This window comes from Vulcanococcus limneticus LL (assembly GCF_002252705.1).
GTDB classification, from domain to species: Bacteria; Cyanobacteriota; Cyanobacteriia; order PCC-6307; family Cyanobiaceae; genus Vulcanococcus; species Vulcanococcus limneticus.
Map to the genome: position 1 here is coordinate 1 of NZ_NQLA01000023.1, position 48,441 is coordinate 48,441.

The following is a 48,441-nucleotide window of genomic DNA, read 5'->3' on the forward strand; positions in this document are numbered from 1 at the left end:
TCCGAGAAACCGAGCTGCTTGCCGCCCATCAACCCAGTCCTTGCCTGTGATCACTGAGCCATTGTCGCGCGGATGGCCTGGGTTTTCCAGGGTCTCCTTAGTTAGATCAGCCCTGAAGTTGCCCTTTCCCTGGGTTTCGCCTCCACCACCTTCGCTGGATTCTCCATGCTGCAGCTGCGCGCGATCACCAAGTCCCACCAGCTCGGCGAGGTGGCCGTGCCGATCCTGCACGGCATCGAGCTCACGATCCTGCGCGGTGAGTTCACCGCCATCGTGGGCAGTTCCGGTTCAGGCAAGTCCACCCTGATGACGATCCTGGGCTGCCTGGAGCAGCCCACCAGCGGCCGCTACTACTACGACGCCTGTGATGTGACCGCCCTCGACGATGACGCCCGCACACGGCTGCGCAATCGCCAGATCGGCTTTGTGTTCCAGCAGTTCAATCTGCTGTCGCGGCTAACGGCCCTGGAGAACGTGATGCTGCCGATGGTCTATGCGGGCATCCCGCGGCCGCAGCGGCGCGAGCGGGCCGAGGCGCTGCTGCTGCGGGTGGGCCTGGCCGATCGGATGGCCAACCGCCCCAGCCAGCTCTCGGGCGGCCAGCAGCAGCGGGTCGCCATCGCCCGGGCCCTGGTGAACGGGCCGGAGCTGCTGCTGGCCGATGAGCCCACCGGCGCCCTCGACACCCACACCGGCCAGGAGGTGCTGGAGCTGCTCGCGGCCCTGCACGACCAGGGGCTCACGGTGGTGCTGGTCACCCACGACCTGTCGGTGGCGCGGGCCAGCCACCGGCTGGTGCGTATCCAGGATGGGCGGATCACGGAGGATCGCCGGCCCCAGCCCTGAGTGGCGGGCCTCAGATGGCGCCGCTGAGCAGCATCGGCCCCCGGGGCGCGCTGCCGTCCGGCACGGTTTCGAGGCTGACGCTGACGCTGCTGGCCTGGCTGGTGGGGGAGGCGGGGATGGGCATCGCCACGTGGCCGTTGCGGTCTGGCGCGAAGGGCACGCAGCCCACCGCCCGGCCGTTCACCTGGGCCCAGAGCCGGTAGGTCTGGCCAGGGGGCAGGGGTGGCAGACCATCGAGCACCAGCAGGTTGTGGCTGGGGTTGCCGGTGACGAGCACCTCGCCGCTGGCCCGGCCGCTGGACTCCAGGGCCCGCAGCGGCAGCCTCCGGTTCAGCACCGGCAGGCCGCCGGCGCTCGGCCCCGGCGGCAGCTGCTGCTGCAGCTGGGCCACCTGCTGGCGGGTCTGCTGCAGCTGCACCCCCAGCACCAGCAGGGCGGCCCCCATCAGGCCCGGCACCAGCCAGCCGGCGGCCGCCGCCCTCCGCGCCTCCCGCGGCCGGGGCCCAGCCGCATCGGAGCGGCTCAGGAGGCGCTGCCTCAGCCGCGGCGGTGGCTTCACCGTGGCCGGCAGGGCCAGGGGCAGCAGCTCCAGGGTGGTGCGGAACTCCTCCAGCCGCTGGCGCAGGGCCGGGTCCTGCCGCAGCAGGGCCGCCAGCTGTTCACGCTCCGCCGAGTCCAGATCGCCGAGGGCGTGGCCGGCGAGCAGGGCGTCGATCTGGTCCTGGGGGAGGGGGGCGTCGGCGGTCATGGCTCGCTCCGGAAGTCGATCAGCAGCGCCCGCAGGCGAATCAGGCCCTGGCGGGAGCGGGTCTTCACCGTGCCGAGCGGCAGTTGCAGCCGCGCCCCGATCGCCGACTGGCTCAGGCCCTCGTAGTAGGCCAGCTCCAGCACCTGGCGCTGGTTGGCGGGGATGGCGACGAGGGCGGAGCGCACCCGGGTGGCCAGGTCGTCCTGTTCGGCGCTGGTGTGGGGACTGGCCACGGCCGTCGGAAACAGCTGCGCCGACCAGCGTTGCAGCAGCTGCCAGCGGTTGCGGCGCTGGTTGATCCGGTTGATCGCCATCGAGCGGGTCAGCAGCAGCAGGTAGGCCAGCACCGGCCCCCGCGAGGGCTCATAGCGGCCCTGCTGCCAGTAGCGCAAGAACACGTCGTGGCAGAGGTCCTCGGCTTCCTGGCGGTCGCGGCACAGCCGCAGGGCCAGGCGGTACACCGGGCCGCCGCAGGCGTCGTAGAGGGCGCCCAGGTCGTCGAAGGGCTGCTGGGCAGTGGCCGGGTCCCGCTCTGCGGGATCAGGCTCGGCCGGGCTCCAGGGCGGGGCATCGGGGTCGGAGGGGGTCAGGCCCACGGAGTGCTGCGGCGTGGCGCGGTCATGGGAGGTACAGGTGAGGGCCCGGATCGGATTCGCCCCGCTGCTGGCGGGCGGCTTGGTCTGGCCGCCTGGACGGCCCCTGCGGACGGGGTGGCAATCCGATCGCTTGGTCCGTGGGTACAGGAACCACGCGCCGCCCGATCCGCAGCGGTTCCCAGCTGGTGCGCGCTACCCCCCCACACGATCCTTCCCCATGACCGTTGTTTCGAAATCCCTGATTTCCGGCCTCACCCTGGCGATCCTCGCGGCCTCTGCCGTTGGCGTTCATGCCCAGGACAAGATGGCGCCCGGCGGCGCGATGAAGCCCCCTGGCGGCGCAATGATGGCTCCGGCAGCTGTTAGCTCTCAAGGCACCTTCCGGAAGGCGGAAGCGCCTGTTCGCGGTGGGTTTGTGATCAAGAACGAGGGCGGCAAGCAGGTGCTTGTGCTGAGCAGTGATTTCAAAACCAAGGCAGAAGCTCCCGACCTGAAGGTGGCGTTCAGCACCTCAAGCACCCCCCTGGCGGCCAGCAAGCCTCCTGCCTATCCCCTCAAGCCCGGCAGCACCACGGTGCTGGCTCCCCTGAAGTCGCCATCGGGTTCCCAGAGCTACGTGATCCCCGCTTCCTTGAATCTGGCCAAGCAGGGATCGCTGCTGATCTGGTGTCAGCAGTTCAACGCCACCATGGCCTGGGCACCGCTCAAGGGCTGACGCGGTCCGGCGCGGGCCCCCGTCCCGGGCCCGCGTCGCGGCCGCCGCCGCATCGGGGCTTCAGAGCCCGGCGAACCACTCGTAGCCCTGGTCTTCCCAGGTGCCGCGGCGCTCGCCCAGGCTGGCCACCACCTGGAGGCCCGTCACCCATTTGCTGAGCTTGTAGCCGAGCTTGATGGGCGAGGCGAGCCGCACGGGGGCCCCGTGCGCCGCCGGCAGTGGGGCACCGTTCAGGTGGGTTGCCAGCAGGGTCTGGGGGTGCAGGGCGGAGGCCCGATCCCAGCTCTCGAGATAGCCGTCGGCCGAGCGGATGTACACATAGCTGCCCAGGGGGGAGGGGCCCGCCAGGGTCAGCACGTCCGCCAGGCGCACCCCCGACCAGGCCACGATCGCCGACCAGCCCTCCACGCACACGTGGCGGATCACGATCTCGTGCTGGGGCAGGGCGGCCAGGGCCGCCAGCTCGAGCTGGAGGGGCCGGCGCACCAGGCCCTCCACCGCCAGCCGGTAGCGGCCGGGATCGATCTCGGGGGTGCCGTTGATGCTGTTGACCAGCAGTGCAGCGGGATCCACCTGGTCGCGGCGGAATTCGGGCACCGGCCCCCGGCCCTGCAGCAGGGCCTCGACCCTCTCGTTGAGGGGTTCGCTGGCCTGCCCCACGGCGGTGCTGAAGCCGTTGAGGGCACAGCCGCCCAGCACCAGCGAAGAGCCGCCACCCAGGCCGAGCCCCAGCAGCCGGCGGCGGGTCAGGCGGGAGGAGCACGTCATGGGCGGGTGGATGGGATGGGGAGGGGAATGGGCGGCACGGTTCAGGCGACCATCGCCCGCAGCAGCCGCAGACCGCCGATCCGCCAGGCCAGCAGCACGTGGCCCACCAGCAGCAGGGCGATGGCGGGGATCGTGGCCAGATGGCAGATCCGCAGCGTCTGCCAACTGGTGCTGCCGAAGGTCTCCCCCACGGAGAACAGGGCGACCAACCACCAGAACTGGGCGGGCTTGTATAGCGCCAGGCCGCTGATCAGGCTGAAGCCCAGCAGCACCAGCATCAGGCTGTAGATCAGACGATGGGCCGAGAGGCGTCGCTTGGCGGGGTTCAAGCTGGCGCGCAGGGTGGTGAGGTCGCCGCCAACGGCCAGGCGCCGGCGCCGCTGCAGAAACAGCAGGGCAATCCACACGCCCAGATTCAGCGCATAGGGGCCCATGAAACCGAAGTGCCAGTCGCGCCCGCCAGCCAGCCAGCCGCCCAGGGTGAAGAGCTGCGGCACGGTGGCGCCGCCCCGACCGCCGAAGACGGGATTGGCGTTGTAGATCTGCAGCCCGCTGGCGGCCATCACCAGCAGCACCAGCAGGTTGAAGCCGTGGAAGGCCCGCGTCCAGAGCGGTCCGAAACGGATCGGGGTCACGCTGGCCGTGGTGGCGGGGCTGGCCGTGGCGTCAGGGGCAGCTCGCATGCGGCCGGCAGGGGACGACGATTCAGGTACCGCTGGGTGGCCGAAATGGATTGGGCCACCGCCCTAGCCACCTGCGTGGGCCAGGATGGCGAAGCGCCCCTTGTCGCGGCCCGTGGTGGGCTGGTTGAGGAACGCGGCCCGCACGATCCGGAAGCCGGCGGCCGTCAGCAGGGCCTGGGCGGTGTCAGGCGGATGGGAGTCGTAGAAGAAGGTGGCGCCGAACATGGTGTCGGTGAAGGCCGGGTTCTCCGAGCCGCCCACGGTGAGCAGCAGGGCGCCGCCCGGGGCCAGGGCCTGATGGAGGCGGGCCGCGATCGGGGCGAAGCTCTGCCGGGGCAGGTGGAACAGCACGTCCCAGGCGATGGCCGCTCCGTGGCCGGGACCAGGCTCATAGTGCTCCAGCGGGGCTTCGATCCAGGTCGCCTGGGGGAAGCGGGCCCGCGCCAACTCCAGCATCGCCGCCGACTGGTCGATGCCGGTGACGGCGTGGCCCGCCGCCAGCACGGCTTCCGCCATGGGACGGCCGGTGCCGCAGCCCAGGTCCAGCACCCGCGAGCCGGGGGCCAGGCCCGCGAGGAGGGCGTCCAGGAAGGGGCGCTCGCAGGGGCTGGCGCTGTGGCGCACCTGATCCCACTGGCCGGCGATGGCGTCGTAGCTGCGGCGGTTGAGGCTGGGGTCTGGAGCAACGGCCCACGGGGTGGTCATGGCATCCCGTCACTCCTTGCCCATCCGTGCCTTGAGCTGCTCCAGCTCCCGCCGCAGCTCCTGCATGCCCTGGCGCGAATCCTCCGCATCCCGCTCGCGCAGCGCCCGCTCCTCGCGCTGATAGCCGCCCAGGGCCTTGAACATCAGGCCGCCGCCACCCGCCACCATCGCCACCATGGCCAGGAGGCTCCAGAGGCTGGTGGGCCGGAAGCTGAACAGCAGGCTCTGCAGAACCGCCACTCCCAGCGCCGCCGCCGACGCCCACAGCAGAAACCAGCCCAGCCTCCGGTAGACGTCCGCCAGCAGCAGGGCCACGCCGATGCCGAAGGGCAGCATCAGCAGCCCGAAGCCCGGGCCGGCGCCACCGGAGAAGACACCCCCGAACCAGCCACCCAGCCCCCGACCGAAGCCGCCGCCATAGCCGCCCGCCAGGCCGAAGGCGCCGAGCCCCGTGCCCACCATCACCTGGTTGGTGAACAGGAAGATGCCGGCGGCGAACAGGGCCCCGCCGATCAGAAACAGCAGGAAATCCTGGGCCGGTTGGCGGGCCATCGGCGCTCCACTCCTGGGCGGATGCTGGGCAGGGCCGCCGCCCCTGTCAATCGCGCCCCCGCCACTCCCGCACCAGCACCCGGGCGGTGGCGAACAGCAGCAGCCCCAGGGCCACCGGCAGCACCCGCAGGCCCAGGTAGGCCTCGGGCCGGATCCGGCAGGGCACCGTCACGCCCAGCAGTGTCACCACCCGCACCACGGTCTGCACCGTGAGGCAGAGGCCGTCCGTGGCGATCTCGGCCAGGTGCAGGCCCGTGGCCACCAGCGCGGCGATCACGCCCAGGGAACCGACGATCCACAGCCCTGCCAGCAGCCACCGGGCCTGGCGGGGTGACACCAGGTCCGTGGGCAGCAGCAACGCCAGGCCCACCAGGATCAGGCCCCCCAGCAGCAGTGTCTCCAGCGTCGACCCACGGCTGCGTCGATTCTGGGCGGCCCGGCATCCTGGCGCCGGCCTGGCGCCGCCGCTCCCGGCCCGTAGCCTCGCCGCATCCCCACCGCCCCGGCGCCGCCCATGCCCGCCCTCAACCGCTGGTCGGATGCCGATGCCGCCGCCGCCATCGCCCACTACGGCGCCCAGGGCATCAGCGACGACCTGGCCCTGCGCACCTACTCGGCCCGCCTGCTGGGCGCCGACCCGGAGCTGGTGCTGCACGGCGGCGGCAACACCTCGGTGAAGACCACCGCGGTGGGCCTGCTGGGCGAGACGATCCCGGTGCTGTGCGTGAAGGGCTCCGGCTGGGACCTGGCCACGATCGAGCCGCCGGGCCACCCGGCCGTGCGGCTCGAACCGCTGCAGGCCCTGAGGGCCCTGCCGGCCCTGAGCGATGAGGCGATGGTGGCGGCCCAGCGCCAGAACCTGATCGATCCGGCGGCCCCCAACCCCTCGGTGGAGGCGCTGCTGCACGCCTTCCTGCCCCACAAGTTCGTCGACCACACCCACTCGATCGCCCTGCTGGCCCTGGCGGACCAGCCCGATGCCGAGGCCATCTGCCGCGCGGTGTATGGCGATCGGGTGGCGCTGGTGCCCTATGTGATGCCCGGTTTTGACCTGGCCCTGGCCGCCGCCCGCGCCTACGAGGAGGCCGAGGTCCGCGCCCGCGCCGCCGGTGTGGAGCTGGAGGGCATGGTGCTGCTGCAGCACGGCCTGTTCTCCTTCGGCGCCACGGCCAAGCAGAGCTACGGGCGGATGATCGCCCTGGTGCGGCAGGCCGAGGAGCGCATTGCCCGGGCGCGCAGCGCCCAGCCCCTGAGCCAGCCAGTGGCGGTGCCGGAGCCCAGCGCTGGGGCGGCGGCGGCTGTGCTCCCGATCCTGCGGGGGGCCCTGGCCCGGGCCGCCGATGCCGAGGGAGCCAAGGCCCGCTGGCTGCTGGCGCTGCGCGGCACCCCCCTGGCGCTCTCGGTCGTGAACGATCCGCGCTTGAGCGACTGGGCCCGCCGCGGCGTCGCCACCCCCGACCACGTGATCCGCACCAAGGCCTTCCCGCTGGTGCTGCCGCCGCCGCCGGCCGCCGCTGCCGTTGCTGCCGCCGGGCCGCAGGCTGCCGCTGATCCCAAGGCCGCCGCCGATCCCCAGGCCCTGGCCGGCTGGGCCGCCGCCGTGGAGCAGGCCCTGGCCGCCTACATCGGCGACTACAAGGCCTATTTCGCCCGCCAGAATGCCCGGGTGGACGGCATCAAGAAGCCCCTCGATCCGCTGCCGCGGCTGGTGGCGATCCCGGGGCTGGGCCTGGTGGGCCTCGGCAAGTCGGCCGCCGAGGCGGCGGTGGTGGCGGATGTGGCCGAGGCCTGGGCCCAGACCCTGCTGGCCGCCGAGGCCGTGGGCCGCTTCGCGCCGGTGAACGAGGCCGACACCTTTGCCATGGAGTACTGGAGCCTGGAGCAGGCCAAGCTCGGCAAGGCCGCCGAAAAGCCCCTGGCCCGCCAGGTGGTGCTGGTGACGGGCGGCGCCGGCGCCATCGGCGCCGCCACGGCCCGGGCCTTCGCCGCCCGGGGGGGCGAGGTGGCCGTGCTCGATCGCGATGCTGAAGCGGCCGCGACGGTGGCCGCCGGCTGCGGTCGGCATGCCCTGGGGCTGGCCTGCGATCTCACCGATCCGGCCGCCGTGCGGGCCGCCGTCGCCGCCGTCGCCGCCCACTTCGGCGGCCTCGACATCGTGGTGAGCAACGCCGGTGCCGCCTGGACCGGGGCCATCGCCGAGCTGCCCGATGCTGATCTGCGCGCCAGCTTCGAGCTCAACCTGTTCGCCCACCAGGCGGTGGCCCAGGCGGCCGTGGCCGTGTTCCGCGCCCAGGATTCCGGCAACCCCGCCGCAGCCGCTGCCCGGCCGCTGCTGGGCGGTCAGCTGCTGTTCAACGTGAGCAAGCAGGCCCTCAACCCCGGCCCCAACTTCGGCGCCTACGGCATCGCCAAGGCGGCCCTGCTGGCCCTGATGCGCCAGTACGCCCTGGAGGGGGGCGGCGAGGCCATCCGCGCCAACGGGATCAACGCCGATCGCATCCGCTCCGGCCTGCTCGACGACACCATGATCCGCGAGCGCTCCGCGGCCCGCGGCGTCAGCGAGGCGGTGTACATGGCCGGCAATCTGCTGGGCCAGGAGGTGCGCGCCAGCGATGTGGCCGAGGCGTTCGTGGCCCTGGCGCTGCTGGAGCGCAGCACCGGTGCCCTGCTCACCGTCGATGGCGGCAACGTGGCCGGAATGGTGCGCTGAGTTCCGCGTTCGGGCCGCCGCCCCCCTGGCTCAGCGGCGGCCCAGCCACAGCCCCAGGCCGATCCACAGCAGCACCAGCGCCAGGCAGAGGCCCGTCCAGGCCGGCAGGCCCCAGCCGTCCACCACCAGCGGCGCCACCACGGTGATCACCCCGCCGGCCAGCAGGGGCTGGAGCAGCAGCTGCTTGATCGAGAAGGCGGTGGTCGCCTCGCTCCGGTCGTCGGGGTCGGCCATGCGCAGCAGCAGCAGGCCGCTGGCCGCCACCCCCGTGGCCTGGCCGAATTCGAGGATCGCCCGCTCGAACCAGTCCGGCGGCAGGATCCGCGGCCCCAGCAGCAGCACCACCGCCAGGTTCCACAGCAGTCCGGCCACGGCCAGCACCGTCAGGGGCAGCCAGTCGGCGGCCAGCAGCCCCAGGTCCAGGCAGGCCGTGGCCGCCGTGATCAGCAGGTCGGCCGAGATCGTGCCGACCTGGCCCTGGATCGGGGTGGACACCCAGCGCGCCTGGCCGCTCTTCTCCAGCGCCAGCCGCACCAGCAGCGACCCCACCAGCGCCAGCGGGAACACGGGCAGGGTGTCGATCACGAGGGCGAAGCCACCGCCGCTGCGGTCGGCGACCCACCGCAGCGCCTCCAGCAGGCCGCAGCCGATCAGCACCGCCACCCCGGCCAGGGCCAGGTTCACGGCCCAATCGGCCGCCTGCCGCCACCGGGTCGGGATCTCCAGCGTGCCCTCCTCCAAGGGCGGGTCGGAGGGGATCGCCTCCAGGGGAGGGGTGGCCGCCACCACGGTCTCCATGGCCTCCTGCAGCGGGATCGCCCCGCCGTAGCTGAGCCAGCCCCGCCCGCGGGCAAGCACCACCACCAGGCCCCCCACCACGGTGGAGGCCAGGAGCCCCACGGTGGCCATCGCCAGCCCGAGCGCCTGGCCGCCCTCCAGGCCCAGGCGCTCATAGGTGGGGCCCATCGCCGCCGCCGAGCCGTGGCCGCCCTCGTAGGCCACCTCGATCAACACCGCCAGCACCGGACTCATCCCCATCAACGGCTGCAGCACCAGCAGCACCACCAGGCCGCCCACCAGGAACTGGCCGAAGGCGAGGGTGAGGGCCAGCAGCACCTGGGCCGAGAGGGGCCGCCATAGCCCCCCGAGCTTCGGCAGCGGCTTGCTCAGCAGCAGCGAGGCGAACACCAGGGTCAGCAGCGGCAAGGGCAGCTGGTCCCAGATGGCCATCACCGGCTCACCCAACAGCGGCAGCAGGCCCGCCGGAGCCAGCAGCAGCCCCAGGGAGCCGGCGAGCAGGGCCTCTGGAATCCCCCACTGCTTCAACCCCAGGATGCCGCCGAGCACGCGGCCCACCAGCACCAGCAGGGTGAGGGCCGTCAGGGCCAGCAGCAGGGTGGCGGCGGGTGCGGCCCAGGCTGGGATCGAGGCGAAGGGGGTGATCACAGCTGGAAATGCCTGCGGAAGAAGGCCTCGGTGGCCTCGAGCACCTGGATCTGGGTCGTGCTGCTGCGGAAGCCGTGGCCCTCCTCTGGAAACAGGTGCACCTCCACCGGCACCCCGTTGCGGCGCAGGGCCTCCGCCATGCGCTCGGTCTGCTCCGGCGGGACCACCGTGTCGTCAAGGCCCTGGAAGAAGATCACCGGCGCCTGAATACGCTCCGCATGCTGCAGGGGGGAACGCTCGGCATAGGTTGCCGCCGCCATGGGCCAGGGGCCCACCAGGCCGTCAAGGTAGCGGGCCTCGAAGCGGTGGTCGCCGTGCTGGGCCAGGGCCGCCAGGTCGGTGACGGCATAGCGGCAGCCCCCCGCCCGGAACACGTCGGTGAAGCAGAGCGCCGCCAACACAGTGAAGCCGGCGGCGCTGCCCCCCTCGATCGCGATCCGCTCCGCCGCGGCACGGCCGCTGGCCACCAGGGCCCTGGCCGCGGCGGCGCAGTCGGCCACATCCACCACGCCCCACTGGCCGTCGAGCCGCTCGCGATAGGCGCGGCCGAAGCCGGTGGAGCCGCCGTAGTTCACATCCACCACGCCCCAGCCCCGGCTGGTCCAGAACTGGATCGCCGGGCTCAGGCCCGTGCGGGCCATGGCGGTGGGGCCGCTGTGGCCCTTCACCAGCAGCGGCGCCTGGGGGTGGGCGCCGCCGGCCGGCGGGTAAAACCAGGCGTGGGTGGGCCGGCCGCCGTGGCCCGCGAACCAGAGCGGCTGCGGCTGGCTGATGGCCTCTGGGGGCAACGGGGCGGCGGCGGCGGGGGTGTGGGTCCAGGCGCCCGTGGCCAGGTCCAGCTCCAGCAGGCCCGGGGGGCTGGTGGGGCCGCTGGCCACGCAGGCCAGCCGGCCGTTTTCCGCCGTCAGGTAGGCCAGATCGTCGAAGGGGATCGGGATCGGCTGCCAGCGGGTCGGAAGCCTGTTCGGCTCTTCCAGGGCGACCCGGCCCAGCTGCCAGCGGCCCTCCTGGCAGGCGATGGCGAGCAGCTGCTGGCCGTCCCAGGCGTGGGTGGCCATGCCGAACACCCACTGGGGCATGGCGAATTCCGCCGGCATCGGCTGCAGCTGCCGCCAGTGGGGCTCCTGGAGGGCCCCGCCGGCTCCTGGGGCCTCGCTGGATGACCTGCCTGAGGAGTCCCAGGCCTCGGCTCCTGCCAGGCACTCCAGATTCCACCAGCCGCTGCGGTCATTGGCCACGACCAGCGCGGCGTTGCCGTTCGCGTCGATCCAGAGGGGCTGAAACACCGAGAGTGCCTCGCCCTGGGCGCTGCCGGCGCCGGCCACCAGTTGGGGGCGCGCCAGGGCGCCGCTGGCCGTGAGCCGCGCCAGCCAGAGCTGGCTGCGCTGCCAGGGCATCCAGGGCTGCTGCCACTCCAGCCAGGTCAGCTGGGTGCCGCAGGGGCTCAGTGCTGGGTAGCCGCAGAAGTCGGCCGCGGCGTGCAGCGGCTCGGGTGGGCCCCCGGCCAGGGGCACCGCCACCAGCTGGTCGCGTCCCTCCTGTTCCAGCACGCCGATCCAGCGCCGGCGCGGTCCATCGATCAGGCCGCCGCCGAAGGCGCCAGCGTCCGTGCGGGGTTCGGTGAGGCGTCGGGGTTCGCGCGCCCCCCCATCCGGCGGCAGATCCAGGGCCCAGAGGCAGCGGTCGCCGTCGTGGACGAACACGGCGATCGCAGCTTCCGCCCCGCCCGCTCCTGCTTCGGGCCCCGCCGCCAGCCGGCCCAGGGCGCAGGCCCCGCCGCCGTAGCCGTGCACCCGGCTGCGCAGGTTCCAGTCGCCGGGGGTGAGTTCCTCGGCCGCGGCTGCCTGGGTGCCGGCCCGGCGCCGCAGCAGGGTGGTGCGGCCCTTCTCCTGGGGCCGTTGCTCCTGCCAGTAGAGGAAGCCTCCCAGCAGTCGGGGTTCCTTCAGGCTCGGGGTGCGGCCCACCACCGCGGCGGCCGGCAGCGGCGTGACCGTCCGGGGAGCCGCTGGTGGGGGCATGGCATCCGGCGTGGCATCTGGTATTGCATCCGGTGTGGCGGTGGGCGGAATCCCGTGGGCTTGGCTCACCGACTCTCCTGGGGGGTGACTTCTAGAATCGCTTCACGCCTTAACGAGGAAGGTCCGTGGCCAGCAGCTTCGCCAAGTTGGCGCGTTCCGCCGAGCTCTCGGGGCGCCTGCAGGTGTCGAAGGACCCGGTCGACAACCCTCCCTACGACATCCACAAGCTGGGTGATGCGGTTCTGCGCACCCCTGCCAGGCGCATCGGCAAGGTGGATGAGGCCGTGCGCAGCCTCGCCCGCGACATGCTGGTGAGCATGTACGCCGCCCGTGGCATCGGCCTGGCCGCCCCCCAGATCGGCGTGCACCAGCAGCTGCTGGTGATCGACCTGGAGCTGGAGGACCCCGCCAGCCCGCCGCTGGTGCTGATCAACCCCGAGATCACCGGCGTGGGCGGCACGATCTGCACCTACGAGGAGGGCTGCCTCAGCATTCCTGGCGTCTACCTCGACGTGGTGCGCCCGAGCGTGGTGGAGGTGTCGTACCGCGATGAGATGGGGCGGCCCAAGCGCCTCAAGGCCGATGCCCTGCTGGCCCGCTGCATCCAGCACGAGATGGATCACCTCAACGGCGTGCTGTTCGTCGATCGCGTCACCGATGAGGAGAAGCTGCGCGAGGGTCTGAGCGACAAGGGCTTCGACCGCGCCGACGTCCGCCCCATCGCCTGAGCCGGAGACCTCCATGCCGATGAAACCCCTGGCGGGGCTGTTCCTCGCCCTGGCCTGCGTTCTGGGAATTGCCGCCACCGGTTCGGTGTTCGAGCTGGCCTACGGCAACCCCGAGCTGGGCCTCACCACCACCCGGCTGATCCTGGCGGCGGCCCTGCCCGGCACCGTGGTGAGCCTGCTGGTGGCGATCCGGATCAACAAGCCGGCCTGAGGTGCTGGCGTTCGCCAATCGCCCTGCATACGATCGCCCCACTCCCGCCGACCCCTGCTCCCATGCTCCCGATTCCCCCCTTGGCTTCAGCCCGCGTCCTGGCGGGCTCAGCCCTGGCCGCCGCCTCCCTGTTGGTCGTGGCCCAGCCCGTGGGTGCCGCTGCCCTGTTCAACGCCGTGGACGTGGACCAGAGCAAGTTCGTGCTGGTGGCGGCACCGATCGGCGATGGCAGCCGCGCCCAGCTCAACATCTACGAGCAGCGCCGCGCCACCCGCCCCTGCTACGCCGTGCAGCCGGGCTCCCCCGCCGTGGTGAATCCGCTGCTCGCCACCTTCGACTTCACGGGCATCTGCAACCGCTTCATCGACACCAACGGCTATTCGCTGCGGGTGGGGGGCACCGATCTGGCCACCGTGTATCGCCTGTCGGTGCTGCGCAGTGGCAATGACACGATCCTGCTGGCCACCCCTGGCAAGGCCGGTGCTGGCCCCGAGATGGTGGTGGCCCGCACGGGCGGCACCACGGCCGGCTTCCTGCAGCTGGTGCCGGAGCCCGGCTGGCGGCTGATGCGCCGCCACTTCGGCAACCGGGCCCTGGGCCACGTGTATCTCTACCGCGAGGCCTGGCCCGCCAGCACCCCGACCGCCACTGCCGCGCCAGCACCCACTGCTGCGCCCGCAACCACAGCTGCGCCCGCTCCCACCGCCGCGCCCGCAACCACTGCTGCGCCCGCAACCACTGCCGCGCCCGCTCGCGCACCCTCCTCCGCTCCAGTGCCCGCACGCGCACCCTCGTCGGCTCCAGTGCCAGCGCGCGCTTCAAGCCCGGCGCCAACGGCCGCCCCAGCTGCGGTCCTGCCGCCGCCGCCGGTGGGCAACCCGGGGCCGGCCAGCCCCGCCAAGCCCGGTAAGGCGACGGCGCTGTAGGGGCGAGGAGGCCGGATCGGGCCCTTGCTACCATCAGCCATCTGCGAAACCCATCAGCGGTCCATGACCCAGGTCACCGTCGGCGAGAACGAAGGAATCGAATCGGCCCTGCGCCGCTTCAAGCGTCAAGTGTCCAAGGCAGGGATCTTCGCCGACCTCAAGCGCCTGCGTCACCACGAGACCCCCACCGAGAAGTACAAGCGCAAGGCCCAGCAGCGCCGCCGTCGCCGCTGATCCCAGCGCGGCTGCCCAGATCTCGGGTCTCCTTCACGAGGGAATCGGTGTTTTCACCGGTTCCCTTTGTTGTGTCTGCTGCCAAGGATGGAAGCGTCCCCCTGTGGCAGGTTTCCATGGCTTCGATGATGGCGTCCTTCGGCCGCTGGCTCGCGATCGGTGTGGGCCATGCCTTCGGCAATCCCCGCGAGGAGAAGCAGCTGCAGCCCCCCTGCGTCGGGGTGCAGCCGTACCGGGGTCAGCCCTACCGGGGCTGAGGGCCGGCGGCGGGGGGCTCGCGCCGGGGCCCGCCGCTTCACGTTCGCTCCGCCTCACGTTCGTTCCGCCTCGCTGTCGAAGCTGCGGTAGCTCAGGGCTTCGGCCACGGCGCCCCCATCCACCTGCTCCTGGCCGGCTAGGTCGGCGATGGTGCGGGCTACCCGCAGCACCCGCTCCGCGGCCCGGGCGCTGAGGCCGCGCCGGTCCATCGCCAGCCGCCACAGCTCCAGCGCCTGGGGGGCCGCCCGCAGGTGCTGGCGGAGGGTCCGGCCAGAGAGCTGGCCGTTGCCGCAGCCCGCGGGATTGCGGGCTGCCATGCGCCGGCGGGCCGCCGCCACCCGTTCGGCCACCACCGCGCTCGATTCCGGCGCGGCCGCACTGGCCCCGCTGTCGCCATGGCCATCCAGCTCGCCCGCCTCCAGCCGCCGAACCACCACCTGCAGGTCGAGGCGATCCAGAAGGGGACCCGCCAGGCGCCCCCAGTACTGGCCCCGCAGCCGCTCGCCGCAGCGGCAGGCCCGCACGGGATCGCCGAACCAGCCGCATGGGCAGGGGTTGGTGGCGGCCACGAGGGAGACCGTGCAGGGAAAGCGGACCCGCTGGCGGGCGCGGCTGATCCACACCTCCCCCTCCTCCAGGGGCTGGCGCAGCTGGTTGAGCACGTCGCGGCGGTACTCGGCGAGTTCATCGAGGAAGAGCACGCCCCGGTGGGCCAGGGCCAGTTCCCCGGGCCGCGGGATGCTGCCGCCCCCCACCAGGGCCGCGCTGGAACAGCTGTGGTGAGGCGCGCGGAAGGGGCGGCGTCGCAGCGGTTCCCCGCCGGGTCCCAGCAGGCCCGCCACCGAGTAGAGGCAGCTGAGCTCGAGAATCTCATCGTCCTCCAGGGGCGGCAGCAGGGCCGGCAGGCGCCGGGCCAGCATCGTCTTGCCGCTGCCAGGGGGACCCACCAGCAGCAGGTGATGGCCGCCGGCCGCCGCGATCTCCAGGGCGCGGCGGCCGTGCAGCTGGCCCTGCACGTCCGCCAGGTCCAGGTCGTTGGGTGCGGGGCCGGGGGGCGTGGCTGTAGCCGAGGGGGAGAGAGACGCCCGATGGGCCTGGGCGGCTGCCTCTGACCTGGGGCCCCGCTGGCCTGGATCCTGCCCCGGTTGCCGCCGGCCAGCCTGCCGCTCCTGTCCCTGCCCTGGATCCGGCTCCGCCAGGCGGTTCAGCACCTCCAGCAGGGTGCCGGCCGGCACCAGGGGCAGGCCGGCCACCAGGGAGGCCTCAGCCCGATTGGCCGCCGGCAGTACCAGGGCCCGGGCGCCGGCCTGGCGGGCCGCCATCGCCACGGCCATCGCCCCCCGCACAGGCCGCAGGCTGCCGTCCAGGCCCAGTTCGCCGGCGCACCAGATGCCAGTCAGCTGCTGCGGTTCCAGCTGGCCGCTGGCCACCAGTACCGCCAGGGCGATCGGCAGATCAAAGGCAGGTCCCTCCTTGCGCAGGTCCGCCGGTGCCAGGTTCACGATCACCCGCGTGAGCGGCATGCGCAGGCCGCTGTTGCGCAGCGCCGCCCTCACCCGCTCCCGCGACTCCTGCACCGCCGCATCGGCCAGGCCCACCATCAACAGCCCCGGCAGGCCCGGGGCGATGTCGACCTCGACGGCTACCTCCACCGCCTCCAGGCCCACGAGAGCCGCACCGCTGCAGCGTGCCAACATCGGCCCATCCAGGGGGAACGGCTCACCAGTGCCACCCCCGTTCCAGATCCAGTCCCTCCGCCTCCTTGCCCGGCGACCATGGCCGATTCCGCCGCACCCGCCCCCGCTCCAGACCCCGCGGAGGCGAACCCCACGATCTTCGGGCGCATCCTGCGGGGTGAGATCCCCTGCGATCAGGTCTATGCCGACGAGCGCTGCCTCGCCTTCCGCGACGTGCATCCCCAGGCGCCGGTACACATCCTGGTGATCCCCCGCGAGCACCTGGTGAGCCTGGCCGAAGCCAGCCCCGAGCACGCCGCGTTGCTGGGGCATCTGCTGCTGGTGGCGGCCCAGGTGGCGCGCCAGGAAGGCCTGGAGGGGTTCCGCACCGTGATCAACAGCGGCGCCGAGGCCGGCCAGACCGTGTTCCACCTGCACGTGCACGTGCTCGGCGGTCGCCCCCTGGCCTGGCCGCCGGGCTGAGCCCAGGGCGCCAGGGGGCCAGGGATCGCCGGCCGATACCCGCAGGAACTGCCCCGGCCGGTGAGAATGGCGCGATTCGCCTGCTCCCATGAGCCCCCTTTCGGCCTTCCGCAGTCAGCTCGGCAAGCTGCAGCGCCTGGCCCAGCCCTACTTCCTGCCGATCGAGGAGACCAGCGCCTGGCAGTTCCTGCTGCTGATCGTTGCCCTGCTCGCCGTGGTGGTGGGCTTCACGCTGCTGCTGCTCACCGGCACTGTGGCGCTGACCGGCGCCCTGATCCCCGAGCTGCAGGGCCGCTTCCTGCCCGGGGTGCCCCAGCAGGTGTCCGCCATCTGGAACAGCCCGATCGGGGCCGTCGTGATGGTGCTGTTTGTGGCGGGGGTGGCCGGTTTTGTGGCCCTGCGCAGCAAGTTGCGCCAAGGGCGCTGGCTGCCCTGGCTGCTGATGGGGGTGATCACGCTGCTGATCCTGGTGATCAACGGCATCAACGTGGGCATCAGCTACATCGCCCGCAACGTCGATAACACGTTGGTGGCCTACAAGGCCGACGAGTTCTGGCAGGTGGTGGCGATCTATGCCTTCTGCCTGGTGCTGGCCTTGCCGATCCGGGCCCTGCAGGGCTATCTGATCCCCAAGCTGGGCCTGCTCTGGCGGAAGTGGCTGAGCAGCAGGTTGCTGGGGCGCTACCTCACCAATCGGGCCTACTACGTTCTCAACCCCAACGACGAATCTGCCGAGGAGATCGACAACCCCGACCAGCGGATCTCCCAGGACACGGCCAGCTTCACCAGCACCAGCCTGAGCGTCACGGTGGAGATCGTGGCGGCCCTGCTCACTTTTGTGAGCTTCATCGTGGTGCTGTGGACAATCAGCTCCAAGCTGGCTCTGTGGCTCCTGGCCTATGCGGTGTTCGGCACCGCTCTGATCGTGTTTGCCAGCCGCAAGCTGGTGCAGCTGAACTACCTGCAGCTCAAGCTCGAGGCGGACTTCCGCTACGGCCTGGTGCACATCCGCGACAACGCAGAATCGATTGCCTTCTACGGGGGTGAACAGCAGGAATCGCGCGAGGCCGAACGGCGGCTGGGCGGGGCGATCCGCAACTACGACCGCCTGATCGTGTGGCAGGCGCTGATCAGCGTGATCCAGCGCTCCTACGACTACTTCTCCCGCTTCCTGCCCTGGCTGGTGATCGCACCGATCTACTTCGCCAAGGAGGTGGATTTCGGGGTGTTCGGCCAGGCCAGCATCGCCTTCAGCCAGGTGTTGTTCTCAGTGAGCTACATCGTCAACAACATCGACCAGCTCGCCGCCTTCTCCGCCTCGATCAGCCGTCTGGAGGGCTTCCAGGGCAAGGTGGACACCATCAGCCAGCAGGTGGAGGGCCGTGAGCTCACCGCCGCTGCCCTCGCCCCCGCCGCCGACCGGGTTCTGGAGCGCAGTGGCGGCGCCATCCTGGTGCGCCACGTGGATCTGGTGCCCCCAGGCAGCGATCGCCGCCTGATCCACGACCTCAGCCTGGAGGTGGGCCCGAGCCAGCGGGTGCTGGTGGTCGGTCCGAGTGGCTGCGGCAAGACCTCCTTCCTGCGGCTGGTGAGCGGCCTGTGGGCGCCGGCCGCCGGCTTGGTGGAGCGCCCGCCGATCTCCGAGCTGCTGTTCATCCCCCAGAAGCCCTACATGATTCTGGGCAGCCTCAGGGAGCAGCTCTGCTATCCCCTCGATCCGGCTCGCTTCAGCGACGATCACCTGCGCAACGTGCTCGAGGCGGTGAAGCTGCCCGAGCTGGTGCACCGCTACCCCGATCTGGACATCAAGCAGGACTGGCCTCGGCTGCTCTCGCTGGGGGAGCAGCAGCGCCTGGCCTTCGCGCGGCTGCTGCTCAACTCGCCCCGCTTCGTGGTGCTCGACGAGGCCACCAGCGCCCTGGACGTGGCCACCGAGCGGGACCTCTACGAGCTGCTGACCCAGCGGGAGATGGCCTTTGTGAGCGTCGGCCACCGACCCACGCTCAAGGCCTTCCACGACACCGTGCTCCAGCTCGATGGCCTGGGCGGCTGGAAGCTGATCCCCTCCGCCAGCTATGACTTCAACTCCGGAGCCTGACCTGCCGATGTCTACCAGTCCGAATCAGCCCCCGGCCAGCAGCGCCACCGGCGCCACCCCTACGCCCACCACGAGTGCCACCACCCGCGACGTGCCCGACTTCGGCTGGAGTGCCTACGCCGAACGGGTCAACGGCCGCTTCGCCATGCTGGGCTTCGCCGCCGTGCTGGTGATCGAGGCCCTCAGCGGCGACAGCTTCCTGCACTGGGCGGGTCTGGTGCCCTGAGCCCTTCAGGGCAGCTCCATCAGGTCCACCTGCCAGCGGCCGTCGCGGCTCAGCTCCACCGCCAGTACGCGGCCATCGGCGCTGATCTGCACCTGGCGCGGCACCCCGGCCGGCTGCATCGCAATCGGCTGCAGCGCCTGTAGGGAGCGCCGGTAGAGCACCAGCTCGGTGCGCCCCTCCAGCTGGCGCACCACGGCCAGGTGCTCGCCGCGCTGATCCACGCTCACGCTGAGCGGCTGGGCGTCCGGGCGATTCAGGCCGGGCAGCGGCACAGGCGCGTTGCGCTCCAGGGCGATCAGCTCCACCCGGCCCCGCCCCTCGCCGCTGCGGATCAGTGCCAGCCAGGGGCCGGCCAGGGAGGGCGCACGCACCTCCCCGCGCTGCGCCAGCTGCAGGTTCAGCCCGATCAGGGGGCGCAGCCCGCCGCCGCAGCCGGCCAGGGCCAGAGCGCCCGCGAGCCCGCCGGCGACGCTGAAGCGCCGCAGGACTCTCCGCGCGGCTGGCCGCCTCATCGCCACCTCTCCAGATGGCGCACGGCCGCCCCCCCGAGAATCACTCCGGGCGGAGCCGGGTTGCTGAGGGACTGGCCGGGGGGCAGATCCGGCTCCAACAGCCCCCTCAGGTCGTAGAGCTCCACCCGGGTCTGGCCGCCCTCCACCAGCTGCAGGGCCAGCTGGCGGGCATCGGGGGCCAGGCTCAGCCGCTCGGGTTCCCGGCCCCCTGGCAGCGGCAGCGGGTGGAGCTGGCCCGTGGCCCGGTCTTCCACCACCGCCAGGCGCTGCGGGCCCTGTTGCACCAGTAGAGCGAGATAGCGCCCGTTCCAGCTCAGCGAAGGGGAGCTGTGGGGCTGGCGGCCACGCAGGTGCCGCAACGGCAACACGGTGCCGCTGCGGCGCTCCTGCAGCAGCACGGTGTTGCGGCCCCCTCGCTCCACCACCGACGCCAGCAGCCGGCCATCGCCGCTGAGAGCTGGATCCTGACGGCTCTCCTGACCCAGACCCAGGGGGGTGCTGGGCTGGCGCCGCAGGCCCCAGGGGGCCGCGCAGCTTGCAATGGCCAGCAGCAGGGGAAGCGCCCCCAGCAGGCGGAGGGGGCTGCGGCGCCGCACCCGCGGGCTCAGTCGTCGAAGCGGGAGCTGTTGTCCCGCGGGGCACCCGGGGCCGCACCTCCTGGAGTGGCCGGGCTGCCGGTTGGGCCTTTGCTGGGGCCGCCGGGCCGGATCGGACTGAAGTCGGCATCGCTCACCCCTGGCTGGCTGGCCCGGCCGCCGGCGGCCGCTGAACCGCGCTCATTGGTGGGGCGGGCGCTGTAGGGCGAGCCCTGGGGAATCCCGGCCTGGCGACCCCGGGCTCCGGGGGCTGGGGACGCATCCGCGCCACCTGCTGAAGGACCGGTTGCCGTGGGTCGGCGGCTGGAGCGGGGGAGGTCATCGCTGGCGGCGACGGGCCGGCTGCCGCGGCGCTGCTCCTCGCGGCCCTGGCGGCGGGCGCCGAAGTCGCTGCTGGGAGCGCCGCTGGCGCCGCGGGGAGCACCGCCACCGGCGCTGTAACGGCTGGCCCGGGGGCTGAAGTCGTCAGCTTCGGAGCCGCGGGCTTCAGCTCCGCGGGGCTCCGGCGGAGCGCCGGGCTCGCGGTCGCTGCGATCCCAGAGATCGGCGGCGGGGCCGCGGCCGCTCCGGGAGGCGGCGCGCTCTGGGATGGCGGCCCTGGCCGGGCGCCGCGGCCGATAGAAATCATCCTCCTCGGAGGCGTCGTAGCCGGCCTCGTCGCGGGAGCGGATGCGACGGCGCAGCGGTTGCGGCTCGTCGAAGCGGTCCACGTCGTCGCCCCAGTCCCGGCCGCCGCCCATGCGGGGCCGGACCGGTGCCTCTTCATCGTCGAAATAGGAGGAGCGGCGCGCCTGCTCGGTGGTCACCCCCCGCAGCCGCACGCTCTCGTAGGCGAAGAACACCGTGGTGCCCGCCAGCAGGAACTGGCCGAACTGCAGGATCGGGTCCAGGCGCCAGCCCTGGAAAAACAGAATGCCGCCGCAGAGCAGGCCCACGGCGGCGAAGAAGACGTCGTAATCCCTGGCGAGAGCCGGCTTGAAGCTCCTCATGAAGTAGAGGAACGCTCCACCCACCGCCAGCACGATGCCAACGATGCTGGCCCAGTTCAGACTGGCATTGACCACGGTTCAAGTGCCCGGTGGGGCCACAGTGTCGCCGCCCCTGTGCCAGCACTCTAGGGATCGCCGTGGAAAAACCTCAGAGGCGGCGGTCCACCTGGTCGTTCTGGCTGATCAGAACCAGGGCGATGCTGATGGGGATCACCACGATCACGGCGCCCCACACGAGGCTGCTCAGGAAGTTGGAGAGAGAAGCGGTCATGGCGGCTGCAGATCCGGCGGCGATCCTAGGCAGTGATGGCGGCTTCCTACGATCGGATTCCAGCCGCTTAGAGCTTTGTGACGGGACCTGCCGCCCTGCTGCCGATCGCCCACCTGGTGCTGGGGCTGCTGTTGGCGGCCTGGACGCTGCTGTTCCTGTTTCGGATCGTGCTCACCTGGTATCCCCAGGTGGATCTGAGCCGGGGGGCGATGCGGCTGCTGGCTTTGCCCACCGAGCCTTTCCTGGCGGCCACCCGCCGGCTGATCCAGCCCATCGGCGGTGTGGACGTGACCCCGGTGATCTGGGTGGGCCTGGTGAGCCTGCTGCGGGAGCTGGTGGTGGGCCAGCAGGGCCTGCTGACCCAGGTGATGCTCCACGCCAGCGTGCGGCCGGCCTGAGCGGGCTGGCTGGGGTCAGGCCGAGGCCGGCCGCTGGCTTGGGCTGTGCCCCTACTTGCCGTTCTGGGGCAGCATCTCCTGCTCCACGAACTTGGTGTGCACATCGCCGCGCTGGAACTCGGGCCGATCCAGCAACTGCAGGTGGAATTCGATCGTGGTGGGGATGCCGGTCACGGCACACTCCGAGAGGGCGCGGCGCAGGCGGCGCAGGGCGTGGTCCCGGTCGGTGCCCCAGACAATCAGCTTGCCGATCAGCGAGTCGTAGAAGGGGGGGATCTCGTAGCCCGTGTAGACGTGGCTGTCGAAGCGCACGCCAGGGCCGCCAGGGGGGAGCCAGCCGGTGATCTTGCCGGGGGCGGGGCGGAAGTTCTGGCGGGGATCCTCGGCGTTGATGCGCACCTCGATGGCATGGCCGGTGAGTTTCACGTCCTCCTGGCGGAAGGAGATCGGCTCGCCGCCGGCGATGCGGAGCTGTTCGGCGATCAGGTCCACCCCGGTGACCATCTCGGTGACGGGATGCTCCACCTGGATGCGGGTGTTCATCTCCATGAAATAGAAGGCGCCGCTGCGGTCCACCAGGAACTCCACCGTGCCGGCACCCTCGTAGCCGATCGTGCGGGCCGCGGCCACGGCCGCATCACCCATCTGGCGGCGCAGGTCGGCGTTGATGGCCACGCTGGGGGCCTCTTCCAGCAGTTTCTGGTGGCGGCGCTGGATCGAGCAGTCGCGCTCGCCCAGGTGCACCACGTTGCCGTGGCGATCGGCCAGCACCTGCACCTCCACGTGCCGGGGCCGGTCGATGAACTTCTCCATGTAGAGGCCAGGGTTGCCGAAGGCGGCTTCCGCCTCGCCCTGGGCGGCCTTGAACAGGCTCTCCAGCTGGTCGGCACCGGGCACCAGGCGCATGCCCCGGCCGCCGCCGCCGGCCGTGGCCTTGATCATCACCGGGTAGCCCATGGCCTCGGCCAGGCTATGGGCCTCCTCGACGCTCTGCAGCAGGCCTTCGCTGCCGGGGATGGTGGGTACACCCACCCGCTGCATGGTGGCCTTGGCCGTGGATTTATCGCCCATCGAGCGGATCGCCTCGGGCGAGGGACCCACGAAGGTGAGGCCGTGCGCGGCGCAGATCTCGGCAAACTTGTCGTTCTCGGCCAGGAAGCCGTAGCCGGGGTGGATTGCGTCAGCCCCGCGTGACGTGGCGGCCGCCAGGATGTTGGGGATGTTCAGGTAGCTCTTGCTGCTGGGGGCATCGCCCACGCACACGGCCTCGTCGGCCAGCTGCACGTGCAGGGCGTTGCGGTCCACCGTGCTGTACACGGCGACGGTGGGAATCCCCAGTTCCCGGCAGCTGCGCAGGATTCGAAGAGCGATTTCGCCACGGTTGGCGATCAGCAGTTTGCCGATGGGCATCCGCGGGAGTCCGGCAGCGCAGGCCGCAGGGGACTGTATCAGCGCTCACTGGCCGGCACCGGCGGCAGACCCGGCCGTCGCTGGGCTGGGGCGCTGGCCGGGCGGGCGATGGGTATATTGCTCGGGCGGGACGCCCCTGGGCGGCTCCGATCCCTCACCTCGACCAGTGTTCGCCCACGGCTTTCGCCAATGGCTGCACTGCTCAGGACCTCCCCCGATCCGACCTTCGGTCTGATCACTCAAACCACGCGGATGTGGTGGAATTGGTAGACACGCACGTTTGAGGGGCGTGTGACTTCGGTCTTGCGAGTTCAAGTCTCGCCATCCGCATACTGAATCACCGGGCCGTCTGCTCTCAGGCCTCTCGCCTCCAAATTCGTTCGCCCTCAGCCCGTGAACCAGCCGGCTCCGCCGCAGGCCGCCATCGTGCTGGTGTGCAACGGGCCCGGCGAACTGGCCACCTGGGTGCGACCCCTGGCCCAGCGCCTGCACCGCGAGCTCCCCCTGCGGCCCCTGGATCCCGCGGCCCCGTTCCGCCTGGAGCTGGTGCTGGTGCCCTGCCCCAATGCCACCGGCAACGAGCACCGGGTGGCGGAGGCCATGGGGCTGTTCACGCGGGTGCTGCCGGCACGGCGCTTCTGGGGTCTGCTGCTGCGTCCCCGCCGCCACGGCCCCTGGCCGCGCCAGGGGGTGGTGGTGTTCCTCGGGGGCGACCAGTTCTGGACGGTGCTGCTCTCGGCCCGGCTCGGCTACCGCCATCTCACCTACGCCGAGTGGGTGGCCCGCTGGCCCCGCTGGAACGACCGCATCGCCGCCATGGGACCGGCGGCCGCCGATCGGCTGGCCCCACGCTGGCGCCGGCGTTGCACGGTGGTGGGCGACCTGATGGCGGATCTGTCGGACTCGGCCCGCGGTGAGGCGCCCCTGCCCCCGGGCGAGTGGATCGCCCTGATGCCCGGCTCCAAGTGGGCCAAGCTGCAGGTTGGTGTGCCGTTTCTGCTCGACACCGCCGACCGCCTGGCGGCGCTGCGGCCCGGCTGCCGCTTCCTGCTGCCGGTGGCCCCCACCACCACGGTGGCCGAGCTGCTGGCCCATGCGGGCGAGCGCAATCCGATCGCTGCCCACTACGGCTCCGGCGCGCCGCGCCTGCTGCAGGGCGAGCAGGGCCAGGAGCTGGAGACTCCCGCCGGCACGCGCATCCGGCTGGTGCTTGAGCAGCCGGCCCACGGACCCTTGAGCCAGTGCCGCCTGGCCCTCACCACCGTGGGCGCCAACACGGCCGAGCTGGGGGCCCTGGGGGTGCCCATGATCGTGTTGGTGCCCACCCAGCATCTGCATGTGATGCAGGCCTGGGATGGCTGGCTCGGCCTGGTGGCCCGCCTGCCGCTGCTGCGCTGGCTGCTGGGGGTGGCGCTCACGGCCTGGCGCATGCGCCAGCGGGGCTATCTGGCCTGGCCCAACATCTCCGCCGGTCGTGCGGTGGTGCCCGAGCGGGTGGGGGCGATCACCCCGGCGCAGATCGCCGCCGAGGCGGCGGACTGGCTAGCCCACCCCGAGCGCCTCGCCGGCCTCCAGGATGACCTGCGCAGCCTGCGGGGCCAGCCTGGGGCCGTGGCCTCCCTGGCGGACCTGGTGCGGGAGCTGCTGCCGCCCGCTGCGGCGCCGGTGCCGGTGGACCCTGCCTAGGTTGGCGTCCGATCTGCGTTTCGCCCCGATGGCCGCCGACCCGACGTCCGCCGACCTGACGCCCGCCGTGCCCCTCTCCTGCGACGCGCTGCCCGCGGCCAAGCCGTCGGCCGATCCGGACTACTGGCGCGAGCGGCTCACCCCCGAGCAGTTCACCGTGGCCCGCCTCGGTGGCACGGAGAGGGCCTTCACCGGCGTCTACTGGGATCACAAGGCCGAGGGGATGTATCGCTGCGTGTGCTGCGGCGCCGAGCTGTTCGATTCGACCACGAAGTTCGAGTCGGGCACCGGCTGGCCCAGCTTCTGGGATGGGGCTAAGCCCGGCGCGATCACCACCCACGAAGACCGCAGTCACGGCATGGCTCGCACCGAGATCAAGTGTGCCCACTGCGATGCCCACCTGGGCCACGTGTTCCCGGATGGACCGACCCCCACGGGCCTGCGCTACTGCGTGAATTCGGCCTCTCTGAACTTCGAGCCCAAGGGCGACGAGGCCCAGGGCTGAGCAATCCAGTCCGGGAGGTCTATGGACGGCGCTGCGGCCCTGGTTTTACCAGGGGTCGCCGAGGTCGCGGCGCTCGGGGCTGGGGGGGACGTTGAGATCCACGGGCTCAACGTCCAGGGGGCCTTCATCGCGCAGGCTGCGTCGCAGGGGGGTGCGGGGCTCGTCGGCGGCCCGGGGAGCTGGCTCCTGCTGGCGGTAGGCCGGCGTGGGATCCCGATAGGCCGGCTCGCGGTAGGCGGGTTCCCTCCCTAGGGGCTCTGGCTGGCGAGACCCGTCGTCGCGATAGTCCGTGCTGCGATCGTCAGGGTCGCGTCGCTGCGGTTCGCGTCGCTGCGGTTCGCGGTAAGCCGGCTCCCGCGGCTCGGCTTCGAGGTAGGCCGGTTCGCGGCCGTAGGCCTCTGGTCTGTCATTGCGTTCAGGATCGCGGCCGTAGCTGGGCACCTCATCCCGCAGGCGGTCGCTGCCCCGCTCCTCTTCCTCGTCGAGGTAGCGGCGCTGGCGCAGGGGTTCGCGCTGGCGCCGTTCCTCCACCTCCACGTAGTCGTAGTCGGGTTCGAACTCCACGCGGCGGCTGGTGGCCGGCTGGATGCGGCGCTGCTGCTGGGGCTCGGCGGCCGGCTGGCCCGCCGCCAGCTGGTTCTCCACCGGCACCATGTTGAGCCGGTAGCGCTCGCGCTCCTCCTGCTCCCAGGAGGGGCCGCCGATGCCCAGCTTCTCGAGCAGGCCGGTGCCCAGCTGCTTGAGCTTTTCCTCGGCGCCCTCGTACACGATGATCCGATCGGGGCCGCTGCTCACGATCTCCTCCACCGCCAGCTCCCAGGTGCTCAGCACCCCCTCACCCAGCAGCGGGATTCCCAGGGCTCCGAGCACCAGGGTGGTGAGTTCGCCGGTCTCGATGTCGAAGCTGAAGCCCAGCACCTTGCCCAGCTGCTCGCCCGCCTCGGTGATCACCTGGCAGTTGATCACCTTGGAATAGCGCTCGGGATTGAAGCCCTCAGCCAGGGAGTCGGCCGAGTCCACCAGGATCACATCGCCCACCTGGCGGATGCTCTCCAGCGGCATCCAGCGGGGCAGACCCGGCAGGAAGCGGGTCAGGGGGTTGTCGCGCAGGCCCAGGGCCACCACCTCGCGACGGTCGATGTCGACCACCACCTCGCCCACCACGCCCAGGCGCCGGCCCGTGTCGCGGGTGATCACCTGGGTGCCCATCAGCTCCGAGCGCAGCCAGAGGCGATCGCTGGGGGTGGCGGCCGGTGTGGCGGTCGGGTCGCTGCCGGGAGTCGTTGTCATGGAGGGCATTGTGGCCGAGCGGGCGGGTCTATGCCGCCGGTGGTAACCCCACCACCTGGGTGTGGGCCCCGCGGGCCTGGGTCACCCCGATGGTGCGGGTCGCCGCCGCGATCATCGGGCGGCGGTGGCTCACCACCATGAACTGGGCCTCCTCTGCCTGGCGGGCGATCAGGGCGGCGAGCCGCTCCACGTTCACGCCATCGAGGAAGCTGTCCACCTCATCGAGGGCGTAGAAGGGCGAGGGGCGGAAGCGCTGCAGGGCAAACAGGAAGCTCAGGGCCGTGAGCGACTTCTCGCCGCCGCTCATCGAGGCCAGCCGCCGCACCGCCTTGCCCTTGGGGTGGGCCACCAGGCTGAGGCCGCCATCGAGGGGCGAGTCCGGGTTCTCCAGCTGCAGGTAGCCCTCGCCGTCGGAGAGGCCGGCAAAGATCGTGCGGAAGTGGCCATCCACAGCGGTGAAGGCCTCCATGAAGGCCTCCTGGCGCAGGGTGGCCACGGTCTCGATGCGCAGCAGCAGCTCCTCGCGCTCCTTGCACAGCACATCGAGCCGGTCTTCCAGCTCGGCCAGCCGGGCCTCCAGCTGCTCCAGTTCCTCCAGGGCCAGCATGTTGACCGGCTCCAGGGCCTCCATGCGCTGCTGCAGGCTGCGCAGCTCCGCCTGCAGGGCCTCCAGGCCGTTCGCGCGCACCTCCTCGGGAATCTCCGGCAGTGGATCGGGCAACTGCTGCTCAAGCTGCTGCAGCCGCAGGCCGGCGCTGCGCTCCTGTTCGGCCAGGGCCAGCAGCTCCTCGCCCAGGCGCTGCAGTTCCCACTCCTGCTGCTGCAGGGCCTGTCGCCGGTTGGAGAGCTGCAGTTCCGCCTCGTCGCGGGCGCGGCGGCGCTCGCCGAACTGGGCCTGCAGCTGTTGCTGGCGCTCCTCCAGGGCCGTGCGCTGCTCCCGGTCGGCCTGCTGCTGGTCTTTCCAGCGGCTGCGCTCGGCCACCAGCGCCTGCACCGCCTGCACCAGCCGCTGTTCCTCGCCGGCGAGGGCCTGCAGTTGGCTGGCCAGCCGCTCGGCGGCCAGGCCCCGCTCGCGGCGGGCCGCCAGCTGGCCATCGCGGCGGCCACGGGCCTCGGCCAGGGCCCGATCGGCCGCCTCCAGCTCCTGCTGCAGCCCCTGCCAGCGGCCGCTGTCGCCCGAGGCCTGGGCGCCGGTTTCGGCGGTCTCCAGGGCGGCCAGCTGCTCCAGCAGCGGCGCCAGGGTTGCCACCAGGGCCTCCAGGCGCTGCTGGCCGCCGGTCAGGGCGGTCTCGGTCTGAGCGAGGCGGGCGCTGAGCTGCCGTTGGCGCTCGAGCAGGGGGGCATGGGCCCGCTGGGCGGCCTTGCGCTCGGCCTCCAGCGCCGCCTTGCGCTGCTCCTGGCGGGCCAGCAGCGGCCGCAGCTCCTCCAGCTGGCGGGCCAGCTCCGCCTCCTTGCGGCGGCTGGCGGCCAGGGTCTCGCCCAGCTCCAGCAACCGGCGGCGCAGCGGTTCGGCCTCGTCGCTGTCGCTGGCGGCGCCGAAGCTGAGCTGGTTGCCCCGCTGCTGGAAGCTGCCGCCGGTCATGGCGCCGCTCTTCTCCAGCAGCTCGCCATCGAGGGTCACGGCGCGGTTGCGGCCCAGCTCGCTGCGGGCGCTGGCCAGGTCGCGGAACACCAGGGTGTCGCCGAAGACATAGCGGAACACCTCGCCGTAGATGGGTTCGTGGCGCACCAGCTCCACGGCCCGGCCCACCAGCCCCTCGCCCCCGCTGCCCCGGCCTCCCCCCCGCTCGAAGGCCGCGCCCGATCCGCCGCCGCTTCCACCGCGGATCTTGTTGAGCGGCAGGAAGGTGAGCCGGCCGGCGCGGCGGGTCTTGAGCAGCTCGATGGCCCGGGCGGCGATGCGGTCGTCGTCCACCACCACCTGGCCGAGGCGGGCACCGGCGGCCACCTCCAGGGCCAGGCGGTGTCGCTCCTCCACCTCCCCCAGCTGGGCCACGGGCCCATGGATGCCGTCGAGGCCCGCCTCCAGCAGCAGCCGCAGGGCGCCGGTGCCGCGGCTCTCCTGCAGCGTCTCCCGGCGCGATTCCAGCCGGGCGATCTCGCGCTCCAATGTGGCCTGCTCCTGCTCCAGCCGGCTGCGGGTGCGCTGCTGCAGGGCCAGGGCCTCCACCAGTTGCTGGGCCCGGGCCTGTTCGCCGGCCAGGTCGGCCAGCAGTCGGTCCCACTCGGCGTCCAGGGCCGTGAGGCCGGTCTGCACCCCCTGGCTGCTGGCGGCCTCCTGCTCCAGCTGTTGCCGCAGCTCCACCAGCCGCTCCTGCTCCTGGCGCAACCGCTCGCCCAGCTGCTGCTGCTCGGCCTGCAGCGGGCCGATCCGGCCCTGTAGCTCCTGGCGCCGGCGGCTGCGCTGCTGCTGTTCCTCCAGCCAGCTGCCGCTGCGGCCGGCCACTTCCCCCAGGCGGCGGCGGGAGAGCTCCACGGCGGCCTCGGCGGCGCGGCAGTCGGCCTCGCTGCGCTCCAGCTCCGCCCCGTCGTCGCCACTGGCCAGGCGCGCCTGCTCCTGGCGCAGCTCGCCCTGCTGGCGGGCCAGCTCCTGGCGCTGGCGCTGCAGGTCTTCGGCGCTCTGCTGGTGTTTCTCGGCCTGGCGGGCCAGTTCGCGGCCACTGGCCTCCAGCCCGGCCAGCTGGGCCTGCACCGCCAGCAGCTGGTCCTCGCCGAGGGCCTTCACCTCGGCCTGCAGGGTTTCCAGGGCCTTGGCGGCAAGATCCAGGGCGGCGCGGCCCTCGGCCACCGCGGCGCGGCCCTGATCCTGCTGGTGGCCGAGGGCCTGCTGGCGCTGCTGCAGCTGGTGCAGCTCCTGGCCGGCGGCCTCGAACACCAGCACCTGCTCCTGCAGTCGCCCGGTCTGCAGGCGTTCGCGCAGGCCCTGGTAGGTGCGGGCCTTGGCGCAGTCGCGCTCAAGCTTCTGGCGGCCCAGCAGCAGTTCCTGCTGCACGATCGCGCAGCGCTCCTCGCGCTCCTGCACCTCCTCGAGCTTGGAGCGGGTCTGCTCGATGCGGGAGTCGAACAGGGCCACCCCCGCCAGCTCGTCGATCAGGCCGCGGCGCTCCCGCGGGCCCATCGAGACGATGCGGGTCACATCGCCCTGCATCACCACGTTGCTGCCGTCGGGGTCGATGCGCAGGCGCCGCAGCTGGGTCTGGAGCTGCTGCAGGTTGCAGGCCACGCCGTCGGCGCTGTAGCTGCTGCTGTACGTACCCCCCGGGGCCACCCGCAGGCGTCGGGTCACGCTCCAGCGGGTCTGGCCCGGCTGGATCCAGGGGCCCTCGGCCGGGGCCTCCAGGCCTGCCTCCGCCTCGTCGGGCCGCCAGTCGCCCAGGTCGAAGTGCACGGTGACGCTGGTCTCGGCGGCGCGGCCGCTCTTGAGGATCGCGCTGTTGACCAGATCCGGCAGCCGCTCGGCCCGCATGCCGCGGCTGTTGGCCAGGCCCAGGCAGAACAGCACCCCATCGAGGATGTTGCTCTTGCCGGAGCCGTTGGGGCCCGTGACCACGGTGAAGCCCTGCTCGAGCGGGATCGCCATCGATCCGCCGAACGACTTGAAGTGGGTGAGCTCGACCTGATTGATGTGAACCAACAGGCCCGATGCGCCGAGCCAACGCAAGGTAGCGGAGCTGCTGACGGCATCAAGGGGGCCCCTTAGCGTTGGGGCACGCGCTGCTGCCCCCTGCGGACCCATGGATCTGGATGCCCCCAGCGATCCCGCCGGCAACGGCACGGCCTCGGACGCGGGCTCGCCACGCCCATCCCCGGCCGATGCGGCCAGCGATGAAGAGCGGGCCTTCGACGCCCGGCCTGAGCGTCCCTTGACGGCGACGCTGCTGCTGGATCGCTTTGAGGCGCTGCTGCCGGCGATCCAGCGGGAGTGGCCGGAGGTGGCGCGCCACACCCTGGAGGCCAGCCGCGGCAGCCTCGATCGGCTCGTGGAGGTGATCGCTCGCCAGACCGGCCGTACCAGCGAGGGGATCAAGGTCCAGCTGGTCGAGCTGATCCAGGCCACGGGCGATTCGGCCCATCAGGTGTCGGATTCGCTGCGGCCCCTGGAGCAGCAGCTCGAGCACCTGCTCGATGAACTGCACACCACCCTGCGGCCCCGGATCGAGAAGCCGGTGCGGGAGCGGCCCCTGCTGGCCCTGGCGGTGGCCGCGGGGGTGGGCCTGCTCACGGGTCTGCTGCTCACGTCGGCCCGCCGTCGCCCATGACCAGCAGCAGCGACAGCCGCGCCGAGGACCGAGCAGACAGCCGCGCTGACAACCGCGCTGACAGCCGCCCTGACAACGGCCGGCGCGCCCGGGGCCTGCCGCTGCAGGCGGCCTCCAGGATCACGGGCCTGGTGGGCTCGGTGATGGACCTGCATGTGCGCATCGCCCTGCAGGAGGCCGACCGGGAGAAGCGCCGCCTGATCGGCGGGGCCGTGCTGCTGGCCATCGGTCTCACCACCTTGATGCTGGCCCTGATCAGCGCCCAGGTGGCCCTGGGGGTCTGGTTCCATCTACGGCTGGGCTGGGGCTGGCTGGAGGCGGCCCTGGCCCTGAGCGGCCTCAATCTGCTGCTGGCGGGGCTGCTGCTTCGCATCGGCGGTCGCCTCACCCGCGGCCCCTACCTGCCCGAAACCATGGCGGGCCTGAGCAAGACGACGCGGGCGGTGCTGGGGCGCTGAGGGTCGCCAGCTCCACGCACCGGTAGCCCCGCCGCCTCACGCCGAGCTCAGCCTCAGCGAATGTCGTAGCGGAGCCAGCGGCAGTCGATGCCGCCGTTGCTCACCGGCACCCGGCGGCTGGCCTTCATCCGCAGGGCCCCCGTGAGTTCGGGATTGCCGCTCAGCAGCCACAGGGTCCAGCCGCTGCAGCGCTGTTTGAGCATGGCGCCCAGATCGGCGTAGAGGGCCTCCAGCTCGTCGCGCTGGCCGATGCGCTCGCCGTAGGGCGGGTTGCACACCAGGATTCCGGGGCCTTCGGGGGGGATGAAGTCGCGGCAGTCGCCGCCGCGCAGTTCCAGCCAGGGGGCCACGCCGGCCGCCCCGGCGTTGGCGCGGGCCTGCTCCAGCACGGCCGCATCGGCCTCGTTGCCCACGATCGGGGCCAGGGGGTGGCCATCGGCCAGCGTGGTGCGGGCCTCAGCGGTGGCTGCCGCCACTTCCCGCTGCCACAGGGCGGCGTCGAAGTCGGGCCAGCGCTCGAAGGCGAAGGGGCGCGGCCGGGGCACGCCGCCGGCATCGCGCCACAGGCCCGGCGCCCGGCCCAGGGCCGCGCAGGCCGCCTCGATCAGCAGGGTGCCGGAGCCGCACAGGGGATCGGCCAGGGGCACGCGGCCGTCCCAGCCGCTGAGGGCGATCAGGCCGGCCGCCAGGTTTTCCTTCAGCGGCGCCAGGCCCTGGCGGGCCCGATAGCCGCGGCGATGCAGGCTCTCGCCGCCGCCATCGAGGCTGAGGGTGGCGGTCGGGCCGCTGCCGCCCGGCCCCGGCCGACCCGGGCTCAGGTGCAGGTGCAGGGCCAGGTCCGGATCCTCCAGGTTCACTGAGGAGCGGGCGCCCCAGGCCTGGCGCTGCCAGTCCACCAGGGCGTTCTTCACCTGCAGGGCGCTGTAGTGGCTGTGGTTGAGACCCGGCACACTGCCGCTCGCATCGACACGGAAGCTGAGGTCGGGCGGCAGCCAGCGGCTCCAGTCGGCGGCCTGCTGCACGCCCCAGTAGAGCTCGTCGCGGCCATGGCAGGGGAAGAGGGCCAGCTGGCGCAGCAGCCGGAACGGCAGCCGGGCCCGCAGGTGCAGGCGGTAGAAGCTGGCCAGATCGCAGCGGAAGCGCGCGGCCCGGCGCAGCGGCGCCGCCTCGCTGGCCCCGAGGGCCGTCAGCTCGGCGGCGCCGGCCTCCTCCAGCCCCGGCGGCAGCACGGCGATGCAGGTGAAGCTGCCCGTTCTGCCCTGTTCGGTCATGCCCACCCCCGCCCGGGTCCGCTGCTGCTGCCACAATGAACGAGTCCGGTTTCGGCCGGACTAGGTGGCTCACACCGGTGTTTCGGACAGCGGTTCGATTCCGCTCAGCTCCATGAACAGGCCAAGGCTTTTCGCCAAGGCTTCCCGCCCCTGCCTCCGGCAGATCCGGCGGGCCCCACCCGGGGCTGCCATGGTTTCGACGGGGCATAAGGAGAGTGACTGAAGCCTGCTCGGTAAGAGCAAACCCGTAACAGCGAACAACATCGTTCGTTTCTCCCGTCAAGCCGCCCCTGTGGCTGCCTGACCCTGTAAGGGAGATGGGGTGAGATCAGCCTTATCACCCAAATGATCCATGGGGGCTGGAAGGCCCCTTCAAGAACGCATCGCTCGGATGGCATCGGCATGGGTCCGGCCAATGCCCTCGCCTGGGCCCTGATGGTGCTGGCCGCCGCCGCGGCCCTCGGACTGGTGATCCTGATCGGCGGCCTGGCCCGGGTGTTCACGCGGGCGCCCAGGCTGGCGGAGCTGCCGGAGCCGAAGCCAGATGGGCCGGCTCCCCTGGCGGCCGCGTCGCTCACGGTGGTGGTGCCCGCCTACAACGAAGCCGCCAACATCGCCGCCTGCCTCACCAGCCTGCTCAGCAGCGAGGCGCCCTGCGGCGACTGGCGGGTGCTGCTCGTGGACGATGGCTCCACGGATGCCACGGCGGCGATCGCCCGGGAGGCGGCCGTGGCCTGCGGCGCCACGGAGCCCCGCTTCATGCTGCTCGATGCCGGACCTCGGCCGGCAGGGGAGCGCTGGGTGGGCAAGAACTGGGCCTGCAGCCGCGCCATGGAGCAGGTGGACAGCGACTGGGTGCTGTTCGTCGATGCCGATGTGCGCCTGCAAGCCGCCACGCTGCACCACGCCCTGGCCCAGGCGAGGGCCGATGGGGCGGATCTGCTCAGCCTGGCGCCGCGGCTGAGCTGCGGCTGCCTGGCGGAATGGATGGTGCAGCCGATTATGGCCAGCTTGCTGGGGCTGGGCTTCCCGATCGAGGCCGCCAATGATCCGGCCAGTCCGGTGGCCTTTGCCGCCGGGCCGTTCATGCTGTTCCGCCGCAGCGCCTACATGGCCATCGGTGGCCACAGGGCCCTGGCGGCGGAAGTGGTGGAAGACCTCGCCCTGGCGCGGCGCATCAAGGCCGCCGGCCATCGCCTCGAGTACCTGCTGGGTCTGGATGCGCTCGAGCTGCGCATGTATGCCGACTTCGCCGCGCTGTGGGAGGGCTGGACGAAGAACTGGCTCCTGGGCCTCGATGGCAGCGTGGCCAAGGCCCTGGGGGCGGCCGCGGTGGTGCTGCTGCTGTTCAGCGGCCCCTGGTTGTTGACGCCGGCCGCGGCGATCGCGGCCGCGCTGCTGCCCGCCCAGCGCCTGCTGCTGCTGGCCGCCCTGGCACTCGCCCTGGCGGGGATCGGCCTGCAGCTGGCCCTGCGCCTGTGGACCCGATGGCAGTTTCAGGTGCCGCTCACGCTCTGGTGGCTGATGGGCGTTGGCGGTCTGGTGGTGGCGGCAATCGGGCCGGTGTCGGTGTGGCGAACCCTCAGCGGCCGCGGCTGGACCTGGAAGGGGAGGTCGTTGGCCTGAGGGCTGGTCGTTGTCTACCGGCTTGCGTTGGGGGTCTTGGGCACCTTGCCGGAGGGTTGGGCTGCCGGGCCGCCAGGGAAGCCCGACCACACCTTCAGCTCCTCCAGGCTCAGCACGCCCTCCCGGCGCTGGCCGTTGAGGTCCCAGCTGGGGAAGGCGCGGATGCCGGCGGCCTCGCAGCGCTGGCGGCCGGCGTCGTCCTTGGCGCACTCCACGTAGGGGAGCTTGCGGCCGGCTTCGGTGCCGAACAGGTTCTTCTGGGTGAAGCAGTGGGGGCACCACCAGGCGCCGTAGAAGATCGCTCCCTTGCTGCGCAGATGCTCCACCAGAGCCAGCTGCTCCGGCGTGGAGGGGCTCACGGCGTCGCCGAGCTGGCCGGCCACCAGCCTCTCGGCAGGGGGCTGGCTGGCGGAAAGGCCCGGCGTTCCTGCGCCCGCCAGCACCCCCAGCAGCAGGGCAGCGCTTCCCGCGAGCCAGGGCGCTCGCCACAGGCGGGTTCGGCGACGCACGGGGGTGGGATCCATGGCGGGTGCGGGCACTGAGGTACGACGCTACGGCCATTCCCCGGCGCTGCGCCCGTTCGGCCTTCCGCCCTGTCGGCCCCTCGCGGGAGTCCGGTTCGAGCTGGGACACTGGAGATGCCGTTGACCATTCACACCAGCACTGCGATGGGGGCCAACGGGTATCGCGACTACTTCAAGGTTCTGGGCCTCGATCGGGGCGCCGATGCCGACGCGGTCAAGCGCTCCTTCCGCAAGCTCGCCCGCCAGTACCACCCGGATGTGAACCCCGGCGACAACGCCGCTGAGGCGAAGTTCAAGGAGATCAGCGAGGCCTATGAGGTGCTTTCCGATCCCGACAAGCGCCGCCGCTATGAGCAGTTCGGCCAGTACTGGAACCAGGCCGGCGGCGCGGCGGGCGGCGTGGATGTGGATTTCGGCCGCTACGGCAACTTCGACGACTTCATCAACGACCTGCTCGGCCGCTTCGGCGGGCCCGGGGCCGGTGGCGGCTTTGGTGGCTTCGCCTCCGGCTTCCCGGGGGGCTTTCCCGGCGCGGCCGGCTTCGGTGGGCCGGGTGCGGGTGGCCGCGGCACGGCGCCCCTGAACCTCGATGCCGAGGCCACGATCAGCCTCAGCTACTCGGAGGCCTTCCACGGCTGTGAGCGCACCCTGGCCGTGAACGACGAGCGGGTGCAGGTGCGCGTGCCCGCCGGCGTCAGGAGCGGCAGCCGCCTGCGGCTCAAGGGCAAGGGCAACCTCCAGCCCGGCACCGGTCGCCGCGGCGACCTCTACCTCAACCTGCAGTTGCAGGACCACCCGATCTGGAGCCTGGAGGGGGATCAGCTCAAGGCGGAGCTGCCCCTCAGTTTCGATGAACTGGCCCTGGGCGGCGAGGTGCGCGTGGCGACCCCGGACGGCGAAGCCACGGTGCAGGTGCCGCCCGGCATGGCCGTGGGCCGCAGTCTGCGGCTCAAGGGCAAGGGCTGGCCCGGCCAGGCCGGCCGCGGCGATCTGCTGCTCAGCCTCAGCCTCCGCCAGCCCAGCAGCTACAGCGAGCAGGAGCGCCAGCTGCTGGAGCAGCTGCGGGCCGCCCGCAGCTTTGATCCCCGCCAGGACTGGATCGGCGCCGCCCGGCTCTGAATCAGTCAATCCGTAGGATCCGGCCAGCATTGCGGCCCCCATGGAGCTCACCTACCGCCCGCGCCGGCTGCGCCGTACGCCTGCCCTGCGGGCCCTGGTGCGGGAGCACCATCTGAGCCCCGCCGACTTCATCTATCCCCTGTTCGTGCACGAGGGCGTCACGAACGAGCCGATCGGTGCCATGCCGGGCTGCCAGCGCTGGAGCCTGGAGGGGCTGGTGCAGGAGGTGGGTCGCGCCTGGGATCTGGGTATCCGCTGCGTGGTGCTGTTCCCCAAGGTGGCCGATGGCCTCAAGACCGAGGACGGCGCCGAGTGCTTCAACGAGGGCGGCCTGATCCCCCGCGCCATCCGGCGCCTCAAGGAGGTGCACCCCGGCATGGCGATCATGACCGACGTGGCCCTGGATCCCTACTCCTGTGACGGCCACGACGGCATCGTCAGCGAGCAGGGCGTGGTGCTCAACGACGAGACCGTGGCGATCCTGTGCAAGCAGGCCGTGGCCCAGGCCCGTGCCGGCGCCGATCTGATCGGCCCCAGCGACATGATGGACGGCCGCGTGGGAGCGATTCGCGAGGCCCTCGACGAGGAGGGCTTCGAGCACGTGGGGATCATCAGCTACACGGCCAAGTACGCCTCCGCCTACTACGGCCCCTTCCGCGAAGCCCTCGATTCGGCTCCGCGCACGGTCGGCGGCAAGCCGATCCCCAAGGACAAGAGCACTTACCAGATGGATGCGGCCAACAGCCGCGAGGCCATCACCGAGGCCCAGCTCGATGAGCAGGAGGGTGCCGACATCCTGATGGTGAAACCCGGCCTGGCCTACCTCGATATCATCCACCGCCTGCGCCAGGAGAGCGAACTGCCGATCGCGGCCTACAACGTCAGCGGCGAGTACGCGATGGTGAAGGCCGCCGCCGAGCGGGGCTGGATCGACGAGCGGGCCGTGGTGCTCGAAACCCTGCTCTGCTTCAAGCGGGCCGGCGCCGATCTGATCCTCACCTACCACGCCTGCGACGCCGCCGAGTGGCTGCGCCAGGGCTGATCTGAGCCGTTGCGACTGCCCCGCCACCACCACCGCGCCCCCGCCACCGGGCCCGGCGGCCGCTTGAATGGGGGCAGCGTTTTCAGCGGGGCCATGGCTCTCCACCGCCTGGGGCATGTCGCCCTGCGGGTCCAGGACATGGGCCGGGCCAAGGCCTTCTACCAGGCCCTGGGCCTGCGGCTTACCTGGGATGCCGACGATTGGGCCTATCTGCAGTCGCCCGTCACCGGGGATGGCGTTGCCCTGCTGAGCCCGCAGTACACCGTCGCCGGGCCCCACTTCGCCCTGCATACGGCCGACCGGGCCGAGGTGGATCATGTGCGCGAGCAGCTGGTGGCCGCCGGCCACAGCTGCGGCCCGGTGCATGACCACCGCGACGGCACGGCGTCGTTCTACATGCAGGATCCCGAAGGCAACTGGCTGGAGCTGCTCTACGAGCCCGCCGAGGGCCTGCCCTCCAACATCGGCGCCGCGCCGATCCCGGCGCGGGCCCCGCAGGCTTGAGGGGGACGATTCTGGCTGCCGCGATTCAATCTGGACCGAACCGGCCTGAGGTGATCCAGTCCGAGGCCATTCAGGCCGAGGCGCTGGAGCTGCTGGAGTGGCCGCGGCTGGGGGAGCAGGTGGCGGGGTTTGCGGGCACCACGGCTGGCCGCGCCCTGGCCGCCGGCCTGCCCCTGGCCCCGGATCTGGCGATGAGCTCGCGCCTGCTGGCGGAAACCACCGAACTGCTGGCCCTCGATGGCCTCACGGAGGGCGGCCTCAGCTTCCAGGGGGTGGCCGATCTCAGCCGCACCCTGCCGCTCTGCGCCAAGGGCGGGATCGCCTCCGCCGACGACCTGCTGGCGGTGGCCACCACCCTGGCAGCGGCCCGGCGGCTGCGGCGCCAGATCGATGACCCCCAGCTGCGACCCGTGACCACCGCCCTGGTGGAGCAGCTGCGCACCCTGCCGGAACTGGAGCAGCGCCTGCGCTTCTGTATCGAGGAGGGCGGCCGCGTGGCGGATCGGGCCAGCCCCGCCCTGGCGGAGCTGCGCCGCCAGCTGGCCGCCGCCCGCGCCGATCGCCGCGATCGCCTCAACGGGCTGCTGCGCCGCTTCGCGCCGCTGCTGCAGGACGCGGTGATCGCCGAGCGCAACGGCCGGCCGGTGCTGGCGGTGAAGGCCGGCGCCGCCAGCCAGGTGCCGGGCCTGGTGCACGACAGCTCCGCTTCCGGCAGCACCGTGTTCATCGAACCCCAGGCGGTGCTTCCCCTGGGCAACCGCATCCGCCAGCTCGAGGGCGAGGAGCGGGAGGCCGAGCTGGCGGTGCTGCAGGAGCTCAGCGGCCTGGTGGGCGAGGAGGCCGACACCCTGGAGCAGCTCCAGCGGATCCTCACCGCCCTCGACTACGGCGTGGCCCGGGCCCGCTACGGCGCCTGGCTGGGTGCGGTGCGCCCCGAGCTGGAGGCCGAGCCCACCGCGCCGCTGCTGCTGGAGGAGTTGCGCCATCCGCTGCTGCTCTGGCAGCACAGGCACCAGGGCGGCCAGCCCGTGGTGCCCGTGAGTGTGCGGGTGGGTCCGGAGCTGCGCGTGGTGGCGATCACCGGCCCCAACACCGGCGGCAAGACAGTGACCCTCAAGAGCGTGGGGCTGGCGGCGCTGATGGCCCGCGCCGGCCTGTTCCTGCCCTGCAGCGGCACGCCGCGGCTGCCCTGGTGCTCCCAGGTGCTCGCCGACATCGGCGATGAGCAGTCGCTGCAGCAGAACCTCTCCACCTTCAGCGGCCACATCCGGCGGATCGCGCGGATCCTGGCGGCCCTGCCCCTGGGGGGCGTCGATCCCCGCGGCGCCTCCCTGGTGCTGCTCGACGAGGTGGGGGCCGGCACCGATCCCGCCGAGGGGACGGCCCTGGCCATTGCCCTGCTGCGCCAGCTGGCCGAGCGGGCCCGGCTCACCATCGCCACCACCCACTTCGGTGAGCTCAAGGCCCTCAAGTACGCCGATCCGCGTTTCGAAAACGCCTCGGTGGCCTTCGATGTGGACACCCTCTCGCCCACCTACCACCTGCAGTGGGGCATTCCGGGGCGCAGCAACGCCCTGGCGATCGCCGCGCGGCTGGGGCTCGAGTCGGGCGTGCTGGAGCGGGCCCAGGAGCTGTTGGCCCCCCGGGGTGAAGGGGAGGTGAACCACGTGATCGCCGGCCTGGAGAACCAGCGCCAGCGTCAGCAGGAGGCCGCCGAGGAGGCCGCCGCCCTGCTGGCCCGCACCGAGTTGCTGCACGAGGAGCTGCTGCAGCGCTGGCAGCAGCAGAAGGAGCAGAGCGCCGAGCTGCAGGAGCAGCGCCGTCAGCAGCTGGAGCGCTCGATCCGCGACGGGCAGCAGGAGGTGCGCCGCATCATCCGCCGCCTGCGCCAGGGCCGCGCCGTCGACACCACGGCCCTGGGCGAGACGGCCCGCCGGGCCGGCCAGCGGCTCAAGAGTCTGGAGCAGGAGCATCGGCCTACGCCGGAGCGGCGCGAGCACCGCGGCTGGCGCCCCGCCGTGGGCGATCGGGTGCGGGTTCTCTCGCTCGGCAAGGCCGGCGAGGTGCTGGCCCTCAGCCCCGACGGCCGCGAGCTGAGCGTGCGCTGCGGCGTGATGCGTCTCAACCTGGAGCTCGCCGCCATCGAGGGGCTCAACGGCGAGAAGCCCGCGCCGCCGGAGCCAGCCAAAGCCCAGGTGCAGATCCGCAGCCGCCGCAACCCCGCCAGCCGCGGGCCCCAGGTGCGCACCGAGCGCAACACCGTGGACGTGCGCGGCATGCGTGTGCACGAGGCCGAGGCGGCGGTGGAGGAGCAGCTGCGGGCGGCCAACGGGCCGCTCTGGGTGATCCACGGCATCGGCACCGGCAAGCTCAAGCGCGGCCTGCGCGAGTGGCTGGCCACGGTGCCCTACGTGGAGCGGGTCAGCGATGCCGAGCAGGGCGATGGCGGCCCGGGCTGCAGTGTGATCTGGCCGAAGTGATCCGGGCCCCCTGGGGCGGGGTGGAACTGTCCGCAGCGTGAGGTCCGCGGCGTTTCGCCGGCAGACTTCTGCTCTCAGGAGGCCGGCAGCTCCGGCAGCACCGGCTCAGGGGCGCTGGGGCCGAGGGGCTCCGCGGGCCGCGGCAGGGCCTCCCCGGCCCCATCGAACAGCCGCCAGCCGGCTGGATCCACCTCCAGATGCACGGTCTGTCCCACGGCGACGGCCTGCTCCGGTGTGGCCCGCAGCTGCACCAGATGATCGCCCTCCAGCAGGCGGCAGGTGAGCAGCTGCTCATTGCCCAGGGCCTCGCGGTGGCTCACTTCGGCGGGCAGGTTGCGGTTGGTGGCCGGGGCCAGCTTCAGGTGCTCGGCCCGCAGACCGCCGCTGAGCTGCTCGCTGCCGCCGCCGCTCTGCCACTGCAGCAGGGCGTCGGCCGTGGGGCCCTCCGGCAGGAAGCGCTTGCTGCCCAGCTGAAGCTGGCCGCCGCCCACGCTCAGCACCGGCAGCAGATTCATCGGCGGGCTGCCGATGAACTGGGCCACGAACAGGTTCGAGGGCCACTGGTAGAGCTCGATCGGGGTGCCGAGCTGCTGCAGCCGGCCCCGGTTGAGCACGGCGATGCGGTGGCCCATGGTCATCGCCTCCACCTGGTCGTGGGTCACGTAGACCGTGGTGGTGCCGAGGCGGCGCTGCAGCTCCACGATCTGGGCGCGGGTGCCGGTGCGCAGCTTGGCGTCGAGGTTGCTGAGCGGTTCATCCATCAGAAACACCGCCGGCTGGCGGGCGATGGCCCGGCCCAGAGCCACCCGCTGCTTCTGGCCGCCGGAGAGCTCCTTGGGCAGGCGATCCAGCAGGGCGCCCAGCTCCAGGGTGTCCGCCACCGCGCGGATGCGCTGCTCGATCCGCTCCTCCCGCGCCGAGGGGAAGCGCAGGGCTCGCGGCAGGCGCCGGGTCGCCCGGTGCAGCCCGTCGCCCAGCTGCTGCAGCGGCGTGCGGGACCGCTGGCGCCGCAGCCCGAAGCCGATGTTGTCGGCCACGCTCAGGTGCGGGTAGAGCGCGTAGCTCTGGAACACCATGGCCACGTCCCGCTCGGCCGGCCGCAGCCCAGTGACGCAGCGATCGCCCACGAACACCTCGCCGGAGCTGGGGCTCTCCAGGCCCGCCAGCAGCCGCAGCAGCGTGCTCTTGCCGCAGCCCGAGGGGCCCACCAGCACCAGGAACTCGCCATCGGCGATGCTGAGATCCAGCTGACGCAGCACCTCCACAGGTGCGCTTCCCCGCCGCGGCGGATAGGTCTTGCTGACCTGCTGGAAGCGAACCTCTGCCACATCAGGCCTTCAGACGGGCAGATCCTAGGGTTGGCCAAATGCAGTTCATCGATCAAGCCCGCATCGGCGTGCGCGCCGGCCGCGGCGGCGACGGCATCGTGGCCTTCCGCCGTGAGAAGTACGTGCCTGCGGGCGGGCCCTCCGGCGGGGATGGCGGCCGCGGCGGCGACGTGTGGCTCGAGGCCGACCCCAACCTCCAGACCCTGCTCGACTTCAAGTACAAGCGCCTGTTCGAGGCCCAGGAGGGCAAGCGCGGCGGGCCCAACCGCAGCAGCGGCGCCAGCGGCAACCACCTCACGATCAAGGTGCCCTGCGGCACGGAGGTGCGCGACCGCCGCACCAACATCCTGCTGGGGGATCTCACCGAGAAGGGCCAGCGGCTGCTGGTGGCGGCGGGCGGCCGCGGCGGCCTCGGCAACGCCCACTACCTGAGCAACCGCAACCGGGCGCCGGAGAAGTTCACCGAGGGCCGCGACGGCGAGGAGTGGCACCTGCAGCTGGAGCTCAAGCTGCTGGCCGAAGTGGGCATCATCGGCCTGCCCAACGCCGGCAAGAGCACCCTGATCTCCGTGCTCTCGGCGGCGCGGCCCAAGATCGCCGACTACCCCTTCACCACCCTGGTGCCGAACCTGGGGGTGGTACGCCGCCCCACCGGCGATGGCACCGTCTTCGCCGACATCCCTGGCCTGATCGCCGGCGCCGCCCAGGGGGCGGGCCTGGGCCACGACTTCCTGCGCCACATCCAGCGCACACGCCTGCTGATCCACCTGGTGGATGCCAGCGCGGAGGATGTGGTGCGGGACCTGGCGGTGGTGGAGCAGGAGCTCACCGCCTATGGCCACGGCCTCGATGAGCGGCCCCGGATTGTGGCGCTCAACAAGATCGAGCTGCTGCTGGAGGAGGAGCTGGCGGAGAAGCTGCAGCAGGCCAGCGACCACTGCGGCCGGCCGGTGCTGGCGATCTCAGCCGCCACCTCCAAGGGATTGGATCAGCTCCTGGCCGCCACGTGGAAGGAGCTGGGGATCTGAGCCGGGCCGCAGCGGCATTGCCGCTGCGAGTCGGTCAGTCGCTGCAAAAGGACCAGTGGCTGCAAATGGATCAGTCGCCGCGAATCGATCCGCTGCCTGGTCTGGGGAAGCCGGTGGAGCGATGGCCTACCCAGCATGGGCGGGCCTCCGCTCCACCGGTACAACGGTTCAGATCCCGTTGCTCAGGCCGCGTTGCTCAGTCGTCGTAGACGCGGCACTCGGGGGCTTCGGGGTTGAGGTCGCAGTAAACCTCGAGGGAGTTGGGATCCCGCTGCTCATCGGGGTGGTGGGCCTTGTACTCCTCGAGGCTCTTGAGCTCCTCTTCCAGGTGGCGGACCTTGGCCTCGTCGCCAGCCGCCCTGGCTGCTTCGATCTCAGACTGGTCCTTGGCGATGTGCTCGTCGATGCTGTTCATGAATCAGACCTGAGCTGCCAGGCCGTTCGACATCGCCCACACCATACGGGTCGTGGGTGTCGCCTGGCGCCGAATGTGGCCGGCTTCTGATGCCGCCCGGCCCCTGCTCTGGCCCCCTGCCGCGGGCCGTCCTCTGGCGGTCTCAGCCCGCCAGCTCGCTCAGCTCCAGCCAGCGCTCCTCGCCCCGCTCGATCCGCAGCAGCAGCTCCGAGAGCTCGTGGGTGAGGGCTTCGAGGGCCGCATAGTCGCTGCCGCCGCAGCCCAGCTGTGCCTCCAGCTCGCCCCGCCGCTCCTCCCAGGTCGGCAGATTGCTCTCCAGATCCGCCAGCTCGCGGCTCTCCTTGAAGCTCCGGCGCCGCACCTTGGTGGGGCCGGCGGCAACGGCCATGGTCTCGCTGCCAGGGGACAGGGCGCTGCTGCTGTGGCCTGCTGAGGCACCTGGCGTCTTGCTGGTGCCCGCAGGGGCCGTGGCTGGGCTCGATGGCTCCTCCTGGCGCTCCAGGTAGGCGCTGTAGTTGCCCTCGAAGCGGTGCAGCTCGCCGTTCTCGAAGCTGAACAGCCGGTCCACGGTGCGATCGAGGAAGTAACGGTCGTGGGACACCACCACCACGCAGCCGCGGAAGTCCTCGAGGAAGTCCTCGAGCACTGTGAGGGTGTGCACGTCGAGGTCGTTGGTGGGCTCATCGAGCAGCAGCACGTTGGGCGCCTCGATCAGCAGCCGGCACAGGTGCAGCCGCCGCCGCTCGCCCCCCGAGAGCTTGCTCACGGGCTGGTGCTGCTGGGCCGGCGGGAACAGGAACCGCTCCAGCAGCTGGCTGGCGCTGAGCTGGCTGCCGTCCAGCTCCACACTGCTCGCGGCCTCCTTCACCACGTCGATCACCTTTTTTTCGAGGGCCTTGCCGCTGCCCAGCACCGCCTCGGAGTGCTGGTCGAAGTAGGCCAGCTTCACCGTGGCCCCCAGCTCCAGCCGGCCGCCGTGGGCCTGGCGCCTCCCGGCGATCAGATCCAGCAGGGTGGACTTGCCCGAGCCGTTGGGGCCGATGATCCCCACCCGATCCTCGGGGCTGAAGTCGTAACTGAAGTGGCGCAGCAGCGGCGGGGCACCGGCGGCCCTCGCCTCGTCCGTGGCCCACACCTCCAGGTTCTCGGTCTCGATCGCCCGCTTGCCCAGGCGCCGCTGGTTGCTGGCCAGGCTGATCTGCCCCTTGAGCTGGCGCCGGGGGGCCTCCTGCATCGCCTCGATCCGCTGGATGCGGGCCTTCTGCTTGGTGCTGCGGGCCTTGGGGCCGCGCTTGAGCCACTCCAGCTCGCGGCGCAGGGCCCCCTTGAACTTGGCCTCCGTGGCGGCGGCGGCGGCCTCCTCCTCGGCCTTGCGGGCCAGGTAGTAGGCGTAGTTGCCGCTGTAGCTGCGGGCCTCGCCCCGGTCCACCTCCACGATGCGGCGGGTCACCTGGTCGAGCACATAGCGATCGTGGGTGATCAGCACCAAGGCGCCGCTGAAGCGCTCCAGGTAGCCCTGCAGCCACTGGATGCAGTCGGCATCGAGGTGGTTGGTGGGCTCATCCAGCAGCAGCACATCGGGATCGGCCACCAGGGCCGCCGCCAGGGCCAGGCGCTTGCGGTAGCCGCCCGAGAGGTCGCCCACCCGGCGCTGGGTGTCGGCGATGCCGAGTTGATCGAGCACCTCGCGGATCTGCTGCTCCAGGCCCCAGGCCTGGCTCTGGTCCATGCGGGCGTTGAGGCTGCCCAGCTCCGCCAGCAGGGCCGTGTCGTCGATGACTTGCTCGGAGTCCGCGCCTGCGCCCTCGGCATGGGCGTGGGCCAGGGCGTCGCTCACCTCGGTGTAGCGGCGCAGCAGCTCCATCTTCTCCCCGCTTTCGGCGAACACCTGCTCCAGCACGGTGCGCTCGGGGTCCAGCTCCGGCTCCTGGCTGACCAGCACGATGCGGGCCTGGGGCAGCACCCGCCGCGCCCCGCCTCCCGGCGGCTCCAGTCCCGCCAGCAACCGCATCAGGGTCGACTTGCCGGCGCCGTTGGGGCCGATCAGCCCCAGCCGCTCCTTCTCGCCCACGTGCAGGGTGAGGTCCTCGAACAGGGTGCGGATGCCGAAGTCCTTGCGGACCCCCACCAGGCTGATCAGACTCACGCGTTGGAGGGCTGCCGTTGCGCCTCCAGATAAGCAAACACGCTCTTGTCGCCCACATCGGCGGCCGCCGGCATCGGGAACTTGCGCAGCGTGAGCACCAGCAGCAGGGCGGCCTCCAGCGCCAGCAGGGTGCCGGTGGCGCTGGCATCGAGCAGGCCGGTGAGGTGCCCCAGCAGGGCAACCGGCAGCAGCAGGGTCACGCCGATGGCCTCGGCCCGGCGGAAACAGAAGAATTCCTTGAAGCCAATCCCCGCCAGGGCGGCGAAGAAGGGGCCCACCGCCCAGATCCAGCGGCCATCGCTGGCCAGGGTGCTGGCCATGGCGCCGGTGCCGGCCGCCACCGCCAGGGCCACGAAGCCCGCGCTGCCCAGCAGCCAGAACAGCTGCAGGGCCCGGTGCAGCGGCCGCAGGTAGATGTGGATCCAGCGCAGGGCCAGGCCTAGGCCCGCCGCCATCGGCAGCAGCCAGGGCCAGAGCCAGGCCGTGCCGAACCAGTGCCACTGGGTCAGCAGCGCCGCCTGGGCAATGGCGACGGTGAACAGGGCCAGTCGGTAGCCCAGAACCTCGCGCCGGTCGGTGGCCGTGATCGTGAAGGGGCCGTAGACCCCCTCGAACACCGGATCAGGGCTGGACTCGGGGCCTGGGGAGGCGGTGGCGCTGGCACTGGTCATGGCGGGGAGGGGGCCTGGGGACCGCCGACGGGAAGGGCTCCCACCAGTGTGGCCAGCTCCGGGCCGGCTGGAACGATGCCAGAGGGATGCAGGGGAAACAGGGCGCCGAAGTAGTCGGCGCGCCAGGCCTCCGGGAAGCAGCTGGCCGCCACGCCGGGCAGGCCGTAGAAGCGCCGACGCCAGGCCCAGAGGGAAGGGAACTGCCACAGCGGTTTCCGGCTGACGCCAAACAGGGGCGCGTAGACCAGCTCCAGCCGGATCAGGGTGGGGAACAGCTGCACATCGGCCAGGCTGGGGGCCTCGCCGCAGAGCCAGGGCCCGGCCCCCGGGGCCCCCAGGGCCGCCTCCGCTTGCTCCAGGGCCGCGAACAGCGCGGCCTCGGCCCGGTCGTAGGCGGCCTGGCTGCGGGCGAACCCGCAGCGGTACACCCCGTCGTTGACCGCCTCCTGAAAGCTGGAGCGCCAGCGCCCGATGGCCGGCCTGAGCGCCTCCGGCTCCAGATCCGGTGCGCCATCGGAAGCGGGCCAGTGATTCAGCAGCTCGATCAGCCGCGCGCTCTCCCCCAGGACGATCCGTCCGCTGCCCCGGCTGAACAGCACCGGCACCGTGGCCCGCTGGCGCGGATCGGCCCCGGCGCGGCGGTAGAGCTCCGCCAGGGTTGAGGCCCCCTCGAAGGGCTCGGCGAAGCGCCAGCGGCCCGCCCGGGGATCGGGCTCGGCCACCAGCAGCCGGATGCTGTTGTGCAGCCCCCGCAGGGCCCAGGTGAGCCAGGCCCGGTGGGCCCAGGGGCAGCTGCGGCCCACGATCAGCACGTGGCCATCCGGGCTGGCGGCATCGGCGGGCAGGGCCGGCACGGCCGCGAAGGGGCTGGCCGGTCGGCAGTAGTTCCCCTCCGCATCGGCCGGCCCCAGGCCGCCCATCAGCTGACGCCACTGCCAGCGCCAGCCGGCCCGCGCGGCGGCCACCACCAGAGGGGGGATCGACATGGGCGCAGGCCGCGGCAACTCCTGCCAGGCTGGCCCAGCTGTGGCGGCGGGGCGAGCAATGGGGGGGCGGAGTGCTGGGCCGGCGGCGCGGGTGCTGGTGGTGGCGGCCACCCATGGCAACGAGCGCAACGCCGCCTGGCTGCTGGAGCAGTGGAGCCGCCGTCCCGAGCTGCTGGCCAGCGCCGGCCTGCCCCTGGAGCTGGTGATCGGCAACCCGCCGGCCTATGCCCAGAACCGCCGCTACCTCGACCGCGATCTCAACCGCAGCTTCGAGCCGTCCCTGCTCGCCGATCCGACGCGCCAGGAGCGGGAGATCCAGCGGGCCCGCGAGCTGCTGGTGGCCCATGGTCCCCAGGGGCAGGCCCCCTGCGCGGTGGCCATTGACCTGCACAGCACCACCAGCGCCATGGGCAACTCCCTGGTGGTGTACGGGCGGCGGCCGGCGGATCTGGCCCTGGCCGCCGGTATCCAGGCCCGGCTCGGCCTGCCGGTGTATCTGCACGAGGCCGATGCCGCCCAGACGGGGTTTCTGGTGGAGCGCTGGCCCGCCGGCCTGGTGATCGAGGTGGGGCCCGTGCCCCAGGGGCTGATCACGGCCCGTATCGCCCGCCAGAGCCAGCTGGCCCTGGAGGCCGCCTGCGCCACCCTGGCCGCCGCCCGCGACCGGTGCCTGCAGCTGCCCGCGGGCCTGACGCTGCACGTGCACCACGGCAGCCTCGACCTGCCCCGAGACGCGGCAGCAGGGCCGGGCGGGCACGGCCAGCGGCCGAGTTCCACCCTCCACCCCTTGCGCCAGGGTCGGGACTGGTGGCCCCTGGCCCCCGGCGATCCCCTGTTCTGGAGCCTGGACGGCGGCGTCCAGCTGTTTGACCCCGCGGCCGCGGCCGCGGTGGAGGCCCGGCCCGCTCCCGGAGCCCGCTGGCCCGTGTTCATCAACGAGGCCGCCTACGGCGAGAAGGGCATCGCCCTGAGCCTCACCCACCGGGAGCGGCTGGTCTGTGACCCCGGCTGGGGGGAGGCCCTCACGGCGCTGATGGCGGCCTGAGGGCCGGGCGGTTCCCCGCTCAGCGCGGTTTGCCGTTGTAGATCACGCGCAGCACCGATCGGCCGTCGCGGCTCACCTGCAGTTCGGTCTCGGTGGTGGCGGGCAGGCCCAGCTGCTGCCAGCCCGGGGCGCCGCCCAGGAAGCGGAACAGGTAGCCCTCGGCGTCGCGCTGGAGCAGGCACTCGCCACCGGCGATGTCGGTGGCGAACATGCAGGCGGCGGGCCGGTACTTCGTCAGGCCGCCGTTGAGATTGATGGCGGCGTTGCGGGCGGTGTTCAGGGCGCGCACGCCGGAGAAGGGTTCCACGCCCTGGGTCTGGATCTGGGTCTGGGCCAGGGCCGGAGCGCCGGCCAGACCCAGGGCCGTCAGCGCGGGCAGGCTGGCCAGCAGGCCCAGGCGGGCGGGAGACAGGTGGTGAGCGATCACGGCGGTGCCGGCGCGGGCCGGTGGGTGACGCTGCCGTTCTAGGCCTGGACCCCAGGGCCGCGGTAGCGGCCCTGGGACGCCGGCCGGATCGGGCTCAGCCGCAGGCCCAGGTGGCCTGCTCCTTGGTGCACTCCAGGTCAGAGGAGCTGCCATCGGCCCAGTAGATGCGCAGCCGGTCGGAGTCCGTGCCGCTGCGGAAGGTGAGCGACTTGACCACGCCCGCCGGCGGCTTGCCGGCCCGGTCGGCCGTGTCGTTGGCGTGGGGTTGGGACTGGCGCTGTTCCAGCTGCTGCACCCGCAGTTCCAGCCGATCCAGGCGCTGGCGCTCGGCGCCAGGGTTCCAGTCGCAGCCCCCCAGGCCAAGGGCCAGCACGGCCAGGGAAATCAGGGCCCCGGAGGGGAGTGCGCGCAGCCGCATCGGCCAGCACCAGCGAATGGATGGCGCTGAACTCCTAGCAGTGCCACCGGTGGGGCGCCAGCTTCAGGCCAGCCGCTCGCTCCAGTAGACAACCGCTCCCTCACGCTCCAGCTGTTCGCGCTGGGCCCGGGCCTCCTGGAGGGGGACGGTGATCTCGCCACGCTGCCCGTCCCTGTCCCACCGGATCAAGACCAAAGCACATCTCCGCACGATTCCAAGGAAAACCTTAAGCCCCTTGGTCGACTGCTGCTGGGCGGGTCCCCGGCGACCCGGGCGCCCGTCTCAGGACTTCACGGTCAGGCGACGCTGCTCAATCCCTCTTCACAGAACGCGCAATCTTCCGTTACAGTGCAGCAGGCGGTCGGCCCCGGGCTTCCGAGCCGGTTTCCCGCCCTACTTACCGCTCCTGG

The 48,441-nt window shown here is 72.1% G+C and carries 49 protein-coding genes and 1 tRNA gene; 24 read left to right on the plus strand and 26 right to left on the minus strand.

Annotated features, from left to right (window positions below):
* Positions 1 to 165 precede the first annotated feature (165 nt).
* Entirely contained in the window at positions 166 to 846 is a 681-nt protein-coding gene (locus CJZ98_RS10285) for an ABC transporter ATP-binding protein (RefSeq protein ID WP_094591032.1), read from the plus strand.
* A 10-nt stretch (positions 847 to 856) separates the two neighbouring features.
* Here the strand turns inward: CJZ98_RS10285 and CJZ98_RS10290 are convergent, their stop codons facing one another.
* Complete coding sequence (locus tag CJZ98_RS10290) at positions 857 to 1,594, minus strand: anti-sigma factor (RefSeq protein WP_094591034.1); 738 nt, start codon at positions 1,592 to 1,594, stop codon at positions 857 to 859.
* A complete protein-coding gene (locus tag CJZ98_RS10295; RefSeq protein ID WP_232756382.1) occupies positions 1,591 to 2,190 on the minus strand; it encodes a sigma-70 family RNA polymerase sigma factor in 600 nt (199 codons plus the stop codon). The genes CJZ98_RS10290 and CJZ98_RS10295 overlap by 4 nt, the downstream gene beginning before the upstream one ends.
* A 217-nt stretch (positions 2,191 to 2,407) precedes the next feature.
* On the opposite strand from CJZ98_RS10295, the gene CJZ98_RS10300 reads away from it, so the two are divergent.
* On the plus strand, positions 2,408 to 2,905 hold the full coding sequence (locus CJZ98_RS10300) for a DM13 domain-containing protein (RefSeq protein WP_232756383.1): 498 nt from the start codon (positions 2,408 to 2,410) through the stop codon (positions 2,903 to 2,905).
* 60 nt (positions 2,906 to 2,965) lie between these two features.
* On the opposite strand, the gene CJZ98_RS10305 is transcribed toward CJZ98_RS10300, so the two are convergent.
* The 5 genes from CJZ98_RS10305 to CJZ98_RS10325 all read right to left on the minus strand — a co-directional run bounded on the left by CJZ98_RS10305 (position 2,966) and on the right by CJZ98_RS10325 (position 5,983).
* A complete protein-coding gene (locus CJZ98_RS10305) occupies positions 2,966 to 3,673 on the minus strand; it encodes a molybdopterin-dependent oxidoreductase (protein WP_094591036.1) in 708 nt (235 codons plus the stop codon).
* A 41-nt stretch (positions 3,674 to 3,714) separates the two neighbouring features.
* A complete protein-coding gene (locus CJZ98_RS10310; RefSeq protein ID WP_094591038.1) occupies positions 3,715 to 4,356 on the minus strand; it encodes a cytochrome b/b6 domain-containing protein in 642 nt (213 codons plus the stop codon).
* 63 nt (positions 4,357 to 4,419) lie between these two features.
* Positions 4,420 to 5,061, minus strand: a complete 642-nt coding sequence (locus CJZ98_RS10315; protein ID WP_094591040.1) for a class I SAM-dependent DNA methyltransferase — start codon at positions 5,059 to 5,061, stop codon at positions 4,420 to 4,422.
* A gap of 9 nt (positions 5,062 to 5,070) precedes the next feature.
* On the minus strand, positions 5,071 to 5,613 hold the full coding sequence (locus CJZ98_RS10320) for a hypothetical protein (RefSeq protein ID WP_198537668.1): 543 nt from the start codon (positions 5,611 to 5,613) through the stop codon (positions 5,071 to 5,073).
* A 46-nt stretch (positions 5,614 to 5,659) separates the two neighbouring features.
* Entirely contained in the window at positions 5,660 to 5,983 is a 324-nt protein-coding gene (locus CJZ98_RS10325; protein WP_094591042.1) for a hypothetical protein, read from the minus strand.
* A 144-nt stretch (positions 5,984 to 6,127) separates the two neighbouring features.
* Here CJZ98_RS10325 and CJZ98_RS10330 point away from each other — a divergent pair, with 144 nt between their 5' ends.
* Positions 6,128 to 8,323 carry a bifunctional aldolase/short-chain dehydrogenase gene (locus tag CJZ98_RS10330; protein WP_094591043.1) on the plus strand — a complete coding sequence of 732 codons (2,196 nt, stop codon included), beginning with the start codon at positions 6,128 to 6,130 and terminating at the stop codon, positions 8,321 to 8,323.
* Positions 8,324 to 8,353: 30 nt separating this feature from the next.
* Here the strand turns inward: CJZ98_RS10330 and CJZ98_RS10335 are convergent, their stop codons facing one another.
* Positions 8,354 to 9,769 carry a sodium/glutamate symporter gene (locus tag CJZ98_RS10335; RefSeq protein WP_232756384.1) on the minus strand — a complete coding sequence of 472 codons (1,416 nt, stop codon included), beginning with the start codon at positions 9,767 to 9,769 and terminating at the stop codon, positions 8,354 to 8,356.
* A complete protein-coding gene (locus CJZ98_RS10340) occupies positions 9,766 to 11,787 on the minus strand; it encodes a S9 family peptidase (protein ID WP_094591045.1) in 2,022 nt (673 codons plus the stop codon). Before CJZ98_RS10340 ends, CJZ98_RS10335 begins: the two co-directional genes overlap by 4 nt.
* Positions 11,788 to 11,912: 125 nt before the next feature.
* On the opposite strand from CJZ98_RS10340, the gene def reads away from it, so the two are divergent.
* The 5 genes from def (at position 11,913) to CJZ98_RS18810 (ending at position 14,143) form a co-directional block, all read left to right on the plus strand.
* The gene (gene def, locus CJZ98_RS10345; RefSeq protein ID WP_094591047.1) at positions 11,913 to 12,515 is read left to right on the plus strand and encodes a peptide deformylase; all 603 of its coding nucleotides are present in this window, start codon (positions 11,913 to 11,915) and stop codon (positions 12,513 to 12,515) included.
* Positions 12,516 to 12,528: 13 nt separating this feature from the next.
* Entirely contained in the window at positions 12,529 to 12,726 is a 198-nt protein-coding gene (locus CJZ98_RS10350) for a hypothetical protein (RefSeq protein ID WP_094591049.1), read from the plus strand.
* A 62-nt stretch (positions 12,727 to 12,788) separates the two neighbouring features.
* On the plus strand, positions 12,789 to 13,652 hold the full coding sequence (locus CJZ98_RS10355) for a DUF3747 domain-containing protein (RefSeq protein ID WP_094591050.1): 864 nt from the start codon (positions 12,789 to 12,791) through the stop codon (positions 13,650 to 13,652).
* A 63-nt stretch (positions 13,653 to 13,715) separates the two neighbouring features.
* Positions 13,716 to 13,886 (plus strand): 30S ribosomal protein S21, encoded by a 171-nt coding sequence (rpsU, locus tag CJZ98_RS10360; RefSeq protein ID WP_006172073.1) that lies wholly within the window; start codon positions 13,716 to 13,718, stop codon positions 13,884 to 13,886.
* Between the two features lie 116 nt (positions 13,887 to 14,002).
* On the plus strand, positions 14,003 to 14,143 hold the full coding sequence (locus CJZ98_RS18810; protein WP_198537672.1) for a hypothetical protein: 141 nt from the start codon (positions 14,003 to 14,005) through the stop codon (positions 14,141 to 14,143).
* 54 nt (positions 14,144 to 14,197) lie between these two features.
* Here CJZ98_RS18810 and CJZ98_RS10365 read toward each other — a convergent pair whose 3' ends face one another.
* Positions 14,198 to 15,841 (minus strand): YifB family Mg chelatase-like AAA ATPase, encoded by a 1,644-nt coding sequence (locus CJZ98_RS10365; protein ID WP_094591052.1) that lies wholly within the window; start codon positions 15,839 to 15,841, stop codon positions 14,198 to 14,200.
* Positions 15,842 to 15,919: 78 nt separating this feature from the next.
* On the opposite strand from CJZ98_RS10365, the gene CJZ98_RS10370 reads away from it, so the two are divergent.
* From CJZ98_RS10370 to CJZ98_RS10380, 3 genes are all read left to right on the plus strand, one after another.
* Positions 15,920 to 16,303, plus strand: coding sequence for a histidine triad nucleotide-binding protein (locus CJZ98_RS10370; protein WP_094591054.1), 384 nt, complete (start codon positions 15,920 to 15,922; stop codon positions 16,301 to 16,303).
* Positions 16,304 to 16,391: 88 nt separating this feature from the next.
* Positions 16,392 to 18,401: an ABC transporter ATP-binding protein/permease gene (locus CJZ98_RS10375; protein WP_094591055.1), complete on the plus strand. Its 2,010-nt coding sequence runs from the start codon at positions 16,392 to 16,394 to the stop codon at positions 18,399 to 18,401.
* A 7-nt stretch (positions 18,402 to 18,408) separates the two neighbouring features.
* Positions 18,409 to 18,627 (plus strand): chlorophyll a/b-binding protein, encoded by a 219-nt coding sequence (locus CJZ98_RS10380; RefSeq protein WP_094591057.1) that lies wholly within the window; start codon positions 18,409 to 18,411, stop codon positions 18,625 to 18,627.
* A gap of 5 nt (positions 18,628 to 18,632) precedes the next feature.
* Here CJZ98_RS10380 and CJZ98_RS10385 read toward each other — a convergent pair whose 3' ends face one another.
* From CJZ98_RS10385 to psbX, 4 genes are all read right to left on the minus strand, one after another.
* The gene (locus tag CJZ98_RS10385; protein ID WP_232756385.1) at positions 18,633 to 19,139 is read right to left on the minus strand and encodes a TolB-like translocation protein; all 507 of its coding nucleotides are present in this window, start codon (positions 19,137 to 19,139) and stop codon (positions 18,633 to 18,635) included.
* Positions 19,136 to 19,735 (minus strand): TolB family protein, encoded by a 600-nt coding sequence (locus CJZ98_RS10390; RefSeq protein ID WP_232756386.1) that lies wholly within the window; start codon positions 19,733 to 19,735, stop codon positions 19,136 to 19,138. Before CJZ98_RS10390 ends, CJZ98_RS10385 begins: the two co-directional genes overlap by 4 nt.
* Positions 19,736 to 19,743: 8 nt before the next feature.
* Positions 19,744 to 20,799, minus strand: coding sequence for a Ycf66 family protein (locus CJZ98_RS10395; RefSeq protein WP_094591059.1), 1,056 nt, complete (start codon positions 20,797 to 20,799; stop codon positions 19,744 to 19,746).
* A 73-nt stretch (positions 20,800 to 20,872) separates the two neighbouring features.
* A complete protein-coding gene (gene psbX / locus CJZ98_RS10400) occupies positions 20,873 to 20,995 on the minus strand; it encodes a photosystem II reaction center X protein (RefSeq protein ID WP_094591061.1) in 123 nt (40 codons plus the stop codon).
* Positions 20,996 to 21,072: 77 nt separating this feature from the next.
* On the opposite strand from psbX, the gene CJZ98_RS10405 reads away from it, so the two are divergent.
* Positions 21,073 to 21,393, plus strand: coding sequence for a YggT family protein (locus CJZ98_RS10405; RefSeq protein ID WP_094591063.1), 321 nt, complete (start codon positions 21,073 to 21,075; stop codon positions 21,391 to 21,393).
* Positions 21,394 to 21,444: 51 nt separating this feature from the next.
* Here the strand turns inward: CJZ98_RS10405 and accC are convergent, their stop codons facing one another.
* Positions 21,445 to 22,803, minus strand: a complete 1,359-nt coding sequence (accC, locus tag CJZ98_RS10410) for an acetyl-CoA carboxylase biotin carboxylase subunit (protein ID WP_094591065.1) — start codon at positions 22,801 to 22,803, stop codon at positions 21,445 to 21,447.
* 248 nt (positions 22,804 to 23,051) lie between these two features.
* Here accC and CJZ98_RS10415 point away from each other — a divergent pair.
* The 3 genes from CJZ98_RS10415 (at position 23,052) to msrB (ending at position 24,994) form a co-directional block, all read left to right on the plus strand.
* Positions 23,052 to 23,133 (plus strand) — tRNA-Leu (locus CJZ98_RS10415).
* 63 nt (positions 23,134 to 23,196) lie between these two features.
* Positions 23,197 to 24,489 (plus strand): glycosyltransferase family protein, encoded by a 1,293-nt coding sequence (locus tag CJZ98_RS10420; protein ID WP_094591067.1) that lies wholly within the window; start codon positions 23,197 to 23,199, stop codon positions 24,487 to 24,489.
* 1 nt (position 24,490) lies between these two features.
* Positions 24,491 to 24,994, plus strand: coding sequence for a peptide-methionine (R)-S-oxide reductase MsrB (gene msrB / locus CJZ98_RS10425; RefSeq protein ID WP_232756387.1), 504 nt, complete (start codon positions 24,491 to 24,493; stop codon positions 24,992 to 24,994).
* 45 nt (positions 24,995 to 25,039) lie between these two features.
* Here the strand turns inward: msrB and CJZ98_RS10430 are convergent, their stop codons facing one another.
* Together CJZ98_RS10430 and smc are read right to left on the minus strand one after the other, a co-directional pair.
* Complete coding sequence (locus tag CJZ98_RS10430; RefSeq protein WP_232756388.1) at positions 25,040 to 26,284, minus strand: PRC-barrel domain-containing protein; 1,245 nt, start codon at positions 26,282 to 26,284, stop codon at positions 25,040 to 25,042.
* Positions 26,285 to 26,312: 28 nt separating this feature from the next.
* Positions 26,313 to 29,918, minus strand: coding sequence for a chromosome segregation protein SMC (smc, locus tag CJZ98_RS10435; RefSeq protein ID WP_094591070.1), 3,606 nt, complete (start codon positions 29,916 to 29,918; stop codon positions 26,313 to 26,315).
* 100 nt (positions 29,919 to 30,018) lie between these two features.
* Here smc and CJZ98_RS10440 point away from each other — a divergent pair, with 100 nt between their 5' ends.
* Entirely contained in the window at positions 30,019 to 30,543 is a 525-nt protein-coding gene (locus tag CJZ98_RS10440; RefSeq protein WP_232756389.1) for a hypothetical protein, read from the plus strand.
* Positions 30,540 to 31,001, plus strand: a complete 462-nt coding sequence (locus CJZ98_RS10445) for a phage holin family protein (RefSeq protein ID WP_094591071.1) — start codon at positions 30,540 to 30,542, stop codon at positions 30,999 to 31,001. The genes CJZ98_RS10440 and CJZ98_RS10445 overlap by 4 nt, the downstream gene beginning before the upstream one ends.
* 53 nt (positions 31,002 to 31,054) lie before the next feature.
* Here CJZ98_RS10445 and CJZ98_RS10450 read toward each other — a convergent pair whose 3' ends face one another.
* Positions 31,055 to 32,272 carry a THUMP domain-containing class I SAM-dependent RNA methyltransferase gene (locus CJZ98_RS10450; RefSeq protein ID WP_094591092.1) on the minus strand — a complete coding sequence of 406 codons (1,218 nt, stop codon included), beginning with the start codon at positions 32,270 to 32,272 and terminating at the stop codon, positions 31,055 to 31,057.
* Positions 32,273 to 32,674: 402 nt separating this feature from the next.
* On the opposite strand from CJZ98_RS10450, the gene CJZ98_RS10460 reads away from it, so the two are divergent.
* Entirely contained in the window at positions 32,675 to 33,898 is a 1,224-nt protein-coding gene (locus CJZ98_RS10460) for a glycosyltransferase (RefSeq protein WP_094591072.1), read from the plus strand.
* 14 nt (positions 33,899 to 33,912) lie between these two features.
* Here the strand turns inward: CJZ98_RS10460 and CJZ98_RS10465 are convergent, their stop codons facing one another.
* Positions 33,913 to 34,422: a hypothetical protein gene (locus CJZ98_RS10465; RefSeq protein ID WP_198537675.1), complete on the minus strand. Its 510-nt coding sequence runs from the start codon at positions 34,420 to 34,422 to the stop codon at positions 33,913 to 33,915.
* A 144-nt stretch (positions 34,423 to 34,566) separates the two neighbouring features.
* Here CJZ98_RS10465 and CJZ98_RS10470 point away from each other — a divergent pair, with 144 nt between their 5' ends.
* The 4 genes from CJZ98_RS10470 (at position 34,567) to CJZ98_RS10485 (ending at position 39,567) form a co-directional block, all read left to right on the plus strand.
* Positions 34,567 to 35,541: a DnaJ C-terminal domain-containing protein gene (locus CJZ98_RS10470; protein ID WP_094591073.1), complete on the plus strand. Its 975-nt coding sequence runs from the start codon at positions 34,567 to 34,569 to the stop codon at positions 35,539 to 35,541.
* 40 nt (positions 35,542 to 35,581) lie between these two features.
* On the plus strand, positions 35,582 to 36,583 hold the full coding sequence (gene hemB, locus CJZ98_RS10475; RefSeq protein WP_094591074.1) for a porphobilinogen synthase: 1,002 nt from the start codon (positions 35,582 to 35,584) through the stop codon (positions 36,581 to 36,583).
* Positions 36,584 to 36,676: 93 nt separating this feature from the next.
* Positions 36,677 to 37,087 (plus strand): VOC family protein, encoded by a 411-nt coding sequence (locus tag CJZ98_RS10480; RefSeq protein WP_094591075.1) that lies wholly within the window; start codon positions 36,677 to 36,679, stop codon positions 37,085 to 37,087.
* Positions 37,088 to 37,137: 50 nt separating this feature from the next.
* On the plus strand, positions 37,138 to 39,567 hold the full coding sequence (locus tag CJZ98_RS10485; protein WP_094591076.1) for an endonuclease MutS2: 2,430 nt from the start codon (positions 37,138 to 37,140) through the stop codon (positions 39,565 to 39,567).
* A 74-nt stretch (positions 39,568 to 39,641) separates the two neighbouring features.
* On the opposite strand, the gene CJZ98_RS10490 is transcribed toward CJZ98_RS10485, so the two are convergent.
* Complete coding sequence (locus tag CJZ98_RS10490; RefSeq protein ID WP_094591077.1) at positions 39,642 to 40,895, minus strand: ABC transporter ATP-binding protein; 1,254 nt, start codon at positions 40,893 to 40,895, stop codon at positions 39,642 to 39,644.
* A 38-nt stretch (positions 40,896 to 40,933) separates the two neighbouring features.
* On the opposite strand from CJZ98_RS10490, the gene cgtA reads away from it, so the two are divergent.
* Positions 40,934 to 41,923: an Obg family GTPase CgtA gene (gene cgtA / locus CJZ98_RS10495; RefSeq protein ID WP_094591078.1), complete on the plus strand. Its 990-nt coding sequence runs from the start codon at positions 40,934 to 40,936 to the stop codon at positions 41,921 to 41,923.
* A 196-nt stretch (positions 41,924 to 42,119) separates the two neighbouring features.
* On the opposite strand, the gene CJZ98_RS10500 is transcribed toward cgtA, so the two are convergent.
* The 4 genes from CJZ98_RS10500 to CJZ98_RS10515 all read right to left on the minus strand — a co-directional run bounded on the left by CJZ98_RS10500 (position 42,120) and on the right by CJZ98_RS10515 (position 46,141).
* Positions 42,120 to 42,338, minus strand: a complete 219-nt coding sequence (locus CJZ98_RS10500) for a CP12 domain-containing protein (protein WP_094591079.1) — start codon at positions 42,336 to 42,338, stop codon at positions 42,120 to 42,122.
* Between the two features lie 142 nt (positions 42,339 to 42,480).
* A complete protein-coding gene (locus CJZ98_RS10505) occupies positions 42,481 to 44,484 on the minus strand; it encodes an ABC-F family ATP-binding cassette domain-containing protein (RefSeq protein WP_094591080.1) in 2,004 nt (667 codons plus the stop codon).
* Positions 44,481 to 45,155 (minus strand): DUF2301 domain-containing membrane protein, encoded by a 675-nt coding sequence (locus CJZ98_RS10510; RefSeq protein ID WP_094591081.1) that lies wholly within the window; start codon positions 45,153 to 45,155, stop codon positions 44,481 to 44,483. The genes CJZ98_RS10505 and CJZ98_RS10510 overlap by 4 nt, the downstream gene beginning before the upstream one ends.
* Positions 45,152 to 46,141, minus strand: coding sequence for a glutathione S-transferase C-terminal domain-containing protein (locus tag CJZ98_RS10515; protein WP_094591082.1), 990 nt, complete (start codon positions 46,139 to 46,141; stop codon positions 45,152 to 45,154). Before CJZ98_RS10515 ends, CJZ98_RS10510 begins: the two co-directional genes overlap by 4 nt.
* Positions 46,142 to 46,199: 58 nt before the next feature.
* Here CJZ98_RS10515 and CJZ98_RS10520 point away from each other — a divergent pair, with 58 nt between their 5' ends.
* Positions 46,200 to 47,186 (plus strand): aspartoacylase, encoded by a 987-nt coding sequence (locus CJZ98_RS10520; protein ID WP_232756390.1) that lies wholly within the window; start codon positions 46,200 to 46,202, stop codon positions 47,184 to 47,186.
* 19 nt (positions 47,187 to 47,205) lie between these two features.
* On the opposite strand, the gene CJZ98_RS10525 is transcribed toward CJZ98_RS10520, so the two are convergent.
* Both CJZ98_RS10525 and CJZ98_RS10530 read right to left on the minus strand, forming a co-directional pair.
* A complete protein-coding gene (locus CJZ98_RS10525) occupies positions 47,206 to 47,613 on the minus strand; it encodes a hypothetical protein (RefSeq protein ID WP_315855802.1) in 408 nt (135 codons plus the stop codon).
* 94 nt (positions 47,614 to 47,707) lie between these two features.
* Entirely contained in the window at positions 47,708 to 48,031 is a 324-nt protein-coding gene (locus CJZ98_RS10530; RefSeq protein WP_094591084.1) for a hypothetical protein, read from the minus strand.
* Positions 48,032 to 48,441: the final 410 nt, after the last annotated feature.

Excerpts from the sequence above, each read along its gene's own strand:
- hemB (WP_094591074.1), top strand. The coding sequence starts at position 35,582 with ATGGAGCTCACCTACCGCCCGCGCCGGCTGCGCCGTACGCCTGCCCTG.
- CJZ98_RS10515 (WP_094591082.1), bottom strand. The coding sequence starts at position 46,141 with ATGTCGATCCCCCCTCTGGTGGTGGCCGCCGCGCGGGCCGGCTGGCGC.
- CJZ98_RS10320 (WP_198537668.1), bottom strand. The coding sequence starts at position 5,613 with ATGGCCCGCCAACCGGCCCAGGATTTCCTGCTGTTTCTGATCGGCGGG.
- CJZ98_RS10340 (WP_094591045.1), bottom strand. The coding sequence starts at position 11,787 with ATGCCCCCACCAGCGGCTCCCCGGACGGTCACGCCGCTGCCGGCCGCC.
- psbX (WP_094591061.1), bottom strand. The coding sequence starts at position 20,995 with ATGACCGCTTCTCTCTCCAACTTCCTGAGCAGCCTCGTGTGGGGCGCC.
- CJZ98_RS10440 (WP_232756389.1), top strand. The coding sequence starts at position 30,019 with ATGGATCTGGATGCCCCCAGCGATCCCGCCGGCAACGGCACGGCCTCG.
- CJZ98_RS10350 (WP_094591049.1), top strand. The coding sequence starts at position 12,529 with ATGCCGATGAAACCCCTGGCGGGGCTGTTCCTCGCCCTGGCCTGCGTT.
- cgtA (WP_094591078.1), top strand. The coding sequence starts at position 40,934 with ATGCAGTTCATCGATCAAGCCCGCATCGGCGTGCGCGCCGGCCGCGGC.
- CJZ98_RS10445 (WP_094591071.1), top strand. The coding sequence starts at position 30,540 with ATGACCAGCAGCAGCGACAGCCGCGCCGAGGACCGAGCAGACAGCCGC.
- CJZ98_RS10465 (WP_198537675.1), bottom strand. The coding sequence starts at position 34,422 with ATGGATCCCACCCCCGTGCGTCGCCGAACCCGCCTGTGGCGAGCGCCC.
- CJZ98_RS10330 (WP_094591043.1), top strand. The coding sequence starts at position 6,128 with ATGCCCGCCCTCAACCGCTGGTCGGATGCCGATGCCGCCGCCGCCATC.
- accC (WP_094591065.1), bottom strand. The coding sequence starts at position 22,803 with ATGCCCATCGGCAAACTGCTGATCGCCAACCGTGGCGAAATCGCTCTT.
- CJZ98_RS10375 (WP_094591055.1), top strand. The coding sequence starts at position 16,392 with ATGAGCCCCCTTTCGGCCTTCCGCAGTCAGCTCGGCAAGCTGCAGCGC.
- CJZ98_RS10450 (WP_094591092.1), bottom strand. The coding sequence starts at position 32,272 with ATGACCGAACAGGGCAGAACGGGCAGCTTCACCTGCATCGCCGTGCTG.
- rpsU (WP_006172073.1), top strand. The coding sequence starts at position 13,716 with ATGACCCAGGTCACCGTCGGCGAGAACGAAGGAATCGAATCGGCCCTG.
- CJZ98_RS10385 (WP_232756385.1), bottom strand. The coding sequence starts at position 19,139 with ATGAGGCGGCCAGCCGCGCGGAGAGTCCTGCGGCGCTTCAGCGTCGCC.
- CJZ98_RS10530 (WP_094591084.1), bottom strand. The coding sequence starts at position 48,031 with ATGCGGCTGCGCGCACTCCCCTCCGGGGCCCTGATTTCCCTGGCCGTG.
- CJZ98_RS10365 (WP_094591052.1), bottom strand. The coding sequence starts at position 15,841 with ATGTTGGCACGCTGCAGCGGTGCGGCTCTCGTGGGCCTGGAGGCGGTG.
- CJZ98_RS10380 (WP_094591057.1), top strand. The coding sequence starts at position 18,409 with ATGTCTACCAGTCCGAATCAGCCCCCGGCCAGCAGCGCCACCGGCGCC.
- CJZ98_RS10480 (WP_094591075.1), top strand. The coding sequence starts at position 36,677 with ATGGCTCTCCACCGCCTGGGGCATGTCGCCCTGCGGGTCCAGGACATG.
- CJZ98_RS10460 (WP_094591072.1), top strand. The coding sequence starts at position 32,675 with ATGGGTCCGGCCAATGCCCTCGCCTGGGCCCTGATGGTGCTGGCCGCC.
- CJZ98_RS10310 (WP_094591038.1), bottom strand. The coding sequence starts at position 4,356 with ATGCGAGCTGCCCCTGACGCCACGGCCAGCCCCGCCACCACGGCCAGC.
- CJZ98_RS10510 (WP_094591081.1), bottom strand. The coding sequence starts at position 45,155 with ATGACCAGTGCCAGCGCCACCGCCTCCCCAGGCCCCGAGTCCAGCCCT.
- CJZ98_RS10520 (WP_232756390.1), top strand. The coding sequence starts at position 46,200 with ATGGGGGGGCGGAGTGCTGGGCCGGCGGCGCGGGTGCTGGTGGTGGCG.
- CJZ98_RS10290 (WP_094591034.1), bottom strand. The coding sequence starts at position 1,594 with ATGACCGCCGACGCCCCCCTCCCCCAGGACCAGATCGACGCCCTGCTC.
- CJZ98_RS10430 (WP_232756388.1), bottom strand. The coding sequence starts at position 26,284 with ATGACAACGACTCCCGGCAGCGACCCGACCGCCACACCGGCCGCCACC.
- CJZ98_RS18810 (WP_198537672.1), top strand. The coding sequence starts at position 14,003 with ATGGCTTCGATGATGGCGTCCTTCGGCCGCTGGCTCGCGATCGGTGTG.
- CJZ98_RS10355 (WP_094591050.1), top strand. The coding sequence starts at position 12,789 with ATGCTCCCGATTCCCCCCTTGGCTTCAGCCCGCGTCCTGGCGGGCTCA.
- CJZ98_RS10470 (WP_094591073.1), top strand. The coding sequence starts at position 34,567 with ATGGGGGCCAACGGGTATCGCGACTACTTCAAGGTTCTGGGCCTCGAT.
- CJZ98_RS10300 (WP_232756383.1), top strand. The coding sequence starts at position 2,408 with ATGACCGTTGTTTCGAAATCCCTGATTTCCGGCCTCACCCTGGCGATC.
- CJZ98_RS10305 (WP_094591036.1), bottom strand. The coding sequence starts at position 3,673 with ATGACGTGCTCCTCCCGCCTGACCCGCCGCCGGCTGCTGGGGCTCGGC.
- CJZ98_RS10285 (WP_094591032.1), top strand. The coding sequence starts at position 166 with ATGCTGCAGCTGCGCGCGATCACCAAGTCCCACCAGCTCGGCGAGGTG.
- CJZ98_RS10500 (WP_094591079.1), bottom strand. The coding sequence starts at position 42,338 with ATGAACAGCATCGACGAGCACATCGCCAAGGACCAGTCTGAGATCGAA.
- CJZ98_RS10315 (WP_094591040.1), bottom strand. The coding sequence starts at position 5,061 with ATGACCACCCCGTGGGCCGTTGCTCCAGACCCCAGCCTCAACCGCCGC.
- CJZ98_RS10370 (WP_094591054.1), top strand. The coding sequence starts at position 15,920 with ATGGCCGATTCCGCCGCACCCGCCCCCGCTCCAGACCCCGCGGAGGCG.